The sequence below is a fragment of the Streptomyces mayteni genome (assembly GCF_054783955.1).
Window position 1 is genome coordinate 1 of the sequence record NZ_BAAGPR010000062.1, and the last position, 47,538, is coordinate 47,538.

Annotated in this window: 46 protein-coding genes, 1 tRNA gene and 2 pseudogenes; 20 read left to right on the top strand and 29 right to left on the bottom strand. The window is 73.1% G+C overall.

Going from position 1 to position 47,538, the window contains the following annotated elements; all coding sequences use genetic code 11:
* The 3 genes and pseudogenes from ACYVPE_RS24530 to ACYVPE_RS24540 all read left to right on the top strand — a co-directional run.
* A pseudogene (locus ACYVPE_RS24530) lies at positions 1–196 on the top strand (ROK family protein); the annotation flags it as partial.
* Positions 193–1,359 carry an N-acetylglucosamine-6-phosphate deacetylase gene (nagA, locus tag ACYVPE_RS24535; RefSeq protein ID WP_461035864.1) on the top strand — a complete coding sequence of 389 codons (1,167 nt, stop codon included), beginning with the start codon at positions 193–195 and terminating at the stop codon, positions 1,357–1,359. The pseudogene ACYVPE_RS24530 and the gene nagA, both read left to right, overlap by 4 nt.
* Positions 1,350–2,195 carry a class II fructose-bisphosphate aldolase gene (locus tag ACYVPE_RS24540; protein WP_461035865.1) on the top strand — a complete coding sequence of 282 codons (846 nt, stop codon included), beginning with the start codon at positions 1,350–1,352 and terminating at the stop codon, positions 2,193–2,195. Before nagA ends, ACYVPE_RS24540 begins: the two co-directional genes overlap by 10 nt.
* 6 nt (positions 2,196–2,201) lie before the next feature.
* On the opposite strand, the gene ACYVPE_RS24545 is transcribed toward ACYVPE_RS24540, so the two are convergent.
* Together ACYVPE_RS24545 and cdgB are read right to left on the bottom strand one after the other, a co-directional pair.
* Complete coding sequence (locus ACYVPE_RS24545; protein WP_461035866.1) at positions 2,202–3,119, bottom strand: carbohydrate-binding protein; 918 nt, start codon at positions 3,117–3,119, stop codon at positions 2,202–2,204.
* A 90-nt stretch (positions 3,120–3,209) separates the two neighbouring features.
* Positions 3,210–4,790 carry a diguanylate cyclase CdgB gene (gene cdgB / locus ACYVPE_RS24550; RefSeq protein ID WP_461035867.1) on the bottom strand — a complete coding sequence of 527 codons (1,581 nt, stop codon included), beginning with the start codon at positions 4,788–4,790 and terminating at the stop codon, positions 3,210–3,212.
* Between the two features lie 299 nt (positions 4,791–5,089).
* On the opposite strand from cdgB, the gene ACYVPE_RS24555 reads away from it, so the two are divergent.
* Positions 5,090–5,593 carry a flavin reductase family protein gene (locus ACYVPE_RS24555; protein WP_461035868.1) on the top strand — a complete coding sequence of 168 codons (504 nt, stop codon included), beginning with the start codon at positions 5,090–5,092 and terminating at the stop codon, positions 5,591–5,593.
* Between the two features lie 26 nt (positions 5,594–5,619).
* Here ACYVPE_RS24555 and arfB read toward each other — a convergent pair whose 3' ends face one another.
* Entirely contained in the window at positions 5,620–6,054 is a 435-nt protein-coding gene (gene arfB, locus ACYVPE_RS24560) for an alternative ribosome rescue aminoacyl-tRNA hydrolase ArfB (protein WP_461035869.1), read from the bottom strand.
* A 167-nt stretch (positions 6,055–6,221) separates the two neighbouring features.
* Between arfB and ACYVPE_RS24565 the strand changes: the two genes are divergently transcribed.
* Positions 6,222–6,797 carry a TerD family protein gene (locus ACYVPE_RS24565; protein WP_461035870.1) on the top strand — a complete coding sequence of 192 codons (576 nt, stop codon included), beginning with the start codon at positions 6,222–6,224 and terminating at the stop codon, positions 6,795–6,797.
* A 357-nt stretch (positions 6,798–7,154) separates the two neighbouring features.
* On the opposite strand, the gene ACYVPE_RS24570 is transcribed toward ACYVPE_RS24565, so the two are convergent.
* The gene (locus ACYVPE_RS24570) at positions 7,155–7,745 is read right to left on the bottom strand and encodes a Uma2 family endonuclease (protein ID WP_461035905.1); all 591 of its coding nucleotides are present in this window, start codon (positions 7,743–7,745) and stop codon (positions 7,155–7,157) included.
* A 110-nt stretch (positions 7,746–7,855) separates the two neighbouring features.
* Entirely contained in the window at positions 7,856–8,506 is a 651-nt protein-coding gene (locus ACYVPE_RS24575) for a pentapeptide repeat-containing protein (RefSeq protein ID WP_461035871.1), read from the bottom strand.
* Positions 8,507–8,673: 167 nt separating this feature from the next.
* Here ACYVPE_RS24575 and ACYVPE_RS24580 point away from each other — a divergent pair, with 167 nt between their 5' ends.
* The gene (locus ACYVPE_RS24580; RefSeq protein WP_461035872.1) at positions 8,674–9,687 is read left to right on the top strand and encodes a zinc-binding dehydrogenase; all 1,014 of its coding nucleotides are present in this window, start codon (positions 8,674–8,676) and stop codon (positions 9,685–9,687) included.
* Between the two features lie 12 nt (positions 9,688–9,699).
* On the opposite strand, the gene ACYVPE_RS24585 is transcribed toward ACYVPE_RS24580, so the two are convergent.
* The 5 genes from ACYVPE_RS24585 to ACYVPE_RS24605 all read right to left on the bottom strand — a co-directional run bounded on the left by ACYVPE_RS24585 (position 9,700) and on the right by ACYVPE_RS24605 (position 15,161).
* The gene (locus tag ACYVPE_RS24585) at positions 9,700–10,245 is read right to left on the bottom strand and encodes a DUF1275 family protein (RefSeq protein WP_461035873.1); all 546 of its coding nucleotides are present in this window, start codon (positions 10,243–10,245) and stop codon (positions 9,700–9,702) included.
* A 57-nt stretch (positions 10,246–10,302) separates the two neighbouring features.
* Positions 10,303–10,707 carry a DUF2752 domain-containing protein gene (locus ACYVPE_RS24590; RefSeq protein ID WP_461035874.1) on the bottom strand — a complete coding sequence of 135 codons (405 nt, stop codon included), beginning with the start codon at positions 10,705–10,707 and terminating at the stop codon, positions 10,303–10,305.
* Between the two features lie 35 nt (positions 10,708–10,742).
* A complete protein-coding gene (locus ACYVPE_RS24595) occupies positions 10,743–11,243 on the bottom strand; it encodes a TM2 domain-containing protein (protein ID WP_461035875.1) in 501 nt (166 codons plus the stop codon).
* 155 nt (positions 11,244–11,398) lie between these two features.
* Positions 11,399–13,540 (bottom strand): alpha-galactosidase, encoded by a 2,142-nt coding sequence (locus tag ACYVPE_RS24600; protein WP_461035876.1) that lies wholly within the window; start codon positions 13,538–13,540, stop codon positions 11,399–11,401.
* Positions 13,541–13,724: 184 nt separating this feature from the next.
* Positions 13,725–15,161, bottom strand: coding sequence for an MFS transporter (locus ACYVPE_RS24605; RefSeq protein ID WP_461035877.1), 1,437 nt, complete (start codon positions 15,159–15,161; stop codon positions 13,725–13,727).
* Positions 15,162–15,209: 48 nt separating this feature from the next.
* Between ACYVPE_RS24605 and ACYVPE_RS24610 the strand changes: the two genes are divergently transcribed.
* The 4 genes and pseudogenes from ACYVPE_RS24610 (at position 15,210) to ACYVPE_RS24625 (ending at position 16,679) form a co-directional block, all read left to right on the top strand.
* Positions 15,210–15,716 carry a MarR family winged helix-turn-helix transcriptional regulator gene (locus ACYVPE_RS24610; RefSeq protein ID WP_461035878.1) on the top strand — a complete coding sequence of 169 codons (507 nt, stop codon included), beginning with the start codon at positions 15,210–15,212 and terminating at the stop codon, positions 15,714–15,716.
* Between the two features lie 141 nt (positions 15,717–15,857).
* On the top strand, positions 15,858–16,079 hold the full coding sequence (locus ACYVPE_RS24615; protein ID WP_461035879.1) for a hypothetical protein: 222 nt from the start codon (positions 15,858–15,860) through the stop codon (positions 16,077–16,079).
* Positions 16,061–16,549 (top strand): annotated as a pseudogene (locus ACYVPE_RS24620) (hydroxymethylbilane synthase); the annotation flags it as partial. The gene ACYVPE_RS24615 and the pseudogene ACYVPE_RS24620, both read left to right, overlap by 19 nt.
* Positions 16,449–16,679 carry a hypothetical protein gene (locus tag ACYVPE_RS24625; protein WP_461035906.1) on the top strand — a complete coding sequence of 77 codons (231 nt, stop codon included), beginning with the start codon at positions 16,449–16,451 and terminating at the stop codon, positions 16,677–16,679. The pseudogene ACYVPE_RS24620 and the gene ACYVPE_RS24625, both read left to right, overlap by 101 nt.
* On the opposite strand, the gene ACYVPE_RS24630 is transcribed toward ACYVPE_RS24625, so the two are convergent.
* A complete protein-coding gene (locus ACYVPE_RS24630; protein WP_461035880.1) occupies positions 16,666–17,151 on the bottom strand; it encodes a hypothetical protein in 486 nt (161 codons plus the stop codon). The genes ACYVPE_RS24625 and ACYVPE_RS24630 overlap by 14 nt on opposite strands.
* On the opposite strand from ACYVPE_RS24630, the gene ACYVPE_RS24635 reads away from it, so the two are divergent.
* Positions 17,150–17,731, top strand: coding sequence for an HD domain-containing protein (locus tag ACYVPE_RS24635; protein WP_461035881.1), 582 nt, complete (start codon positions 17,150–17,152; stop codon positions 17,729–17,731). The two genes, ACYVPE_RS24630 and ACYVPE_RS24635, sit on opposite strands and share 2 nt — an antisense overlap.
* Positions 17,732–17,785: 54 nt before the next feature.
* Here ACYVPE_RS24635 and ACYVPE_RS24640 read toward each other — a convergent pair.
* Positions 17,786–17,859, bottom strand: a tRNA-Thr gene (locus ACYVPE_RS24640).
* Between the two features lie 106 nt (positions 17,860–17,965).
* On the opposite strand from ACYVPE_RS24640, the gene ACYVPE_RS24645 reads away from it, so the two are divergent.
* From ACYVPE_RS24645 to ACYVPE_RS24660, 4 genes are all read left to right on the top strand, one after another.
* Complete coding sequence (locus ACYVPE_RS24645) at positions 17,966–19,363, top strand: RNA-guided endonuclease InsQ/TnpB family protein (RefSeq protein ID WP_461035882.1); 1,398 nt, start codon at positions 17,966–17,968, stop codon at positions 19,361–19,363.
* 362 nt (positions 19,364–19,725) lie between these two features.
* On the top strand, positions 19,726–20,862 hold the full coding sequence (locus ACYVPE_RS24650) for an ABC transporter ATP-binding protein (protein ID WP_461035883.1): 1,137 nt from the start codon (positions 19,726–19,728) through the stop codon (positions 20,860–20,862).
* 221 nt (positions 20,863–21,083) lie between these two features.
* Positions 21,084–21,482 carry a hypothetical protein gene (locus tag ACYVPE_RS24655; RefSeq protein ID WP_461035884.1) on the top strand — a complete coding sequence of 133 codons (399 nt, stop codon included), beginning with the start codon at positions 21,084–21,086 and terminating at the stop codon, positions 21,480–21,482.
* A gap of 87 nt (positions 21,483–21,569) precedes the next feature.
* A complete protein-coding gene (locus tag ACYVPE_RS24660; RefSeq protein WP_461035885.1) occupies positions 21,570–22,301 on the top strand; it encodes a nucleotidyltransferase family protein in 732 nt (243 codons plus the stop codon).
* A 16-nt stretch (positions 22,302–22,317) separates the two neighbouring features.
* Here the strand turns inward: ACYVPE_RS24660 and ACYVPE_RS24665 are convergent, their stop codons facing one another.
* The 9 genes from ACYVPE_RS24665 to ACYVPE_RS24705 all read right to left on the bottom strand — a co-directional run bounded on the left by ACYVPE_RS24665 (position 22,318) and on the right by ACYVPE_RS24705 (position 31,486).
* On the bottom strand, positions 22,318–23,484 hold the full coding sequence (locus ACYVPE_RS24665) for a CU044_5270 family protein (protein WP_461035886.1): 1,167 nt from the start codon (positions 23,482–23,484) through the stop codon (positions 22,318–22,320).
* Entirely contained in the window at positions 23,481–24,095 is a 615-nt protein-coding gene (locus ACYVPE_RS24670) for an RNA polymerase sigma factor (RefSeq protein WP_461035887.1), read from the bottom strand. The genes ACYVPE_RS24665 and ACYVPE_RS24670 overlap by 4 nt, the downstream gene beginning before the upstream one ends.
* A 115-nt stretch (positions 24,096–24,210) precedes the next feature.
* Positions 24,211–25,758, bottom strand: coding sequence for a DoxX family membrane protein (locus ACYVPE_RS24675; RefSeq protein ID WP_461035888.1), 1,548 nt, complete (start codon positions 25,756–25,758; stop codon positions 24,211–24,213).
* A gap of 94 nt (positions 25,759–25,852) precedes the next feature.
* Positions 25,853–26,803, bottom strand: a complete 951-nt coding sequence (gene rlmB / locus ACYVPE_RS24680) for a 23S rRNA (guanosine(2251)-2'-O)-methyltransferase RlmB (protein ID WP_461035889.1) — start codon at positions 26,801–26,803, stop codon at positions 25,853–25,855.
* Between the two features lie 55 nt (positions 26,804–26,858).
* A complete protein-coding gene (gene cysS / locus ACYVPE_RS24685; protein WP_461035890.1) occupies positions 26,859–28,253 on the bottom strand; it encodes a cysteine--tRNA ligase in 1,395 nt (464 codons plus the stop codon).
* 84 nt (positions 28,254–28,337) lie between these two features.
* Positions 28,338–28,748, bottom strand: a complete 411-nt coding sequence (locus ACYVPE_RS24690; protein ID WP_461035891.1) for a PPOX class F420-dependent oxidoreductase — start codon at positions 28,746–28,748, stop codon at positions 28,338–28,340.
* Positions 28,749–29,348: 600 nt separating this feature from the next.
* The gene (gene ispF / locus ACYVPE_RS24695) at positions 29,349–29,846 is read right to left on the bottom strand and encodes a 2-C-methyl-D-erythritol 2,4-cyclodiphosphate synthase (RefSeq protein WP_461035892.1); all 498 of its coding nucleotides are present in this window, start codon (positions 29,844–29,846) and stop codon (positions 29,349–29,351) included.
* On the bottom strand, positions 29,836–30,594 hold the full coding sequence (ispD, locus tag ACYVPE_RS24700; RefSeq protein WP_461035893.1) for a 2-C-methyl-D-erythritol 4-phosphate cytidylyltransferase: 759 nt from the start codon (positions 30,592–30,594) through the stop codon (positions 29,836–29,838). Before ispD ends, ispF begins: the two co-directional genes overlap by 11 nt.
* 409 nt (positions 30,595–31,003) lie before the next feature.
* Entirely contained in the window at positions 31,004–31,486 is a 483-nt protein-coding gene (locus ACYVPE_RS24705) for a CarD family transcriptional regulator (RefSeq protein WP_129841803.1), read from the bottom strand.
* Positions 31,487–31,923: 437 nt separating this feature from the next.
* On the opposite strand from ACYVPE_RS24705, the gene ACYVPE_RS24710 reads away from it, so the two are divergent.
* Positions 31,924–32,751 carry a DUF461 domain-containing protein gene (locus ACYVPE_RS24710; RefSeq protein WP_461035894.1) on the top strand — a complete coding sequence of 276 codons (828 nt, stop codon included), beginning with the start codon at positions 31,924–31,926 and terminating at the stop codon, positions 32,749–32,751.
* Positions 32,752–32,948: 197 nt separating this feature from the next.
* On the opposite strand, the gene ACYVPE_RS24715 is transcribed toward ACYVPE_RS24710, so the two are convergent.
* The gene (locus tag ACYVPE_RS24715; protein ID WP_132821217.1) at positions 32,949–33,629 is read right to left on the bottom strand and encodes a response regulator transcription factor; all 681 of its coding nucleotides are present in this window, start codon (positions 33,627–33,629) and stop codon (positions 32,949–32,951) included.
* Entirely contained in the window at positions 33,626–34,936 is a 1,311-nt protein-coding gene (locus ACYVPE_RS24720) for a sensor histidine kinase (protein ID WP_461035895.1), read from the bottom strand. Before ACYVPE_RS24720 ends, ACYVPE_RS24715 begins: the two co-directional genes overlap by 4 nt.
* Before the next feature lie 181 nt (positions 34,937–35,117).
* On the opposite strand from ACYVPE_RS24720, the gene phoU reads away from it, so the two are divergent.
* Together phoU and ACYVPE_RS24730 are read left to right on the top strand one after the other, a co-directional pair.
* Positions 35,118–35,792 (top strand): phosphate signaling complex protein PhoU, encoded by a 675-nt coding sequence (gene phoU / locus ACYVPE_RS24725; protein ID WP_461035896.1) that lies wholly within the window; start codon positions 35,118–35,120, stop codon positions 35,790–35,792.
* A gap of 976 nt (positions 35,793–36,768) precedes the next feature.
* Positions 36,769–36,927, top strand: a complete 159-nt coding sequence (locus tag ACYVPE_RS24730; RefSeq protein ID WP_461035897.1) for a hypothetical protein — start codon at positions 36,769–36,771, stop codon at positions 36,925–36,927.
* Here ACYVPE_RS24730 and ACYVPE_RS24735 read toward each other — a convergent pair.
* Together ACYVPE_RS24735 and ACYVPE_RS24740 are read right to left on the bottom strand one after the other, a co-directional pair.
* Positions 36,903–38,210 (bottom strand): sensor histidine kinase, encoded by a 1,308-nt coding sequence (locus ACYVPE_RS24735; protein ID WP_461035898.1) that lies wholly within the window; start codon positions 38,208–38,210, stop codon positions 36,903–36,905. The two genes, ACYVPE_RS24730 and ACYVPE_RS24735, sit on opposite strands and share 25 nt — an antisense overlap.
* A 96-nt stretch (positions 38,211–38,306) precedes the next feature.
* Positions 38,307–39,065 carry a phosphoglyceromutase gene (locus ACYVPE_RS24740; RefSeq protein WP_461035899.1) on the bottom strand — a complete coding sequence of 253 codons (759 nt, stop codon included), beginning with the start codon at positions 39,063–39,065 and terminating at the stop codon, positions 38,307–38,309.
* Positions 39,066–39,187: 122 nt separating this feature from the next.
* Here ACYVPE_RS24740 and ACYVPE_RS24745 point away from each other — a divergent pair, with 122 nt between their 5' ends.
* Positions 39,188–41,794 carry a SpoIIE family protein phosphatase gene (locus ACYVPE_RS24745; protein WP_461035900.1) on the top strand — a complete coding sequence of 869 codons (2,607 nt, stop codon included), beginning with the start codon at positions 39,188–39,190 and terminating at the stop codon, positions 41,792–41,794.
* Positions 41,795–41,801: 7 nt separating this feature from the next.
* Here ACYVPE_RS24745 and ACYVPE_RS24750 read toward each other — a convergent pair whose 3' ends face one another.
* Both ACYVPE_RS24750 and mshA read right to left on the bottom strand, forming a co-directional pair.
* Entirely contained in the window at positions 41,802–42,386 is a 585-nt protein-coding gene (locus ACYVPE_RS24750; protein WP_461035901.1) for a type III secretion system chaperone family protein, read from the bottom strand.
* On the bottom strand, positions 42,379–43,743 hold the full coding sequence (gene mshA / locus ACYVPE_RS24755; RefSeq protein ID WP_461035902.1) for a D-inositol-3-phosphate glycosyltransferase: 1,365 nt from the start codon (positions 43,741–43,743) through the stop codon (positions 42,379–42,381). Before mshA ends, ACYVPE_RS24750 begins: the two co-directional genes overlap by 8 nt.
* Positions 43,744–43,769: 26 nt before the next feature.
* On the opposite strand from mshA, the gene ACYVPE_RS24760 reads away from it, so the two are divergent.
* The gene (locus ACYVPE_RS24760; RefSeq protein WP_461035903.1) at positions 43,770–44,666 is read left to right on the top strand and encodes a class I SAM-dependent methyltransferase; all 897 of its coding nucleotides are present in this window, start codon (positions 43,770–43,772) and stop codon (positions 44,664–44,666) included.
* On the opposite strand, the gene ACYVPE_RS24765 is transcribed toward ACYVPE_RS24760, so the two are convergent.
* Complete coding sequence (locus ACYVPE_RS24765) at positions 44,605–45,033, bottom strand: NUDIX hydrolase (RefSeq protein WP_461035904.1); 429 nt, start codon at positions 45,031–45,033, stop codon at positions 44,605–44,607. The genes ACYVPE_RS24760 and ACYVPE_RS24765 overlap by 62 nt on opposite strands.
* Positions 45,017–47,302 carry an RNA degradosome polyphosphate kinase gene (locus ACYVPE_RS24770; RefSeq protein WP_461035907.1) on the bottom strand — a complete coding sequence of 762 codons (2,286 nt, stop codon included), beginning with the start codon at positions 47,300–47,302 and terminating at the stop codon, positions 45,017–45,019. The genes ACYVPE_RS24765 and ACYVPE_RS24770 overlap by 17 nt, the downstream gene beginning before the upstream one ends.
* Positions 47,303–47,538 lie beyond the last annotated feature (236 nt).

Here is a 47,538-nt window from a genome sequence, read left to right on the forward strand (position 1 = left end):
CGGCGGCCTCGGCGAGGTCGGCGCGCCGCTGCTCACCGCGCTGCGCGCCGCGCTCGCCGCGCGCGCCGCCCCCTTCCACCACCTGCCCGAGGTGGTGCCGGCCGCCCTCGGCGACGCCGCCGGCTGCCTCGGCGCCGGGCTGCTCGCCTGGGACGCCCGGCGCGCCGCCGCCGCGGCGGAGGTGGTGCCGTCATGAGCGCGCCCGCCATCGAGCCCCGCACCGTGCTGGCCAACGCGACCGTGGTGCGCCCGAGCGGCGTGGTCGAGGCCGGCCGGGTCACCGTCGAGGGCGGCCGGATCGCCGCCGGCCTGCGCGACGAGGCCGACTCGGCCCCCGCCCTCGACCTGACCGGGCACTGGGTGCTGCCCGGCTTCGTCGACCTGCACGTGCACGGCGGCGGCGGGGCCTCGTTCTCCGCCGCCACCGTCGACGAGGCGCTGCGGGTGATCGCGACGCACCGGGCGCACGGCACGACCACCATGGTGGCCTCCACCGTCACCGGCGAGTTGGGCGACCTGGCCGCGCAGGCCGGGGTGCTGGCCGACCTCACCGAGCAGGGCGAGCTCGCCGGCGTCCACTTCGAGGGCCCGTTCATCGCCCGCAACCGGTGCGGCGCCCACCAGCCCTCGCTGCTGCGCGACCCCGATCCCTCGGACGTGCGCAAGCTGCTCGACGCCACCCGCGGCACCGCCCGGATGGTGACGCTTGCCCCCGAACTCCCCGGCGGCCTCGACTCGGTGCGGCTGCTGCGGGAGAGCGGGGTGATCGCCGCGATCGGCCACACCGACGCCGACTACGAGACGACCAGGCTGGCCGTCGACGCCGGCGCCACCGTGGCCACCCACCTGTTCAACGCCATGCCGCCGCTCGCCCACCGCTCGCCGGGGCCGGTGGCGGCGCTGCTGGAGGACGAGCGGGTCACGGTGGAGCTGATCGACGACGGCGTCCACCTCCACCCGGCCGCGCTGCGGCTGGCCTTCGGCACCGCGGGCCCCGACCGGGTGGCGCTGATCACCGACGCGATGGGCGCGGCCGGCATGGGCGACGGCACCTATCCGCTCGGCCCGCTGACCGTCGAGGTCACCGAGGGGGTGGCCAGGCTCCAGGACGTCGGCACCATCGCCGGCTCCACGCTGACGCTCGACCGGGCGTTCCGGCGGGCCGTCACGGTGGACGGCATCCCGGTGCCCGACGCGGTGCGGGCGCTGTCCACCACCCCGGCCAGGCTGCTCGGCCTCGACCACCGGATCGGCTCGATCGAGGAGGGCAAGGACGCCGATCTGGTGGTGCTGGACGGCGAGTTCCGGTTGGCCGGCGTGATGCGCCGGGGCGCGTGGGTGGTGCGGCCGTGCCCGTGACACCGTGCGCCGAGCTGCTGTCCTCGGCCTTCGCGACGGGGCGGGCGCTGCCGGCGTTCAACGTGATCACCCTGGAGCACGCGCAGGCGGTGGTGGCGGCGGCCGAGGCGACCGGCGCGCCGGTGGTGTTACAGGTCTCGCAGAACGCGGTGGCGCACCACGGCGGCCGGCTCGCGCCGCTGGCCGCCGCGCTGACCGCGCTGGCGGCCGGCTCGCCGGCCAGGCTGGCCCTGCATCTGGACCATGTGAAGGACCAGGAGCTGCTGCGGGCGGCGCCGGCCGCCGGCTTCGGCTCGGTGATGTTCGACGCCTCGCGGCTGCCGTACGACGAGAACGTGAAGGCGACGGCCGAGGCGGTGCGCTTCGGGCACGCGCACGGGCTGCTCGTCGAGTCGGAGCTCGGCCGGATCGGCGGCAAGGCTGGCGAGCCCGTCGACGCGCACGCGCCCGGGGCGCGGACCGACCCGGCGGAGGCGGCGGCCTACGCCGCGGCGACCGGGGTGGACGCGCTCGCGGTGGCGGTGGGCAGCGCGCACGCGATGACCCGGCGCACGGCGAAGCTCGACCACGGCCTGATCCGGCGGCTGGCCGCCGCCACCGGGGTGCCGCTGGTGCTGCACGGCTCGTCCGGGGTGCCGGACGAGGAGTTACGGCGGGCGGTGGCGGCCGGCATGACCAAGATCAACATCGGCACGGCCCTCAACACGGCCCTGACCGGGGCGATCCGGGCCGAGCTGGCCCGGGCGCCCCTGGCCGTCGACCCCCGCCCCTACCTCGCCGCCGGCCGCGAGGCCGTGCGGGCGGAGGCGGAGCGGTTGATCGGGGTGCTGCGGTGACCGGTACTAGTCGGCGTTCTCGCCGACGGTGAGGGTGTCGACCAGCACGTCGCAGGAGCCGGGGCAGCTGAGCTGGACGGTGTTGGGGCCCGGGGTCAGCTCGACCTGCTTCCACGTCGAGTACCAGGCCTCGCCCAGCTGGGTGGCCCCGTAGTTGAGCATCTCCACCGGGTCCTCGCGGGGGGTGGAGTTGAAGGACATCGCCATCGTCTGCCCGTCGCTGGCGACCGAGTAGCCGATGTTCACCCGGTAGGTGCCGGGCTCGCCGTCGTACTCGAAGCTCCAGGTGATGGTCGAGTTCTGCGCGTTCTGCACGGCGACGTAGCTGCCGTCGGAGGAGCGGGCGCCCTCGAGACCGGAGGCCACGTTGATCCCGGAGAGCTGGAGGTCGCTCAGCTCGGCGGCCGGCAGCCCGCCGTCCGCCTGGTCGTCGGTCGGCTCGTCCGACGGTCCGTCGTCCCCGCTGTCGTCCCCGCCGTTCTCCGAGTCGTCGGCGGGCGCCGTGGTCTGCTCTCCCTCGGCCTGGTTGTCGTCCTCGCCGCCGCTGAACAGGATGGCCGCGCCGACGCCGAGGACGACGGCCAGCACCACCGCGATCGCGCCGATCAGCAGCCCGTTCCGCCGGGGCTCGGGGGCCTGGCGCCGGCCGTGGCCCCCGTGGCCGCCGGGCGGCATGCCCTGCGGGCGGGTCTCGGGCGCCGCGTAGCGCGCGTCGGGCTGGTGCTGCTGCGGGGGGTAGCCGTAGCCGCCCTGCTGTCCCTGCTGACCGCCGAAGGTCCGCTGGCCCACCGGTCTGACCTGGTTGTACGAGGGTTGGCGGGGCCCGGACGGCGCCTGGGGCTGGCCGTCCTCGGGTCGATAGAGATAGGCGAACGGGTCATCGCCCTCGCCGGGCGTTCCGCCGCCGGTGTTCCCCGCACTCATCGACTGCCGCTCCTTAGGTACCGCTGGTGTACGGGCGCGAGCCTACCGCGTTCGAGTGACACGGCGGCCCGGACAGGACCGGGGCTCGCCCTACCCCGCACGGCGCCTCCCCTGGGAGCGGGAGCGCTTCTCGACGTACATCCGCTGGTCGGCGGACTCCAGGATCTCCTCGGTGGTCATCCCACAGGCGGCCCAGCCGATGCCGAAGCTGGCGCCGACCCTGACCTGCCGGTTCTCCCAGCGGATCGGCGGGATGATGCCGTTGCGGAGCCGGACGGCGAGGTCGGAGGCGTCGGCCGGGCCCAGGCCCTCGGCGAGGACCACGAACTCGTCGCCACCGAGCCGGGCGACGGTGTCCTTGTCGCGGACGCCGGCCTCGAGCCGGCGGGCGACCTCGACCAGCACGGCGTCGCCGCACACGTGGCCGAACCGGTCGTTGATGGACTTGAAGCCGTCCAGGTCGCAGAAGAGCACCGCGAGCCCCTTGCCGTCCCCGCCGGGCTCCTCGGGCACCTGCACGTGCTCGTGCAGGTCGTAGGGGCGGCCGGCCGGGGTGCCGAGGCCGCCGAAGGCGTCGGCCGGCGACTCCGCCACCGTGCGGTCGCAGATGCGGCCGCCGAGCCTGGCGCGGAGCTCGGCGCTGTTGGGCAGGCCGGTGAGCGAGTCGTGGCTGGCCCGGTGGGCCAGGGCCAGCTCGTGGCGCTTGCGCTCCTCGATGTCCTCGACGTGGGTGAGCTGAACCTGCGGCCCGGCGGTGGCGTCGGCGACCACCGAGTTGCGGAGCGAGACCCAGACGTAGGAGCCGTCGCGGCGCTGGAGGCGGAGCTCGGCGCGGCCGCCCTCGGCGGCGGTGCGGAGCAGCACGCCGGTGTCCTCGGGGTGGACGAGGTCGGCGAAGCTGTAGCGGCGGAGCATCGCGACGGGGCGGCCGAGCAGCCGGCAGAGCGCGTCGTTGACCCGGATCAGCCGGCCGTGGCCCTCGCCGCCGACCTCCGCTATGGCCATGCCGCTCGGCGCGTACTCGAACGCCTGCCGGAAGCTCTCCTCGCTGGCGCGCAACGCCTGTTGCTCCCGTTCGAGCCTGACCAGGGCGCGCTGCATGTTGCCGCGCAGCCTGGCGTTGCCGATGGCTATCGCGGCCTGGGACGCGTAGAGCTGGAGGGCCTCGCAGCCCCAGGGCCCGGGGCGCTTGCCGTCGCGCGGCCGGTCGACCTCCAGCACGGCGAGCAGTTCGCCGTCCGAGGCGTACATGGGCGCGAAGAGCCGGTCCATGGGGTGCCACTCGTCGGGATAGCGCGGGGCGGGCCCCGTGGTGTGCCACTGCGGCACGTCGTCGTGGTCCAGCACCCAGCCCTCGGTGTAGGGGATGAACCGCAGTTCGCCCCAGCGCTCGCCCATGTTGAGGCGGCGCTCCCAGGAGGCCCGGGATCCCGCGCGGCCGGCCATCGCGGCCTCCGCCGAGTCGTTGCCGGCCACGGCGGCGACCAGCAGGTTGCCGTCGTCCCTGACGAGGTTGACGGCGGCGAGTTCGAAGCCGAGGGCGGCGACCGCGCCGTCGGCGACGGTCTGAAGGGTGTCTGCCATGCTTCGGGCGGTGTTCAGTTGAGCGACTACCTGGTGCAACTCCCGCAGAGAGGCGAGGCGCACATATGGCTCCGTCTCCGTTTCCATCACTCCCCCGGATGCGCGAAATGCACGTGCATATACACAGGCCACTGAATCACAATGAGCTGCCTGCTAGGTACACAGGGTCAGCAATTAGTCGCCTACTGTGATTCATGTCACACTGCGAGAGTGCTCGGTCGCGGGACGTAGGACGTCGCGCGAGGCTACCTGGTTCCCGCGCCCGATGCGGAACCTCGCAGAGTGCCATTAGCGTTTTCGGCGTGTCCCCCTCACCACGCCCGCCGTCGCCCCGTACCGCCCCCTCCGCCGGTCAGTCCGCACCGCTGGTCCCCCATCATGAAGGGGTGAGCGAGGAGGAGTTCCGCGGCGCCATGGCCCGGCTCGCGGCCGGGGTCGTGCTGCTGACGGCGCACGACGAGGAGGACGGGCCGCGCGGCGCGCCGGCCGGCATGACGGCCACCGCGTTCATGTCCGTCTCCCTCGACCCGCCCCTGGTGTTGGCGAGCGTGCGCACCGGCTCACGGATGGACGAGGTGCTGGAGGGGCAGCCGCTCTGGGCGGCCTCGCTGCTGACCGAGGAGCAGCGGCCGGTAGCCGGGCGGTTCGCGATGAAGGGGCGGCTCAGCGACCGGCTGCTCTTCCAGGAGGTGCCGCACGTGCTGGGCGAGACCACCGGGGCCCCGCTGCTGAAGGGGGCGCTGGCAACGGTCGAGTGCCGCACCGAACAGCGGGTCACGGCCGGCGACCACACGCTGCTGATCGGCCGGGTGCTCACCGCGGGGCTTCCCGCGGCCGACGTCGGCGGCCCGCTGCTCTACTACCGGGCCGGCTACCGCCGGCTCGGCTGACCCGGCGGCCGGGCCGAGCGGCGGGCTCAGTCCCAGCCGGGGTTACGGCCTCGGCCCCGCTTCACGTCGGCCCTGGCCTTCTTGTCCCGCAGCCGCCGCTCGACGACGCCGCGCGGCACCCGCCGCGCCCGGCGCTCAGGGGGCGGCGGCGCGGACGCCTCCGCCAGCAGCGCGGCGAGCCGCAGCGCGGCCGCCTCGCGGTTCCGCCACTGCGAGCGGTGCTCGCTGGCCCGCACCACGAGCACCCCGCCGTCCGTCAGCCGCCCGGCCAGCCGCGCCAGCGCCCGCTCCTTCCAGACCGCGGGCAGCGCGTCGGTGGCTGCCAGGTCGAAGAGCAGCTCGACCTGGCTGTCGGTGGTGTTCACGTGCTGGCCGCCGGGACCCGAGGCACGCGAGAAACGCCAGCGCAGCTCCGACTCGGGCAGGCTGACCGCACCTCGTATGCGATAGGGACCGGACATGTCTCCATGGTCCCGCGTCGGGCCGCGTCCCACATACGGGTTTTTTCCGCTCCCGGTGGAACCCGGCGACCCCCTGACACCGTTGGGGTCAGTAAGAGTAACGTCATCGCAAAACGCGATCCGGACGCTCCCTCGGTCCGAACTGAATGGAAATTGGGGATCTCAACATGGGTGTGAGCCTGTCCAAGGGCGGCAACGTCTCGCTGAGCAAGGAGGCTCCTGGCCTGACCGCCGTCACGGTCGGCCTCGGGTGGGACGTCCGCACCACCACCGGTGCCGACTTCGACCTGGACGCGAGCGCCCTTGCGGTCAATGCGAGCGGCAAGATCGTCTCGGACCAGCACTTCATCTTCTACAACAACCTGACCACCCCCGACGGCACCATCCAACACACCGGTGACAACCTCACCGGTCAGGGCGAGGGCGACGACGAGCAGATCAACGTCGCGCTGGCCGGTCTTCCGGCGGAGGTCGACAAGATCGTCTTCCCGGTCTCCATCCACGACGCCGACAACCGCAACCAGAACTTCGGCCAGGTGCGGAACGCGTTCATCCGGGTGCTGAACCAGGCCGGCGGCGCGGAGATCGCCCGCTACGACCTGACCGAGGACGCCTCGACCGAGACCGCCATGATCTTCGGCGAGCTCTACCGCAGCGGCGCCGAGTGGAAGTTCCGCGCGGTCGGCCAGGGCTACGCGTCCGGCCTCTCCGGCATCGCCCAGGACTTCGGCGTCAACGTCTGAGTCCCCCGGCTCGTCGCACGAGCCGCCCCTAAGGCCCTCCGGCTCCCGCCGGGGGGCCTTCGGCCGTCCGGCGAACCGCGCCGCGAGCGCGAACACGCCCACGGTCAGCAGCGCCACGACGAGCGCCGCGGCCAACAGCATCCCCAGGACCAGCTCCCCCAGCGCCCCGGTCTCGAACGTGGCGGCGGCCACGGCGAGCCACGCGGTGGCGCCCACGCCCGCCGTCCCCACGAGGAGCAGCGTCGCGCGAGCCCAGCTGGCCGTCCGCGGTGGTCGGTTCATGTGCGCTCCTCGATCGCGTGCGCGGACATCATCCCCCGCGATCGCCCGCCGGCCCGGGGGCCGGCGGCCACCGGCTCAGAACGCGGCCGTGTCGAGCTCGAAGCCGAGCGGATCTGGCAGGAACAGCTTTTCGCTGAGCGCCACCACCACCTGCCGCGCGTATCGACTCTCGGCCGGCTCGCTGTGGAGCGCCGCCGTCCCCGCTTCGCGGTCAACCAACAGGTAGTGCGGAATCCGAGCCCTGGCGTAAGCGCTCAGCTTCACGCCACGGTCCTTGTCCCCGGTGGACTTCGAGGTGATCTCCGCGATCAGGACCACCGGACCCGGATCGTGGTACTCGTCGAACGTGGCGAAGCTCCCCCTTGGTGCGACGACCAAGTCCGGGATGACCCGACCGCCCGGGTCTACGCCCCATAGCCGCAGCCCGACGCCCGTGAACATCCGAAGCGTCTGGTCCTTGGAACGGATGGTCGTTTCTCGCACGATCTCGGCCAGAATCGACTCGTGGTCACCGTTGGCTGGGGGCGTCACGTGGATTTCCTCATCGATCAGTTCCACGCGCCAGCCTTTCGGAGCCGCCGCGCTGAACGCCTCGAAGGCCGTTTCCGCCGATGCGGCCGTGGCCTCGTCGGCTGCCGTGTACGTCTCGCGCTCGGGCATCGTCATCACCACGGCGACCTCCTTCGTTACGCAGCGACGTTGTCAGAGTAGGCCACCCCATCCCAAGCCACGGCGGGTTCTACCACCCGAAGGTGTGATCAACCGCCCGACGCGCCTCACGCCTCCACCCGGAGGCCCAGTTCGGCGGCGAGGCGGGGGGCCAGGTCGAGGAGTTGGGAGGGGGTGATCACCGCGCCGCTGAGGCGGTCGACGCCGCGGGTGATCTCCAGGCCGGCGGCGCCGCGCAGGTCGACGTCGCGGAGTTCGGCGGCCGTGAGGTCGACGCCCCGCAGCTCGCAGTTCTCGAAGGAGACCCGCTCCAGACGGGCGCCGCCGAGGTCGGGTTCGACGAGGACGCAGCCCTCGAAGGCCACGTCCACCAGCTTGGCCTGCCGCAGGTTCAGGTAGTCGATCTTGCCGCCCCGCACCACGACCCGGGTCAGGGTGGCGCCGCTCAGCTGGACCCCGCCCAGCCGCGGCTCGGTGATCTCCAGGTCGCGCAGCTGCGCGTCCTGGAGCGCGGTGCCCACCCCGTGCGGCGCGTCGAGCAGGCTGTCGAGGAGCCTGGCCCGCCGCAGGTCGGCCTCGGTGAGCACGCAGCGCCGCAGCGCGCAGTCGAGGAAGGTGGCCGACCGCGCCTCCGCGCCGGTCAGGTCGAGGTCGGCGAACTCCAGCGCGTCGTAGTCGCCCTCGGGCCGGATCGGGTCGCCGGCCTCGAAGGGCCGCAGTTCCGGCAGCTCGAACTTCGGCCGGGTGGGGGGCCGCACGGACGGTGCGGACCGCGCCGGCTTCGCTGACTTCGCGGGTTTCGCCATGGTGCCCATACTGACGCGCCCCACTGACAACGCCCCCTCGGGCGAGCCGCTTGACTTCAAGTGCCCCTGAGGTCGGAGGCTGAGGGCGTCCGCCCACCCCCAGCGCCAGGGAGCGCCCCATGCACGCCGTCCGACTCCACGCCTTCGGCCCGGCCGAGAACCTGGTCTACGAGGAGGTCCCCGACCTCACCCCGGGACCTGGCCAGCTCCGGATCGCCGTGGCGGCGGCCGGTGTCCACCTCGTCGACACCGTGCTGCGGCAGGGCCCGGTGCCCGAGGCGCCGCACTTCCCGGTGCCCGAACTGCCCACCGTCCCGGGCCGCGAGGTCGCCGGCGTGGTGGACGCCGTCGGCGAGGGCGCGGACCCCGGCTGGCTCGGCCGCCGGGTCGCCGTCCACCTCGGCATGGTGCCCGGCGGGTACGCCACCCAGGCCGTCACCGCGCAGGACAGGCCGCACGCGCTCCCCGACGACCTGCCCTTCGACCAGGCCGTCGCCCTGCTCGGCACCGGCCGGATGACCATGGGCGTCACCCGGTTCACGGAGATCGAGCCGGGCGACACCGTGCTGGTGCTGGCCGCCGCCGGCGGCATCGGCGCGCTGCTCGTCCAGTACGCCAGGCACCTGGGCGCCACCGTCGTCGGCGCCGCAGGCGGCCCTGGCAAGGTCGCCGTGGTCAGGGACCTCGGCGCCGACCAGGCCGTCGACTACGACGACCCCGACTGGGCGGATCTGGTGCGCGCCGCCCACGGCGACCGGCCGGTCGACCACCTCTTCGAGGGCGTCGGCGGCGTACGCGGCCGCGCGGCGCTCGAACTGGTCGCGCCCGGCGGCGTCCACGTCTGCTACGGCCACGCCTCGACCGGCACGGACGCCGCGGGCCACGTCGCGCCGAGCCCCGAGGAGCAGGCCGCGCGCGGCATCACCTCGGTGACCGCGCTCGGCCCCATCCTCCTGGACCGGATCGGCGGCCCTTCGATGCTGCGCCTGCTGGAGGAGGAGTCGTTCGCCCAGGCCGCCGCCGGCGCCATGGTGCCGCTGGTCCAGCGCTTCCCGCTGGCCGAGGCCGCCCGCGCCCACCGCGCGTTGGAGACCCGGGCGACCACCGGCAAGGTGGTGCTGCTGACCTCGTGAACACGCCTCGCCTCAGGCGAGCGTCACCGCGGCGCCGCCCAGCGCGCCGACGAAGTAGGCCAGCCACACCAGCGCGAGCAGCAGCGCGTTCTGGCGCTCCCGCGCCCCTCCGGTGGCCCGCACGAAAAGCGCGGCAAGCGTGCCGGTGACGACCGTCGTCGTCACCCCCGGCACGCCGGCCCGCACCGCGTAGACGCTCTGCGCGCCCATCGCCGAGGCCAGCAGCGCCGCGCACAGCGCGGACGGCGCCCAGACGAAACCGGCGGCCAGGGCGAGCAGCGCGACCTCGAGCACCAGCACCACCCAGGCCGGCACCAGCCGCCCGAGCCAGGCCGCCGCCACCCCGCCGAGGCAGAAGCCGAGGAGCGAGGCGGCCGGCCCGGCGACGCCGCCGAGGGCGTGGCCGGGCAGCACCGAGGAGGCGAGGCCGATGCCGAGCAGCACGCCGTTGCCGGTCTGGTTGGCGACGAAGACCTCGTCGAGCTCGATGAAGGCGGCGGCGTCGACCGCACCGGCGACGGCGGTGAGCAGGACCATGAGCCGAGCGGGCACTCCCATGCGCCCATTTCACCGCCGGACCGGGCCGCGCACCCGGCGAGCGCGCGTCCGGCGGGGTCAGGCCGCGAGGTCCACGAGATTGCGCAGCAGCGTCCAGGCGCTGGCCACGCCGAGCACCGTCGCCACGCCCCACGGGGGGAAGCGCGGTCGGTACCGGCGGCCGCGGAGCCCGTCGAGCAGCCAGCGGCCCAGCAGCCAGCCGGCGAAGGGCACGCCGAGCAGCAGCAGCGCGGCGTTGTCGTGGAGGGCGCCGACCAGGTCGCCGTGGAGCAGGTCGTACGCCATCCGGGTGCCGCCGCAGGCCGGACAGAGCAGTCCGGTGGCCCAGTTGACCGGGCAGCGGGGCAGGGGCAGTCCGCCGCCCGCGTGCGGGTCGGCGGCCAGTAGGTAGCCCGCGCCGGCCAGCCCGCCGGCCAGGACGGCGAGCGGCGGGACGGCCTCGCGGCGGACGAGCGGCGGCATGGTCGGGCCCGTGGTCGGGGACGGACGTCGGGGGGTCAGGGCTTGAGGATCCGGCCCTCGGCGTCGGTCCAGTCGTTCTTGACGAGCAGCATGATGCCGTCGATGAGCGCCCAGACGCCGATGCCACCGCAGGTCAGCAGCATGGCGACGGCCTGGCCGTAGTGGCCGGTGTACCAGCGGCCGGCGCCGACGCCGCCGAGCAGGAGCTGGAGCACGCCCGCGATGATCTTGGACTTGCTGGAGTACGGGCGGCCCATCGGGTCACGGCCGTAGGGGGCGCCCGGGTCCGGCGGGTAGGCGCCGTAGGGGGTGCCGGGCGGGGCCGGGTAGCCCTGGCCGGGCGGCGGGTACGCGCCGGGCTGCCCGGGCTGACCCGCGGGCGGCTGGCCAGGCTGCCCCGGCTGGCCGGCGTACGGCCCGGCCTGGTACGGCCCCGACTGACCGGGCTGACCGGCGGGCGGCTGACCCGGCTGACCGGGCTGGCCCGGCCCGCCCTGGCCGGGCGGCCCCCAGGAGTACGGCTGCTGGTCGGACATGGTTCCCCCAAGGTGAGCGGCGAACGATTATCAGATGGTCCGCCCCATCATCCATGACATGCCCCCAACGTGTACCAGCCCCCGGCCCGATCCGTGCCCCGGGCGCCGCGACCCGCCCGTCGACCGTCAACCGTCGACCGTCGACCCACGCCCCGCTACACGCGCTCCACCGAGATCAGCACCAGCCGCTCCGGGTGCTGGGACGGCGCCCGCACCCCGATCGAGCCGAGCACCCGCCCCGGCAGCGTCACCCCGCCGTCCGTCCACCAGGCCAGCCGGTCGGAGGCGGGGCCCCGCACCTCGTCCCCAGGCGCCAGCGGCGACACCCGGTACTCGGCCGCCGGGTCGAGCCCGGGCAGCGCGACCCGCCCGGGCGGCGACTGCACGCTCGTCGCCACCTGCGCCAGCGCGTACACCGCCCGGGACCGGTCCGACGCCACGACGCCGCGCACCCAGAGGGCCGGGTCGGGGTGGTCGCCGGTGACCACGGTGCCGCCGTGCAGCAGCGGGCGCAGCTCCTTGTAGCACTCGATCCAGCCGGTCAGCGCCGCCAGGTCGTCCTCGGTGGCCTGGGTCAGGTCCCACTCCATGCCGAAGTGCCCGAAGAGCGCCGTGCCGGCCCGGAAGCCCAGCGTGTGGACGCGCCCCGTGGTGTGCGCCGCGTGCGCGCCCACGTGGCAGCCGAGCAGCTCGGGCGGCAGCAGCAGGCCGGTCCAGCGCTGGATCTGCTGCCGCTCCAGCGCGTCGATGCAGTCGCTGGTCCAGACCCGGTCGGTGCGCTCCAGGATCTCCAGGTCGATCCTGCCGCCGCCCGACGAGCAGGACTCGATCTCCAACCCCGGGTGCCGCGACCGCAGTTCGTCGAGCAGCCGGTAGACGGCGAGCGTCTGGGCCCGCACCCCGGCCTGCCCGGTGGGGCTGTGCCCGGCCTCCACCAGGTCGCGGTTGTGGTCCCACTTCAGGTACGTCAGCGCGTACTCGGAGACGATGGCGTCGAGCCGCTCCAGGAGGTACGCGTACGCCTCCGGGTGGCCGAGGTCGAGCACCTGCTGGTGGCGCGACTCCGGCGGCATCCGGTCGCCGGTGGCCAGGATCCACTCCGGGTGCTCGCGGGCCAGGTCGGAGTTGGGGTTGACCATCTCCGGCTCCACCCAGAGGCCGAACTCCATGCCCAGACCCCGGACGTGGTCGACCAGCGGGTAGAGGCCGTCGGGCCACACCGTCTCGTCCACGTACCAGTCGCCGAGCCCGGCGTGGTCGTCCCGCCGGCCCCTGAACCAGCCGTCGTCCAGCACGAAACGCTCGGTGCCGATGCCGGCGGCGAGGTCGGCGAGCCGGGTGAGCTTGCCGAGGTCGTGGTCGAAGTAGACGGCCTCCCACACGTTGAGGGTGACCGGCCGCGGCGACCGCGGGTGTCCGGGACGTGCCCGCAGGTGGCCGTGGAACCGGCCGGCCAGCTCGTCGAGCCCGGTCCGCCCGTAACTGCCGTACACCCACGGCGAGACGTACGCCTCGCCGGCGCTGAGCACCACCTCGCCGGCCAGCAGCAGCTCGCCGCCGCCGAGCAGCCCGACGCCGTTGATGGTGCGCTCGGCCAGCGAGCGGTGGTTGCCGCTCCAGGCCACGTGCAGGCCCCAGACCTCGCCCGAGCGGAAGCCGAAGTTCGGCTCGCCCGCCACGTGCACCGTGACCGCGTCCGTGCCGGTGCGGCCCCTGCGGTTCTCGCGCAGGTGGGTGCCGATGGTGAACGCGTGCCGCTGCGGGCTGCGTTCGCGCAGGTGGCGGCCGGTCATGTCGAGCAGCTCGGTGGCCCGCTCGGGCACGGGCAGCGTGAGCAGCACCCCGGAGAGCGCGAACGGCGCGGCGTCCGCCTCTGACTGGTTGGTGACGGTGGCGCGCTGCCGGACGAGGCCCGCGTCCGTCAGCTCGATCTCGAGCCGCAGTTCGAGCCCGGCCCCCACGTCCTCGGCGGTCACCTCGACGGCCTGCCCGTGCTGTTCGATCGAGGTGACGGCGAAGGCGGTGGAGAAGTCGGCGCCCGCCCGGTGCCCGGTGAGCCCCGGCGTGCCGAGCCAGCCGGCGGAGTGCTCGGGCAGCACGGCGAGCGGCACCACGACGTCGACGTTGTTGGTGGCTATCTGCGGCCGGCCGGCCCGCACCACGGCCGCCAGCGTCGCGGGCGAGAGCTCGCCCAGGTCCTCGCCCCAGTGCACCACCCGGGGCAGTCCCGAGCCGGTGCAGTCGAGCGCCAGGCTCGTCCCGGCGGATCGGAAGTGGACGAAGGTCCCGTCACGCATCTGTGCTGTCCCCTGTTCGATCCTGTTGAGACGTGCGCGAATTTTGCGTGACCTTTCTACGGTCGCGCCCCGCGCCCGGTCAACACCGGCCGCCCGTGAAAGCCCACTCGCGGAACCCGCCCGCCCGCCCGTAAAAAGGGGCCCTCCCACCTGACGGGGAAGGGCCACACCGATCGCGACAACCCTACCCCCGGCGTCGGCCGCCATCCCCCGAGCCCGACCTCGCGTCCGACCCCGCGCCCGACGGGTCGTCACGGCGCCGGGGCGCCACCACGAGGGCGGCGACCAGGCAGCCGGCGGCCACGCCGAGGGCCAGCGTCAACCCGGCCCGCTCGGTGGCGGCGGCCAGCACGACCCAGCCGAAGGCGGCGGTGCCGAGCGAGCCGCCGAGCTGGCGGGCGAAGGTCAACGTCCCCATGGTCGCGCCGATCAGCTCCACCCTGGCCCGGCCCTGCGCGAGCAGCGTGTACGCCTGCATGGACAGGCCGAGGGCGGCGCCGGTCAGCGCCATGCCGCCGCCGGCCAGCCCGAGGGCGAGGACGCCGCCCTCGCCGCTCAGCGCGGGCAGGGTCGCGAGCCCGGCCATGCCGACGGCCCCCATGACGAGGGCGAGCCGGCCCCAGTCAGGCAGCACCGCGTACCGTCGCGCCAGCACCGAGAAGGTGGCGGTCGCCAGCAACTGGCCGCCGGTCAGCGCCAGCAGGAGCACCCCCGTGGCGCCGGCCCCGACTCCGGTGCCCCGCTGGACGGCGAGCGGGACGAAGGTGAACGCACCGAACAGCGCCGTCCCGGCGAGGCCGGTCGAGACGATGCTCCGCGCCACCCCGGGGTCGGTGAAGAGCGCGGGCGGGATCAACGGCGCGGCGGCCCGGCGCTCGACGACGACGAAGGCCGCCGCACACGCCGTCACGACCGCGAGCACCACGACCGCGCCCAGGCCGCGGGCCAGCGACTCGGACGCGCCGAGCGCCACCACGCCCACGCCGACCGCGGTGACGAGCGCGGTGCCGGCCACGTCGAACCGCGGGCGCGGCCCGCCCCCGACCCGCCCGGGCAGCCCGTCCCAGGCGAGCAGCGCGGCGAGCGCGCAAAGCGGCAGGTTGACGAGGAAGATCCAGCGCCAGCCGGGGCCGGCGGCCAGCAGCCCGCCGAGCGGCGGCCCGGCCAGCGTGGAGACCGCGAGGACGCCGGTGAGATACCCCTGGCGGCGGACCATCTCCTCCCGGCCGAAGAGCTGCGCGAGAGCGCTGATCGCGGTGACCACCAGCCCACCGCCGCCGAGGCCCTGGAGCGCCCGGGCGGCGATCAGCGCGGGCAGCGAGGGGGCCAGCGCGCAGGCCAGGGACCCCAGCGCGAACAGCGCGAGCGCGCCCCGGAACACGGCCTGCCTGCCCAGCAGGTCGCCGAGCCGCCCGTGGACGGGGGTGGAGACGGTGACGGTGAGCAGATAGGCGGCGGTGACGCCGGCCACCGCGCCGCCGGATTCGAGGTCGCCGGTGATGCTCGGCAGCGCCGCGACGACGATCGTGGTGTCGAGTTGGGCCATGAGCATGCCGATGAGCAGCGCGAAGAAGGCGCGCCGCGCCGGCCGAGCGGGGGCCACCCCGGTAGGCGTGTGCATTTCGCACACGTTAGAATGCTTGCGAATCGCACGCAACCCTGGAGAGACATGCCGCCCGAACCACCGACCACCCCGACCACCCCGGCCGCCCCCCACCCCGACGCCTCCCGCGCGGAGCTCGCCGGCGCCGGCCCCGCCCTCTTCCACCTGATCCGCTTCTGGTCGCGCCGCTGGGCGACGGCCTCGGTCGGCGAGCCGTCGGGCGACACACCCCTGATCCAGGACGTCCAGGTGCTCGAGGCGGTCGACGCGGCCGCCCGCCACGGCGAGGTGTCGGTCACCGACGTCGCCCTCCAGCTCGGCCTCGACCGCTCGGGCGCCAGCCGGCTGATCGCGGCCACCGTCGACCACGGGTACCTCACCCGCTCCACCTCGGACCAGGACGCCCGCCGCGTCACCCTCGACGTCACCCCGGCCGGCGCCGACGTCCTCACCGGCGCCCACGCCTTCCAGGAGGAGGTCTTCGCCCGCCTCACCGCCGGCTGGGCCCCGGCGGAGGCCGCCGCCCTCGCCCACGGCCTCCGCCGCCTCGCCGACGAGACCCGGCCGGACTGACCCCCGCCGGCCCGGCCCCCTCGGCGTCCCGACCCGATCCCAGGCCGGGGCGCTTTTGGTGACAATCTGTCGGAAACCGCACGGTTCTGGTGCAAGTAGGATTGGGCGTCAACAAGCCTGGTCATGCGAGGGGTTGACCGTATGAGCGACGTGGTGCGTATCGGTTCCAGGGCGAGCAAGCTCGCGAAGACACAGGTCACGGAGTGGCTTGGGCCCATCGCTGAGCGGTTCCCCGAGATCCAGTTCAAGCGGGAGATCATCCTCGAAGGAGGCGACCAGGACCGGGTGACACCGACTCTCGCCGAGGTCGCCAAACGGCCGGCGGGTCAGCCTTCTCAACCAACCAGGAAGAGGCACTGGTGACAGGGAAGGTCGACGTGATCGTGCATTCTCTGAAGGACCTCCCCACTGCCGTGTGCGAAGGCACGACGCTGCTCACCACCCCCGGCCCCCGAGAAGACGTACGCGACGTGCTGTGCGGGGGCACCCTTGAAAGCCTTCCGAAAGGTGCCCGCGTGGGAACCGGCGCCCCCCGGCGCGTCGCCCAGATCCGCGCGCTGCGCCCGGACCTCGTTGTCGTTCCGATCCGCGGCAATGTGCCCGGCCGTCTGGCCCGCACCACCAAGGGCAGTCTTGACGCCGTCGTGCTTGCGGCAGCCGGGTTGAACCGACTCGGCCTGACGCCCAAGGTTCACCAGGTCCTTGACCCGCTCGTCTTCCCGCCGTCCCCTGCTGGCCGAACTCCACGGAGGTTGCTCCGTCCCCGTGGGGGCCTGGGGGAGGATCGGGCCGGACGGGCGGTTGCATCTCTCCGCCGCCGTCACTGCCCTTGACGGGACTGCTCAGGTCACCGCTGTAGGCGCCGGCCCGGTGGAGGACCCTGAGAAGCTGGGAGCCTGCCTCGCCGCCGATCTCCTTGCGCAAGGCGCTGCCAGCGTCTTGGCAGCGATCAGGAAGCCCTGAGCTCGCGGGCGATCTCCAGGGCTCCGTAGCTGATGATCCGGGTCGCACCGGCTCGCTTCAGGACCGTGTACGCCTCGATCAGCCCCTTCATGTCCCGCTCACCGTCTTCGCGACGGTCGGTCAGCCGCAGGTATTCGCCGGACACGGAGAAGGAAACGAGGGGAACCGACATCTGGTCCTTCAGGCGGACAAGGGTGTCCACGGTGTGAAGCGCGGGCTCCATGAGGATCATGTCCGCTCCCTCATCCACCATCTCGCGTGCGACGAGGACGGCCTGTTCAGGCCGCTTCGGACTGATCTGGAAGGCCCTCGCGCCGGAGCGCGGAACCGCCGACATTGTGGTGCGGTATCCCTCGTACAACGACGACTCGAAGATGAGGTGCGGCATGATCGCCACGTGCTTGTGGCCCGCCATGTCGAGGGCCCGTTCTACGCGAGAATCACCGGTAACACACTGGAGGACGCATCTCATGGCGGACGCGGAGCAGGAGCAGGCGAAGGGCACGGCAGGCTTCCTGCTGGAGATGGGGATGCTGAAGCGAGCCAAGCGGTCCGGGTGGTGGATCGCGGGGGTCAAGGACCCGGAGACGATCGCCGAGCACTCGTTCCGCGTGGCCCTGATCGGCTCCGTGCTCGCCATAATGGAGGGAGCGGACCCGGCGAAGACAGCCCTCCTGGGCCTCTGGCATGACACTCAGGAGACACGCGTCAGCGACATCCCGCACATCGGCCGGCGCTACCTGGACGCCGCATCGAACGAGAAGGTCACCGCGGACCAGGTATCCGCCGGGCACCCAGCCGTGAAGGCCGGGGCGCAGCGGATCGTCGATGAGTACGAGAACGGCGACTCCCTCGAGGTCATCCGCGCGCACGACGCGGACAAGCTGGAGTGCCTGATCCAAGCGGTCGAGTACCGCGAGCAGGGCTACTCGAACGTCCAACCGTGGATCGACAGCAGCCTCTCGAAGCTCAAGACGGTCTCGGCCCAAGCACTCGCGGAGGCCGCGCTGAACATGACCTCAATCGAGTGGCAGCAGACCTACCTGCCCTGATCCCTACAAAGCGCCCCACCTCCGAGAGTTCCGAGGTGGGGCGCTCCCCTTGTGAGCCGCCTGTCGGATTCGAACCGACGACCTTCCGCTTACAAGGCGGGAGCTCTGGCCAACTGAGCTAAGGCGGCATGCCCGCACGGGCCACCCAAGCCTACACGGGACCCTCCGCACGGCATCAGGACGGCAGCACCCGACCACTCCATGACATCAACTGACATAAGCGAGATAAGGGTTATGCGTAACCCGATCGCCATTCGCTCGTTCATACGAGCAGGGCGCTCTGACAGTCGGTTCATCAGCGAAGGGGGCGGCATGGGGCAGCAGACCAAGCGGATCAAGCAAGAACTGGTCGGGATCCCCGCACCCCGGCGGAGTTCGCCGGAGGCGCGCGGGCAGTCGCCCCGGCGGCCGAGGGTGCGTCCGGTCAAGCCGGCCGGGGCTCGGGAGCGTGCGTACCGGTTCCGTTGTTATCCGACGGCCGCGCAGGCCGAGCAGTTGGTGCGGACATTCGGGGCGTGTCGCTGGGTGTACAACGAGGGCCTCGCGTTGCGGGAGGGCGCCTGGCGGCGGTACCGGGTGTCGGTCTCGTACGTGGAGAGCTGTCGGGCGCTGACGGGGTGGCGGCAGGCAGCGGAGACCGGCTGGCTGCGGGACGTGTCCTCGACGGTGTTGCAGCAGTCGTTGCGGCATCTGGACGCGGCGTATCAGCGGTTCTTCCGCCGCCAGGGGAGGTATCCGAGGCGGAAGCGGAAGGGGCGGTCGCGGGATGCGGCGACGTATGTGCGGGCCGGGATGGGTTTCCGTTGGGCGGAGGATGGCGGGCGTCCGGGCACAGGAGCGTTGACCTTGGCGAAGCATGCGGAGCCACTCGCGGTTCGGTGGTCGCGGGGGATGCCAGCGGGTGCGGTGCCGGTGAAGGTCACGGTGTCGCGGGATCGCGCGGGGCGGTTCTTCGTCTCGTTGCTGGTGGTGGAGGTCGTCGAGCCGTTGCCGCCGACGACCGGGGTGGTGGGGATCGATCTCGGCCTGGCCTCGCTGGTCACGTTGGACACCGGCGAGAAGGTCGCCCATCCTCGTCTGTCGCGGCGGTGGTCGGGTCGGTTGGCTCGGTTGCAGCGGCGGTGGCATCGGGGCCAGCCGGGCTCGGCGAACCGGGAGCGGACCCGTCGCCGGATCGCTCGGCTGTGCGCACGGATGGCGGACGTGCGGCTGGATGTGGTGGACAAGGTGACGACTCGCCTGGTGCACGAGAACCAAGTGTTGGTGGTGGAGGAGTTGCCGGTCCAGAACCTGTCGCGTCGCGGGCGGGGGCGCCGCAAGCGAGCGCTGAACCGGTCGATTCGGGATGCGGCGTGGGGCATGTTCCTTGATCGACTGCGGTACAAGGCCGAGTGGTACGGGCGGACGGTCGTGGTCGTGGATCGCTTCTTTCCCTCGACGCGGCGGTGCTCGGCCTGCGGGGTGCGGGGGGCGAGGCAGCCGCTGTCGGTGCGGGAGTGGCGTTGTGGGGCCTGTGGGACCGCCCACGACCGGGACGTGAACGCGAGCCGGAACCTGCGCGCGGAGGGGCTGCGGCTGCTTGGGGCGCGGCGGGAGGGGGCTCCGGCGTTGATCAGGGCCGCCGAGGGGTAGCCGGTTACGGACCGATGGGCCATCGGCCGGAAAGCCTGTGGAGCCCGTGTAAGACCAGCCGGAGGCGCCCCTTGGGGTCCTTCGGGCGCCGGGTGTGCCCGTGCGACTGGCGGTGGGCGGTGAAACAGGAACCTCGACCCGTGAGGGCGAGGAGTGGTCAAAAGTGCGTCGCTCTGCCATCGGCTACGGAGGGTTACAGCGAGCCTTGGGATTGTTGACATCGGTTTCTCTGGTTCCCGGGTACTGACAGAACGCGTTGTTTCGAGTTAGGTTTCGGCTTGCCGCCCATTTTCATATGGGCGTAACACCTTCCTACTCGGATCGTCCGGCACGTTCCTGCCGGTAGAAGGAGACAAGAGGACATGGCTACCGTCACGTATGAGAAGGCCACCCGGATCTACCCGGGCGGCGACAAGCCCGCCGTCGACCAGCTCGACATCGAGATCGAGGACGGCGAGTTCCTCGTTCTGGTCGGCCCCTCCGGTTGTGGCAAGTCCACCTCGCTGCGGATGCTCGCCGGTCTCGAGGACGTGAACGCGGGGTCGATCCACATCGGCGACCGTGACGTCACGCACCTCCCCCCGAAGGACCGGGACATCGCGATGGTGTTCCAGAACTACGCGCTGTACCCGCACATGACCGTCGCGCAGAACATGGGCTTCGCGCTCAAGATCGCCGGCGTCAACAAGGCGGACATCCGCAAGAAGGTCGAGGAGGCCGCCAAGATCCTCGACCTCACCGAGTACCTGGAGCGCAAGCCCAAGGCGCTCTCCGGCGGTCAGCGGCAGCGTGTCGCGATGGGTCGCGCCATCGTGCGTGAGCCCCAGGTGTTCCTCATGGACGAGCCGCTGTCCAACCTGGACGCCAAGCTCCGCGTCCAGACCCGCACCCAGATCGCCGGCCTGCAGCGCCGGCTCGGGGTCACCACCGTCTACGTGACCCACGACCAGGTCGAGGCCATGACCATGGGCGACCGGGTGGCGGTCCTCAAGGACGGTCTGCTCCAGCAGATCGACTCGCCGCGCAACATGTACGACAAGCCCGCCAACCTCTTCGTCGCCGGCTTCATCGGCTCCCCCGCCATGAACCTGGTCGAGGTGCCGATCACCGACGGCGGCGTCCGGTTCGGCAACAGCGTGGTGCCGGTGGAGCGCGCGGCGCTCTCCGAGGCGCAGAGCAAGGGCGACACCCACGTGGTGGTCGGCTGCCGTCCCGAGCACTTCGCCATCGTCAACGGCGAGGGCTCGGCCGAGGGCGCGGCGCTCGTCAAGGCGGACGAGAAGGCCGAGGCGGGCCTCGGGGTCACCGTCAACGTGGTCGAGGAGACCGGCGCCGACGCCTACGTCTACGGCCAGGCCGAGATCGGCGGCGAGACGAAGGACCTGGTGATCCGCGTCGACAGCCGCGACGTGCCGCACAAGGGCGAGAAGATCAACGTGGTGCCGAAGCCGGGCGAGACCCACGTCTTCGCCGCCTCCGGCGAGCGGCTGAGCGACTGACGCTCCCCGCCCCCGTGGTCCGTGAGGGCCGTGTTTCCGCACACGTGGTGGAAACACGGCCCTTTGCGCGTCAACCACGAACGACGACCGATTCGAATTCCGTTGAACCCCGTCACTCGTGAGAGTGGCGAAATGTCACCAAAACACTACTCCTCGCTACGATCTACCACGCCCTCAGCGCGTTTGAACCATCCAGCTTCGTTTCGCGAGGAAGACCACCAGTGAATCAGGCACTCCGCCACATCGGCAGAACTCTCGCCATCGCTCTCCCGGTTGTCCTGGTGCTTTCCGGGACACTCGCCGTCGCGCGGGTCTCCTGGGTCGGTCCGACCGACGACCAGATGAAGACCGCGTCCGCCGAACAGCAGCCGCAGACCCCGGAGGACACGCTCCGCGACCGGCTGTTGCTGACGCTGCGGCAGCAGGACCCGAGTGTCGCGCTCACCGACCTCCAGCAGGCCGTCACCCGCGACCCGTCGCTCGCCCCGCACTGCGCCGAGATCGCGCAGGCGCTCGGCGAGGCCGCGGTCGACAAGTACGGTTCGGCGCGGCGCGCCCAGCAACACTCCCGCCCCGTCTGCGACACCTCGTTCGCCGCGGGCGTCGCGGCGGCCGGCTGAGCGTAACCGCGCGCCGCCACCCCGCGTTCGCCTGCGCCTTCGCCCTCGGCCGAGCCCCGGCCGAGGGCGGCGACTAGGCTGCGCGGCATGAACCACGTCCAGGCTCCAGGCGACACCCCGCTCTGCACCCAGGCCATGATCCTGGCCGGCGGCCGCGGCTCGCGGCTCCGCCCGTACACCGACGACCGGCCCAAGACCATGGTGGAGATCCCGGGCACCGGCACCCCGATCATCGGCCACCAGCTCGCCTGGCTGGCCGACGAGGGCGTCACGGACGTGGTGATCTCCTGCGGGCACATGGCCGAGGTGCTGCAGGACTGGCTGGACGCCACGGACCTGCCGGTCAAGGTCACCACGGTGGTGGAGCCGGAGCCGCTGGGCCGCGGCGGCGGCCTCAAGTACGCGGCGCCCGCGCTGCCGCGCCAGGACGAGCCCTGGATCGCCACCAACAGCGACATCTGGACCCGCTTCTCGCTCCGCGAGATGGCCGCCTTCCACGTGGAGCGCGGCGCCACCGCCACGCTGTCGCTGGCCAGGCCGCGGATGCCGTGGGGCGCCGTGGAGACCAACGAGTTCGGGCAGGTCCTCGACTTCATCGAGTCGCCGCTCTCGCCGTACCTGATCAACGCCGGCGTCTACGTCTTCGGCCCCGAGTTCACCGCGCTGCTGCCGGAGCGCGGCGACCACGAGCGGCTGACCTTCCCCCGCCTCGCCCGTGAACGCCGCCTCGCCGGCTTCGCCCTCCCCCAGGGCGCCTACTGGCGGGCCATCGACACCGCCAAGGACCTCACGGAGGCGGCCCGCGAGCTGGCGCCCTAGACCGCCGGCCGGCCCCTCAGGCGCCCGGCTCCTGCTGCTCCTCGTCCACCACGGCCCGCTCGGTCATGGCGGAGTCGAGGAGGATGCCGGTGGGGTTCCACTCGCTCTCCTCGACCTGCTCGACGCGGGTGCCCAGGTAGTCGGCCGACTCCTCGTCGAAGATCAGCTCCAGCCGGTACCCCAGGTTCTCCGAGAACCGGCTGAGGACGATGCCTTCCCGGCCGATGGCGTCCGTCCCGGGGCCCACGGTCACGCCGGGGATATCGCCGAACGCCCGGAACGTTCCGGCGGCGAGGTCCGACGGCAGCGGCGTCTCCTCGAAGAGCTCGCCGAGGGTCTCGAACGCCCACTGGTCGGCCTGGTCCCCGCTGTCGGCCGAGCCGTTCGTGTCGTAGATCAGCTCCAGCAGCTCGTCCTGGTCGGTGGGCAACGACTGAACGTAGTCCCAGGTCGGCTGGCCAAGGCTGGCGGGGAACGCCTCACTGCCGACCCCGGCCACGTAGTCGTCGAACAATCTGCCCTCCGGCTGGAGCTCCGAGGTGCTGTCCAGTTCCTCCAGCTCCTCCAGCTCCTCCTCGTCGATCTCGTCGCTCTCGTCGCTCTCGTCGCTCTCCGGAGGAGAGTTTTGCAGCCGTTCCTGCTCATCCAGATACACTTCTTCCGGATCCGGCGGAACCATGATCGGCATCCCGTCGGGGGCGTCCGAGTCCCAGTACCAGCCGTCCCCGCCGTCCGGGGAGACCCACTGTTTGTTCTCGTAGGGACCGAAGTCGACGTCGTGGATCACGTTCTGCCCATTGGTCGGCCGGCCCCCGAAGTCGACGGTCACCTGCTGGGCCGTGTAAATGAACTGGTCGGCCGCGATCTCCCATTCCGGCGCCGCCGCGGCCACCTCGGCGAGGCGCTCCAGGGAGGCCGAGTTCGCGGCGGGCTGCGCGGCGCTCCCGCCGTCTCCGGTGCCGAACACCGTGGCGACACCGACGACCAGCGTGGCCGTCGCCAGCGGGGCCGCGATCAACACCAGGCGTCGCCGCCGCGGCGGCTCTTCCCCATCGGAACGCGTCATCTCGCTCATCAGGTGCTCCTCCAACGCAGGCAGGCGGCCGGGTGGGAGGTCGGGCTCGCCGGGCGACGGGAGCAGGCTGGCCAACTCCTCGCGGCTCGGCGGTTCCTGGCGTGTCATCGGGTCGTCTCCTCACTCGACCGAACCGCCCATCGCCGGCGGTCATAGGACGGTTGTCCACTGCGGCCGGCAGGTTCCCCGCCGAGTTCCGCCTCGGTCAGCCGCCGCAACCTGGCCCGCGCCCGGGAAAGGCGAGAACGCACGGTGCCCACCCGGACGCCTAGCGCCCTGGCGGTCTCCTCGTAGCTCAGCCCCGACCAGACGTGCAGCATGAACACCTGCCGCTCGCCGCCGGTCAGCGCGGCGAGCGCCCGCTCGACCGCCGCCAGCCGCGCCGCGTCCGCCACCCGCCCCACCAGTTCGTCGGCGAAGTCGGGCACCACGGCCGGCGCCGGGAGCCTGGCCATGGCGCGCTCGTGCCGGCGCTTCGCCCGCGTCGTGTTGCGCAGCACGTTGACCGCGATCCCCATCAGCCAGGGGCGCGGCGTCTCCCCCTCGTCGCGCAGCCGGGCGCGCAGCCGCCAGGCTTCGAGGAACGTCAGCGAGACGACGTCCTCGGCCAGGCCGGGATCGCCCGTGGCGCGGGCCGCGTAGCCGTAGACGAGACCCGAGTACGCCCGGAACAGCTCCCGGAACGCCTCGGGTTCGCCGGCTCGCACGCGCGCGTGCATCGTATGGTCCACTCCGGGTGTTGTCCGATCAGCGTCACGAGTTCCGGTGACTCCGGTCACACCCTACGGCCGGCCGCGGCGGACAACTCCTAGCCGAGGACCCCTCCGACGTCACCTAACCGAGCAGCCCGCCGATGGGGCCGAGGCTGCTCTGCTCACCCCCGCTCTCCGCGGGCGGATCCTGGGGAGCCGGCTCGCCGCCACCCGAGGTGCCGGCGTCGGGCTCCGGGGCGGCCGGGGCGGTGTCCTCGGGTGGGTAGTACTGCTGCTCCGACGGCGGGGCCGACTGCTGCGGCGCCGGCACCGTCTGCTCGCTCGGCGGGGCCTGCTGCTCGGCGCCGGGACCGGTGCTCTCGGCGCCGGCGGAGGCGCCGTCGGTCGGGTCGTCCGACTCCTTGTCGCCCGGCTCGCCCTCCGCCGACTCCTCGTCACCCGCCGCGCCTGAGCCGTCGGTCGGGCCGGCGGAGGACTCCGCCTCCTCGCCCGACTCGTCCTCGTCGTCCGGCAGCCGCTCGCCAGGCAGGTGGTTGCGCGGCGGCTCGCCAGGCTCCGGCACGGTGGCGAACTGCGCCGACCGCACCGCGCTGCCCAGCATCGAGCCGATCAGCAGCGCCAGGCCGACCAGCAGGGTGGCCAGCATCGTGCCCCGGCGCAGCACCCGGCGCCGGAGCTCGGCGAGCGGCGCGCGCGGGCCCAGCGTGCGCCACGCCTCGGTGGCCAGCCGGAAGTCGAGCGAGTAGACGGGGGCGCCGGCGATGACCAGCGGCGTCCAGGCGGCGAACAGGATGGCGTCCGGGGTGTCGTAGGCCGGCCCGTTCTGCCAGCTCACGGTGAGCAGCAGGGCCAGCGAGAGCAGCGCCCCGAGACCGGCCGCGAACCGCTGCCAGAGGCCGAAGACGGTGAGCACGCCGACGATGATCTGGATGAACGCGACGGTCAGGCCGGCCCCGACCGGGTGCGCCAGCGCCCAGCTGTGCAGCGGCGACGCCACCGTCCACGGTTCGAGCGAGTCGAGCCAGGCGTAGAGCGAGCCGCGCAGGCCACCGTCGAAGTAGACCGGGTCGGTGAGCTTGCCCATGCCCGCGTAGATGGCGACGAAGCCGAGCAGCACCCGCAGCGGCAGCAGCACCACGCCCAGGTTCATCCGGCCGGCCCGGTGCCCCGGCTGGTACGCCTGGCGGCCGTCGCCCGGGCGCCGCTCCGCCGGGCGCCTCAGGTCCTGGGGCGGCAGGTCCGCCACGACCGGCAGCACCTCGGTCGGGGGCGGCGGGGCGACCAGCCCCGGCCGCTCGGGCGGCCGGGGGCCGCGCTGCGCCACGACGGGGGTGATGCGCGGGAGCACCTGGGTCGCCACGTCGACGCCGCGCCCGGCCTCGCGCCCGGCCTCGCGCACCGCCTGCAACAGGCCGCTCGCGCCCGGGTCTCCGGGGGCGCTCCGCCCCGTCCAGACGAGGGGGCGGCGCCGCCCGCCCGCCGCGGCCGGCACCCGGGCCAGCGGGGCGGCGTCGTCGACCGTGATGCTGATCGGCGGCGGGGTGGCGAGCTTCACCCGGAAACTGGCGTGGTTCACGATGACCTGGGCGGGGTCGCACGGCACCTTGACCATGCTCAGCGCCGGCTCGTCCATCGAGAGGCCGCGGGGTGTTCTGGTGTCCACACTCATCTAACTGAGTGACACGGCTTAGGACACTGCCTTGACCCCACCAATCCTGTCCGCGACCCGTCAACTCCCGACAAAACAGGCCCTGTCCTGGCCGCTACCTGCGGTGACGCGCCGCCTCGTAGAGCACGACGCCGGCCGCCACACCCGCGTTCAACGACTCGGCGCCGCCCGGCATCGGGATCCGGACCCGGACGTCGCAGGTCTCGCCGACCAGCCGGGAGAGCCCCTTGCCCTCGCTGCCCACGACGATGACGACCGGCCCTTCGAGGCCGCCGAGCTCCGGGAGCTCAGCCCCGCCGTCGGCCGCGAGGCCGACCACCGTCAACCCGGCCTTCTGGTAGGACTGCAGCGTGCGGGTCAGGTTGGTGGCACGGGCCACCGGGGTGCGGGCCGCGGTGCCGGCCGACGTCTTCCAGGCACCGGCGGTCATGCCGGCCGCCCGGCGCTCGGGCACCACCACGCCGTGGCCGCCGAAGGCGGCGACCGAGCGCACCACGGCACCCAGGTTCCGCGGGTCGGTGACCCCGTCGAGCGCCACGATCAGCGGCGGCTGGCCGGCGTCGTGCGCCGCGTCGAGCAGGTCGTCCGGGTGCGCGTACTCGTAGGGCGGCACCTGGAGCACGATGCCCTGGTGGTGCAGGGCCCCGGTGAGCCGGTCGAGCTCCGCCTTGGACGCCTCGAGCAGGTTGACCCCGCCGCGCTCCATGGCCAGCTTGATCGACTCGGTGACCCGGTCGTCGCTCTCCAGGAACTGCTGCACGTACAGCGTCTTGGCCGGCACGCCGGCGCGCAGCGCCTCGGCCACCGGGTTGCGGCCGATGACCAGCTCGGCCGTCGACCGGCCGCCGCGCCTGGCGGCGGGGCGGGTGGCCTCCCGGCGCGCCTTGGCGTCGGCGGCGCGCTTCTTGGCATGGCCGGTGCGCGCCTCGGCGGGCGGCGTCGGGCCCTTGCCCTTCAGGGCCTTGCGGCGCTGGCCGCCGCTGCCGACCTGCGCGCCCTTCTTGTTGCTGGTGCGTCGGTTGGGGCGTTGGCTGTTGCCTGGCATCTTCTGCTTCTTCTGACTCTCGTGTGGCTGGGGGCCCTGCTGGTCGACCGGAAGGTCAACCGAGCTCCCAGCGCGGTCCGTTGGGGGTGTCCTCGATGACCAGGCCGGCGGCGCCGAGCTCGTCCCTGATGGCGTCGGCCGTGCCGTAGTCCTTGCGTTGCCGCGCGGCCTCCCGCTGCGCCAGCACCAGCCTGACCAGGCTGTCGACGACGCCGGCCAGCTCCTTGCCGCGGCCCTGGGCGCCGCCGTTCCACCGCGGGTCGAACGGGTCGAGGCCCAACACGCCGAGCATCGCCCGCACCTGGCCGACGAGCGCGACGACCGACTCCTTGTCCCCCTCGGACAGCGCGGCGTTGCCCTGCCTGACGGTGGTGTGCACGGCGGCGAGGGCCTGCGGAACGCCGAGGTCCTCGTCCATCGCGGCGGCGAAGTCGTCCGGCACGACGGCCGCCGGAACCACCTCGCCGACGCGCTCGACGGCCCGGTGCAGGAAGCCCTCGATGCGGCCGAACGCGGCGTCCGCCTCGACCAGCGCCGCCTCGCTGTACTCGATGGTGGAGCGGTAGTGCGGGGTGCCGAGGTAGTAGCGCAGCACGACGGGGCGCCAGCGGCGCGTCATCTCGGAGACCAGCACCGAGTTCCCCAGCGACTTGCTCATCTTCTCGCCGGCCAGCGTGACCCAGGCGTTGTGCGCCCAGTAGCGGGCGAACTCGCCGCCGAACGCCCGGGACTGGGCGATCTCGTTCTCGTGGTGCGGGAAGACCAGGTCGATGCCGCCGCCGTGGATGTCGAAGACGGGGCCGAGGTACTTGTACGCCATCGCCGAGCACTCCAGGTGCCAGCCGGGCCGGCCGCGCCCCCAGGGCGTCTCCCAACTCGGCTCGCCAGGCTTGACGGCCTTCCACATGGCGAAGTCGCGCGGGTCGCGCTTGCCGGTCTCGCCCTCGCCCTCCGGCTGGAGCAGGTGGTCGAGGTCCTGGTTGGAGAGCTGGAGATAGCCGGGGAAGCTGCGCACGTCGAAGTAGACGTTGCCGTCGGCCGGATAGGCGTGACCACGGTCGATCAGGACGCGCATCATCTCGATCATCTCCGGCACATGACCGGTGGCGCGCGGCTCGTAGGTCGGCGGCAGGCAGCCCAGCGCGTCGTAGGCGTCGTTGAACGCCCGCTCGTTCGCGTAGCCGATGGCCCACCAGGGGCGGCCGAGCTGCGCGCTCTTGGCGATGATCTTGTCGTCGATGTCCGTGACGTTGCGGATGAACGTGACGTCGTAGCCGCGGTACTCGAACCAGCGGCGCATGATGTCGAAACTCACCCCGGACCGGACGTGACCGATGTGCGGGGGCGCCTGCACGGTGGCACCACACAGGTAGATCGAGACGCGGCCCTGCTGGAGCGGGGTGAAGTCACGGATCAGCCGGGTGCTGGTGTCATACAGGCGAAGGTTCACGCGTCAAGAGTAGTGGGCGGAGGGGCCGAGGAGCTCCCCCGCGCCGCCCCGGAGGCCGCGCGGGGACAGTCGGCTCCGCCTCCGTCAGTCGAGGCCGCGGCCGACGATCTTCCGGGGGCTGACGCGGACGATCACCCGCGGCGCGTCCTGGGCCGAGTTCGGGTTGAACTCGGCGTACGGCTTGCCGGTGTACTTCAGGGACAGCTCGTTGATCAACTCCGGCGCGCCCTCCTCGGACAGGGTCGCGGTGCCGCGGATCTCGGCGTAGGAGTAGGGCTGGTCGGCCGGCTGCACGAGAACCGTGACCCGCGGGTCACGGTCGATGTTCCGCTCCTTGCGCCGGTCGCGCGTCGTCGAGATCAACAGGTCGTCGCCGTCCCGCTTGACCCAGACCGGCGACAGCTGGGAGCTGCCGTCGGGCTGGATGGTGGCGATGGTGACGAAGACCTTCTCGTCGAGCAACGCCTTGAGGGGGTCGGAGAGGGTGACTGACACGGCTGCGTCCTTTCGCTTGCGGTGGCTTTTCTTGGGGGTGGGGTGGGTAGTCCGGCTGTTGAATCTCGCACGACGCGGTGCGGCGGAACAGGGCCCGTCCGGGTGGCACCGGGGTGGTGTCGGCCGGAGGGTTCTCCCCCACCCGCCCGCCCTTTCCGCGCGCTCCGCGCGGGGGCCCTGCGGGCCCTGGGCGCGGCCGGGCCGGTGCCCCGCGCTCCGCGCGGGGTTTCCCCCACCCACCCACCCTTTTTGCGCGCTCCGCGCGAGGGGCCTGGCGGGCCACCGGCCCGAGGCAGCGGCGGCTTCGCCGCCAGGCCGAAGGCCTGCACTTGGACGCCGCTGCCGCGCGAGACACCCGCGGGGGCTCGTGGGGGCACCTCCCAGCGTTAGCTGGGGGGAGTGCGCGGCGGCGCGGCGGCGCCGCCCGACTGGCGCTCCGCGCGTGAAGGAGCCGGGCTCCGACGGGCCCGGGTCCAAGGCGGCTGCGCCCGCCAGGCGCCGGGTACGGGCCGAAGGCCCTCGGGGGCGGCCTGCGGCCGCTGCCGCGCGGGGCCGCCCTCCCCAGGTGCCCCCACCACGGCGCGGCGCCGCGCCGTGGTGTCAGGTCGGGAGGACGAGGGCTGTCGCGAGGGCCGCCAGGCCCTCACCGCGGCCGGTGAGGCCGAGGCCGTCCGTCGTCGTGCCGGAGACGGAGACGGCCGCGCCGACCGCCTCGGAGAGGACCCGTTGGGCCTCGGCCCGCCGCTTGCCGATTTTGGGGCGGACGCCGATGACCTGGATGGCGACGTTGCCGATCGTGAATCCCTCGGCCCGGACGATGCGGGCCGCCTCCGTCAGCAGGGTGACGCCGGACGCTCCGGCCCATTCGGGCCGGTCCGTGCCGAAGTGGGCGCCCAGGTCGCCGACGCCGGCCGCCGAGAACAGCGCGTCGCAGGCCGCGTGGGCGGCGACGTCGCCGTCCGAGTGGCCGGCCAGGCCGAAGCCGGCGTCCGGCCAGTGGAGGCCGGCGCACCAGAGCTCGCGGCCGGCCTCGAACGCGTGCACGTCCGTGCCCACGCCGATCCGGGGCAACGGCGCGGCCGTGGGGTCAGTAGCCATCGTTCTTCCTCCGCCGCGCCAGGACCGCCTCGGCCAGCACCAGGTCGAGGGGGCGGGTGACCTTGAACGCCTCCTCGTGGCCCGGGACCAGCACCACGGGGACGCCCATCCGTTCGACCATGCCGGCGTCGTCCGTGGCGTCGCCCTCCGCGTGCTCGAGGTGGGCGGCGACCAGCGTGGCGCGGTCGAAGCCCTGGGGCGTCTGGACAGCGCGGAGCAGCGCGCGGTCGGGGGTGGCCACCACCGGTTCGGGGCCGCCTGGCGGTTCGCTCGGTGCCGCGATCTGTTTGACCGTGTCGGTGACCGGGAGCGCCGGCACCACCGCCGGCGCGCCGGCGCGCACGGCGGCCGCGACGGCGTCCACCGTGTCGACGGGCACCAACGGGCGGGCGGCGTCGTGGACGAGGACGATCTCGATCTCGTCCGGCAGCGCGTCGAGGCCGAGGCGGACGGACTCCTGGCGGGTGTCGCCGCCCGGGACCACCACCTGGTCGACGCCGGGCGGCGGCGGGTGCTCGTCCAGCAGGGAGCGGACGGCCTCGGCCTCGCCCGGTGGGGCGACGACCACGACCAGGGCCACGGCCCTGGCCCGTGCCATGGCCAGGACCGCGTGCACCAGCATCGGCGTGCCGCCGAGCTGACGCAGTGCCTTGGGGGCCCCAGGGCCCAGTCGGAGGCCGCGCCCGGCGGCCGGAATGACGGCGGCCGCGGGGGCGAGCCCGGGGCGGCTGAGTGTGATGTCGGTCATGGGTGACGAGTGCAGGTTTGTTTGCAGGGCGGGGTTGGGTATGGCCTGAGCGTGCCGGGGCCACACGATCGGACCCTTCCGTGACATGCCGGTCGGCCCAGCTTCACGGGCCCGGCACGCTCTGTCCGACCGTGAGGGAATCCCGTCCCGAAGAGCTCGAACTCGAAGAGAACGAGGCGAACCGGGTTCGGAATCGCCTTCGCGGCGATGGAATCGCACCACTCGGAGTTCCACACATGCCACAGCGCCCGCGCGGCACGGGGAATGCCTTTCGGGCGCTGCGGTACAGGCTGGCAACGCGAGCGGTTCGCGCACGGTGCGGCCGTCTGACGCATGTCTGTTCTGTCTGTCGTCGTGCTGGCGGCTGCCGGTATGTGCCGACGCGGGCTGCGTCAGCGGGATCGGCGCGTCAGGAGGCGAGGACCTCGTCCAGCAGGGACTCGGCCTTGTCTTCGTTGGTCGCCTCGGCGAGGGCGAGCTCGCTGACCAGGATCTGCCGTGCCTTGGCGAGCATGCGCTTCTCGCCGGCCGAGAGGCCCCGCTCACGCTCGCGGCGCCACAGGTCGCGCACGACCTCGGCCACCTTGATGACGTCACCGGAGGCCAGCTTTTCGAGATTGGCCTTGTAACGACGGGACCAGTTGGTCGGCTCCTCGGCATAAGGCGCGCGCAGCACCTCGAAGACCCGATCCAGACCGTCCTGCCCGACCACATCGCGCACACCGACGAGCTCGGCGTTTTCCGCCGGCACACGCACCTCGAGGTCACCCTGGGCAACCTTCAGAACCAAGTAGATCTTGTCCACGCCTTTAATGGGGCGAGTTTCGATGGCCTCGATCGTCGCGGCCCCGTGATGGGGATAGACCACGGTGTCGCCAACCTTGAACGTCATGTGACAGGTACCCCTTCCGTGGCTCTCCATGCTAACACGGGAAGACGCCCCTTTGAATGACGTTTTCGCAGGTCAGACCATATCTCGGGGGTTGACAAGCCCGGCTTCGGCGTGCATCGGGGGGCTCGGGACGGGAGGTATGCGCAGGTGGGGGCCGGGTTTGCCGGCCGGAGAAGTCGGTTCGAGAACACCCGGAAGAGCACAAAGAACTTCCACCAACCAAGGAAAGGTGTCCGATTTGCCCTAGTTGACAGAATGGTCTCGCGCGTCAGTCCAGATGTCGAAGAATTGATCAACCGACGGCCATCTGATCTGCCACGTGCGGTGCGGTCGAAAGCAGCCAATTCACTGCCGTGGGCCGGGTGCGGCCCGCGGAAGAGCGGTCGGTACGCTGAGCCCGATAGATCATCCTGACCGTTCTAGGAGATGCGGCCGCCGTGAGCAGCAGCCTTCGACGCGGCGTGACCGCCGCCTTCTTCACTTTCTCGATCGCCACGCTGACGGCCGCCTGCGGCGCCGGCCAGCACGCCGGAACCAGCCAGATCAAACCCGACAACGCCTACGCCCACGTCGAAGACATCAAGGTGCAGAACGTCAACGTCGTCATGACGGAGGACGGTTCGGGGCCGGCGGGCGTCAGCGCTCGCCTGTTCAACACCGGTTCCGAGGACCAGACGCTGGAGTCGATCACCCTGCCGGGGACCGACGTCCAGGCCGAGCTGGTCCCCGCGGAGGGCGAGAGCAGCGTGGTCGTCCCCCGGCACGGCTCCGTGGCGCTGGGCGGCGAGGGCAACCCGTCGGCGATCATCGCCGACCCGGAGGCGGCGAGCGTCGTGCCCGGCAACGCGCAGCACCTGGTCTTCGTGCTGAGCGACACCGGCGACATCACGCTCTTCGCCCGGGTGGTGTCGCCGACCGACAGCTTCGACTACTACCGCGACGTCGCCCCGACCCCCACCGCCCCGGCCCCCGGCGGTCCTGACGCGCCCGACGTCCCCGACGAGGACGAGGCCGGCGTCGAGGACGAGGCCGGCGTCGAGGACGAGGCCGGCGTCGAAGGTGCCGAGGGCGCCGAAGGCGCGGAGGGTGACGCGGGTGTCGTCGACCCGGAGGGCGAGGAGGCGGGCACCGCCGGGACGGAAGGCACCGGGGACGTCGAGGGCGTCGAGGGCGCCGGCGAGGACGAGGCCACCGGCGGGGTCGAGGGCACGGACGGCGAGTCGGCCACCGCGGAGGGAACGACGGGCGAGTCGACGGATCTCTGATCCGCCGACCGGCCCCACCGACGCACGATCCGCCCGCCGCGCCCCGCGGCGGGCGGTCGCGTTACCGCAGGCGCGTTACCCGGGCAGGCCGCCGGCAATGCCGCACTGGCCGGCGGGACCTGCCCGCCAGGCGGGGCGGACAGGTCCCGCCGGCCAGTGGCGGGTCGATCGGGGCCTGCCGGCCCGGCGGGCGCCGCCTACGGCTCGAACTTGTAGCCGAGGCCGCGGACCGTGACGAGATAGCGCGGAGTGCCGGGGTCGGGCTCGATCTTGGCCCGTAGGCGCTTCACGTGGACGTCGAGGGTCTTGGTGTCCCCCACGTAGTCCGCGCCCCAGACACGGTCGATCAGCTGCATCCGGGTGAGGACGCGGCCGGCGTTGCGCAACAGCATCGCCAGCAGGTCGAACTCCTTCAGCGGCAGATCCACCTTCCGGCCCGAGACGGTGACCACGTGGCGGTCGACGTCCATCCGGACCGGTCCCGCCTCGAGGGCGGCCGGGCTCTCCTCCTCCGACTCCCCCCGGCGACGCAGCACCGCGCGGATGCGCGCCACCAGCTCGCGGGAGGAGAACGGCTTGGTCACATAGTCGTCGGCCCCTATCTCCAGGCCGACGACCTTGTCGATCTCGCTGTCCTTGGCGGTCACCATGATGACCGGGACGTTTGAGCGGCCCCGCAGCTGGCGGCAGACCTCGGTGCCGGGCAGGCCCGGCAGCATGAGGTCGAGCAGCACCAGATCGGCGCCGTTGCGCTCGAACTCGTCCAGCCCCTCGGGGCCCGTGGCCGCTGTGGCGACCTCGAAGCCTTCCTTGCGGAGCATGTACGACAGAGCGTCGCTGAACGACTCCTCGTCCTCGACTACGAGCACTCGAGTCACGGGAGGACCTCCCGGGCGGTTTCGTTGGTGCGGGTGGAGTTGTGCGGCTCCGCTTCACCGTCAGCATCCACGCTGTCGGGGAACTCGGCCGGTTCGTGCAGGGTGCCACCGAATCCCTCGCGTTTACGCCTGAGGGCCCGATGGCGTTCCCGCGCGCTGCCGGGTTCCGGCAGCCGCAGGGTGAACGTGGAGCCCTGACCTTCAGCGCTCCACACCATGACTTCCCCGCCGTGCGAGGCTGCCACGTGCTTGACGATCGCGAGTCCGAGCCCGGTCCCGCCGGTCTGGCGGGACCGGGCCGGATCGACGCGGTAGAACCGCTCGAAGACGCGTTCCCGGTCGTTCTCCGGAATGCCGACGCCCTGGTCGGTGACGGCGATCTCGATCAGGTCGCCACCGGAGCCGGAGACCTGCGAGCCGGCGATGGCGACCCTGGTGTGCGGTGGGCTGTAGTTGACCGCGTTCTCCACCAGGTTGCCGAGGGCGGCGGAGAGCTGGCTGCGGTTGCCCCAGACGACGAGGCCCGCGGTGCCGCCCGAGGCGATGGTGATCTGCTTGCTCCCGGCCTGCTGGCGGCACCGGTCGAGGGCCTCGGTGACGAGTTCCTCGACGGGGACCATCTCGGCGGCCGTGAGTATGTCGTTGTCCTGCACCCGGGAGAGGTCGATCAGCTCCTGGATGAGGTTGGTGAGCCGGGTGGCCTCGTTCTGCATCCGGCCGGCGAAGCGGGTGACCGCCTCCGGGTCCTCGGCCGCGTCGAGCACGGCCTCCGAGAGCAGCGAGAGGGCGCCGGCCGGGGTCTTGAGCTCGTGGCTGACGTTGGCCACGAAGTCGCGGCGGACGGCCTCGATGCGGCGGGACTCGGTCAGGTCCTCGACCAGCAGCAGCACCAGGCGGGCGCCGAGCGGCGCGGCCCGGGCCGAGACCGCCAGGACGTCGGAGCGGCCCAGCTTGCCGCGCTTCGGCAGGTCGAGCTCCAGCTGCCGTATCTCGCCGTCGCGGCGGGTGTCGCGGGCCATCTTCAGCATCGGCTCCACGGCGATCCGGCCGCCGCGCACCAGGCCGAGGGCGTAGGCGGCCGAGCTGGCCTTGACGACGCCGTCGTGCTCGTCCAGGACGACGGCGGAGGACCGGAGCACGGACAGCACGGTGTCCACGCCGGGCGGGAGGACGGCCTCCGTGTGCGGCGTGGTGCGCACTGGCCGAGATCGCTCGCGTTCGCTGAGCCGGAATGCCAGCATGGCGACCACCCCGGTGCAGAGACCGGCTATCGCCGCCACTGCGGCGACCGCCGCGTTCACGTCCATATCCTCAGGTTATGCGGGGCTTGCCCCGTGGACACAGGTGTGACTGAAGATGCTCTTCCCGCCGCCCGCGAGAGTTCACCTTGGCGACAGCGATGATTCACTTGACGGGGCGGAAACGGCCGCTTTGCAGGCACAACTTGTGACGGACACAGCAATGCGGGCGGAGGAAGGACGATCGGTCATGCGTGACGCATACCACGAGGAACTCGACGCGATCAGCGACAACCTGGTCGAAATGGCCAGGTTTGTTGGTTCTGCGATCGGGCGGGCCACGACCGCGATGCTGGATGCCGATCTCAAGCTCGCCGAGAGTGTGATAGAGGGCGACGACAAGGTCGACGAGATGCACCGCGACCTGGAGAACTCGGCGATCGCGCTGCTCGCGCGACAGCAGCCGGTGGCCACGGATCTGCGGATCGTCGTCACCAGCCTGCGGATGAGCGCCGACCTGGAGCGGTGCGGCGACCTGGCACAGCACGTGGCGAAGGTCGCGCGGCTCAGGTTCCCCGACTCGGCGGTGCCGCGGGATCTGGCGGCGACGATACTGGAGATGGGCCAGCTGGCGCAGCGGTTGATGGCCAAGGCGACGGAGGTCCTGATCACGAAGGACGTCGAACTGGCGATGCAGTTGGAACAGGACGACGACGAGATGGACTCGCTCCATCGCACGCTCTTCAGCCACCTGCTCGACGACCGCTGGCACCACGGGATCGAGACGGCGGTGGACGTGACACTGCTCGGCCGCTACTACGAGCGCTTCGCCGACCACGCGGTGTCGATCGCGCGGCGGGTGGTGTTCCTGGTGACGGGCGAGCACGCGGACGAGTTCCTGCCGGACCCGGACACGACGGCCTGAGGTCCCGGGGGTCTGCCCCCGCCCACCCGCCCCTTTTCGGCCATTCCGGACGGCGCACGCCGGAGCGGCGGGGCCGGGGGCTCCGCGCGGGGTTTCCCCCACCCACCCGCCCTTCTCCCACGCTCCGCGCGGGCGGAGCCCGCCGGCACGACGGCCCGCCGTGGGCGGCCCAGGCCACAGGCTCGCTGAGGGGCGCCCCCGGGCGGGGCCACGCGCGAAGCGCGGGCCCCGCGCCGTGGCGGGACGGCCCTTCGGGCGCAGAGCGCCCCGTGGGCCGCTCGCCGGCGCAATGGCGCGCTGCGCGTACCGCCCGGCCGCAGGCGGCGCCTCACGACGCGAAGCGCCCGCCCACGCGCGCGAAGCGCGGGCAGGGCCGGCGAAGCCGGCGCGACGGCACGCCGCAGGCGGCACCGCACGGCCAAGTACCGTAGGCGGCCAGCCACGGGCCCGGCCGCGGGCCGCTCCGGCGAAGCCGGCACGCCGCACCGCCCGGCACAGAGCGCACCCGGCACGGCCCACGCGCGAGGCCCGCGCCTGCCCCGAGGCCGGACAGCTCTGCGGCCGCAGGCCGCACTTCCCGGCGCGGAACGCCCCGGCACGTGACTCGTGGGCACGGCCGCAGGCCGGCACGGCGGAGCGGCGCGGAGCGCGCCGTAGGCGGCCCGGCCACGGGCCGGACCGCCATCCCCCGGCGAAGCCGGCACGCCGCACCGCCCGGCGCGGAGAGCACCCGGCACAGGTCCACGCGCGAAGCGCGGGCCCGGCCGCAGGCCGGATGGACCTCCGGCCCGGCGAGGCCGGCGCGCCGCAGGCCGCCCGGCGGCGGGTCGCCGCGCGGGGTCGTGGGAGGCCGAGGTCTCGGGGGCGGGTAGGGCGGGCATGCCCGTTTCGTGCTGTGATGCGCCCCTGGTGCGCGGGTTGTGGGGGGTGGGGGGCTCGGTTGTCCATGGGGGGAGGACGATCCCGAGGAGGATCCATGGCCTCACCACAGGAAGCGACGCCCCTGCCCACCCCGGTGACCCCGCCGGGGGAGCGTCGGCCGCTGCCGCTGCTCGGTGGCTGCGGCTGCGGTTCGAGCTGCGGCTGCGGCTGCCAGTCCGGCTCCGCCTGTCAGTGCGGGGGCAACTGCGGCTGAACCTTGGGGTCCCGCCCGAGGGGGGCGGGACCCCAAGGCAGCTCCGCCACCAGCTCGAACTCGTCGCCCGCGGCGCTCGGCCCGTGTCGTAGCACACCGCCGTCGAGGGCGGCGCGCTCCTCGAGGCCGGCGAGGCCGGCGCCCGCGCCGGGGATCTCCGTCGCCGGCCGCGCGCCGAGCGCGTTCCGCACGGCGATCATGAGGCCCTGCCCTGGCGCGCCGCTGAGCACGACCTGGACGGGCGCGCCGGCCGCGTGTTTACGCGCGTTGGTCAGGCCCTCCTGCACCACCCGGTACGCCGTGCGCTGCACCGGCCCCCGCAGCGCGGCGGCCGCGCCCGCGTCCAGCTCGCGGGTGAGGACGACCCGCTGGCCGGCCCGCTCCGCGTCCGCGACCAGCCGCCCGATGTCGGCGATGCCCAGCTGCTGGCCGCCCTCCGCGGTGCCGCGCCCGCGCAGCACGGTCAGCACCTCGCGCAGCTCCTCCAGGGCCTGGTGGGCGGTGTCCCTGATGACCCGCACGCTGTCGCCGATCTCCGAGTCGCTGAGCGGCTTGGCGGTGCCGCCCGCCGAGGCGTCCGTGCGGTAGGCGAGCGCGCCCGCGTGCACCGAGAGCAGCGAGATGCGGTGGGCGAGCACATCGTGCATCTCGCGGGCGATGGCCTCCCGCTCGGTGCGCCGCGCGTCGACCAGGCGCCTGGTGTGTTCGGCGCGCTCGCGGCGCGCGTCGGCGCGCAGCCGGATCACCAGCTGGCGGCGGAGCCGCACGCTGGCGCCCCAGGCGAAGAAGAACAGGTAGTAGGCGACGAGGAAGGCCACCGCCACGTAGCCGCCCTCGTGCGGAACGCTGTACTCGAGCAGGTAGGGCACGACGGCCGCGAGGTGCGCCCCGATGACCAGCAGCGCGGTGCGTGGCGGGAGCCGCAGCCCGATGTTGAGGACGATGACGGTCATCGCGCCGAAGGCGGTGGAGGAGAGGAAGGTGACCGGTACGGCGGCGAGGCCGAGGACGAGCGGGTGCTGCCGGCGCCACCAGATGGCCAGGCAGGCCGCGCCGCCGAGCCAGGGGTCGACGGCGAGCATCCAGTCCGGCAGGTAGTCCCGGGTCGGCAGGTCGATCAGCAACAGCGCGAAGACGCCGGTCGACCAGAGGAAGAACAGCCCGTCCATCGCCCAGTCGCGGCCGGTACGGCGGAGGTGCGGCCGGACGCCGTCGGCGAGCAGCTCGCCGGGCAGCAGCACCCGCTGTGCCCAGCCGTCGCGAGACACCGCCGAGTCGGTCATGCCTACGAGGTTACGGGCTCGCCGGCCGCCGACCGGGTGAATAAAGCTGATCAACCGAACGGCGGCCGGGCGGCGGGGCGTGGCCTCCTTCGTGGCCTACTTCTTGCCCTGGTTCCTGACGGCCTCGATCGCCGCCTTCGCCGCCTCCGGGTCCAGGTAGCGGCCGCCGGGGGTGATCGGGTGGAAGTCGGCGTCCAGGTCGTAGAGCAGCGGGATGCCGGTGGGGATGTTGAGGCCGACGATGTCCTCGTCGGAGACCCCGTCCAGGTGCTTCACCAGGGCGCGCAGGCTGTTGCCGTGCGCCGTGACCAGCACGGTGCGGCCGGTGAGCAGGTCGGGGACGATCGCGTCGTACCAGTAGGGCAGCATCCGGACGACGACGTCCTTGAGGCACTCGGTGCGGGGCCGCAGCTCGCTCGGGATGGCCGCGTACCGCGGGTCGTCGCTCTGGGACCACTCGGCGCCGTCGGCGAGCTCCGGCGGCGGGGTGTCGTAGGAGCGGCGCCACTTCATGAACTGCTCCTCGCCGAACTCGGCGAGGGTGGCGGCCTTGTCCTTGCCCTGCAGGGCGCCGTAGTGCCGCTCGTTGAGCCGCCAGGAACGCTGGACCGGGATCCAGGCCCGGTCGGCCGCGTCGAGTGCCAGGTTGGCGGTGCGGATCGCCCGCTTCAGGGTGGAGGTGTGCAGCACGTCCGGGAGCAGGCCGGCGTCCTTCAGCAACTCACCGCCGCGGACCGCCTCCTTCTCACCCTTCTCGTTCAGGTTGACGTCCACCCACCCGGTGAACAGGTTCCTGGCGTTCCACTCGCTCTCGCCGTGGCGGAGCAGGATCAGCTTGTACGGTGCGTCGGCCATGAGGCCGAGAGTAGACGGCACATCCGCGCGTCGGCGGATCGCCCCCGGGAATACCCCCGGTGCAAAGTGGAGGAATGAGGGCATTTCCCCGGGGCCTGCGCGCACGGAGCGTCGTTGGCCAGATGTTCATCCTGCAGGTGGTGATCACGCTCTTTCTGGTCGCCGCCGGGGTGACCGCCCTCATCCTGGACCGCCGCGAGGAGAAGAAGGCCGCGGCCAGCGAGCGCGCCCTGGTGGTGGCCCAGACCTTCGCCGAGTCGCCGGGGATCCTGGAGGCGCTGCACTCGGACGATCCGACGGCGGCGTTGCAGCCCAGCGCCGAGGCGGCGCGGAAGACCACGGGCGTCGACTTCATCGTGGTGATGAACCGGCAGGGCATCCGCTACACGCACCCCAACCCGAAGGAGATCGGGAAGCGCTTCATCGGCACGTTCGAGCCGGCCGCCGACGGCCATGTGGTGCGGGAGGCGGCGGAGGGCACGCTGGGGCTCTCGGAGCGGGCCGTGGTGCCGGTGCGGGACGAGAACGGCGACGTGATCGCCATGGTCGCGGCCGGCCAGACGCAGCGGAAGATCAACCTCCAGGTCACCAGCGAGCTGCCGCTGCTGCTCGGCGCGACGGGGGTGGCGCTGGCCCTGGCCATCGGCGGCGCGGCGCTCGTCAGCCGGCGGCTACAGCGACAGACCAGGGGCCTCGGGCCCCGGGAGATCACCCGGCTGTACGAACTGCACGACGCGGTTCTGCACTCGGCCCGTGAGGGGGTGCTGATCCTCGACGAGGACCGGCGGCTGCTGCTCGCCAACGAGGAGGCCCGGCGGCTGCTCGACCTGCCCGAGGAGGGCGTCGGCCGGGACGTCGGCGAGCTGGGTCTGGACGAGGCCACCGTGGAGCTGCTCAGCGGCGACGAGGACGTCACGGACGAGGTGCACCCGGCTGGCGGCCGGCTGCTGGCCGTCAACCTGCGGCGCACCGCTGGCCACGGCGGCCCACCTGGCACGGTGGTCACGCTGCGGGACACCACGGAGATCCAGGCGCTCTCCGGCCGCGCCGAGACCGCTCAGCGACGGCTCGGCCTGCTCTACGCGGCCAGCGTCCGGATCGGCACCACCCTGGAGATCACCAGGACCGCCGAGGAGCTGGTGGAGGTTGCCGTGCCGGAGTTCGCCGACTACGTGAGCGTCGACCTGGCCGACAACGTGCTGCGCGGCGAGGAGGCGCCGGGGGTCGACATCCAGATCCGGCGGATCGCGGCCGGCGGGATCACCCGGGACCACCCCCTCTACCCGTCGGGGCGCTCGCTCGCGCTGCACCCGGACCGGGCCGAGGTGATCGGGCTGCGCGGCGGCCGGGCCGCGCTGGAGACCGACCTGCGCGGCACCGACTGGTGGCGGGCCGGCGACGAGGAGCACGCCAGGCGGCTGCTCGACCTGGGCATGCACTCGCTGATCTCCACGCCGCTCCAGGCCCGCGGGGTGGTGCTCGGGGTGACGAACTTCTGGCGTTCCCGGGAGGGCGCGCCCTTCGACGAGCAGGACCTGGCGCTGGCCGAGGAGCTGGCCGCGCGCACCGCCGTCTGCGTGGACAACGCGCGGCGCTACACCCGTGAGCACGACATGGCGGCCACGCTGCAGCGCAGCCTGCTGCCGCGCGACCTGCCCGACCAGACCGCGGTGCGGGCCGCCTACCGCTACCGGCCGGCCGAGGCGGTGGGCGGCGACTTCTTCGACGTCATCCCGCTCTCCGGCGCCCGCGTCGCGCTGGTGGTCGGCGACGTCGTGGGGCACGGCCTGCACGCGGCCGCCACCATGGGCCGGCTGCGTACCGCGGTGCACAACTTCGCGGCCCTCGACCTGCCGCCCGACGAGCTGCTCGGCCACCTGGACGAGCTGGCCGACCGGGTGGACCGCGACGAGGCCGGCATGGACGGCGGCACCGGCACCATCACGGGCGCGACCTGCCTCTACGCGATCTACGACCCGGTGGACGGGATGTGCACCATGGCGCGCGCCGGGCACCTGCCGCCGGCGCTGATCCTGCCCGACCGGTCGGTGACCTTCGCCGAGCTGCCGGCGCAGCCGCCGCTCGGCGTGGGCGGCATGCCGTTCGAGACCGCCGAGCTGCGGCTGCCGGCCGGCAGCGGCCTGGTGCTCTACACGGACGGCCTGGTGGAGGCGAGGCACCGGGACATCGACCGCGGGCTCGGGATGCTCGCCGAGGCGCTCCACCGCTCCGCCGAGCGGGACCAGGACCCGGAGACGATGTGCGACGCGGTCCTCGACGACCTGCTGCCGCCGCGCCCGGGGGACGACGTGGCGCTGCTTGTCGCCCGCACCCGGATGCTCAGCTCCGACCAGGTGGCGGTGTGGGAGGTGCCGGCCACGCCGTCGGCGGTGGCGCCGATCAGGGCGGCGGTGAGCGAGCGGCTCGCGGAGTGGGGCCTGAGCGAGATGGCGTTCATCACCGAGCTGATCCTGACCGAGCTGATCACCAACGCCATCCGGCACGCGGCGGGCCCGGTCCGGGTCCGGGTGCTGCGGGACCTGGCGCTGATCTGCGAGGTGTCGGACGCCAGCAGCACCTCGCCGCACCTGCGGAACGCGACGGCCACCGACGAGGGCGGGCGCGGCCTCTTCCTGGTGGCCCAGTACGCGGACCGCTGGGGCACCCGCTACACCCCGGCCGGCAAGATCATCTGGGCCGAGCAGCGGCTGCCGCGGCGGCGCCCCTAGTCGTTTGCTAGTCGTCCGCCGGCCTGGTGAGGTGGGTGAACGCGTCGAGGTTACGGGTGGACTCGCCGCGGGCGGTGCGCCAGGCGTACTCCTTGCGGATCGCGGTGGCGAAGCCGAGTTCGAGCAGCGTGTTGAACGAGCCGTCGGCCTGTTCGAGGACGGTGCCGAGCAGCCGGTCGATCTCCTCGGCGGTGACGGCGGCCAGCGGCAGCCGGCCGGCGAGGTAGACGTCGCCCATCGCGTCCACGGCGTACGCCACCCCGTAGAGCCGGGTGTTGCGCTCCAGCAGCCAGCGGTGCACGGCGGCCGCGTTCTCGTCGGGGCGGCGGATCACGAAGGCGTTGACGGAGAGGCTGTGCCGGCCGACCACCAGCGAGCAGGTGGTGGAGAGCTTGCGGGTGCCGGGCAGCGTGACGACGTAGCGGCCGGGCGCCGGGCTCTCCCACTCGGCGCCACTCTCCCGCAGCGCCGCCTCGAGGGCCAGGCGCGCCGCCTCGGCCCGCTCCCCCGGTTCCGACGCGTCGGTCGGTTCGAACGCTCCAGCCGGTTCAGCCCGTTCAGCCCGTTCAGCCCGTTCAGCCCGTTCAGCCATGGGCCGATCGTAGCCCCGGCCCGACCCGGAACCGGCGGGCCTCGACGGCGCCCCGGTAGACGTCGAGCGTGCCGGCCGCGGTGGCCTCCCAGCCGAAGCGGCGCGCGTGGCCGGCCGCGGCCTCGCCGAGCCGCCCGGCGTGCGCCGGGTCGGCGAAGCGGCGCAGCGCCGTCGCGTAGTGCACCGGGTCGTGGCCCTCGATCAGGTAGCCGGTGACGCCGTCCCGCACCACCACGGGCAGGCCGCCGACCGCCGCCGCCACCACCGGCGTGCCGCACGCCTGCGCCTCGGCGGCGACCAGGCCGAACGACTCGCTGTAGGACGGCATGACCAGCACGTCGGCCGCCCGGTACCAGTCGGCGAGCTCGGACTGGGAGACCGGCGGCCTGAACCGCACCAGCTCGCCGATGCCGAGCCTGGCCGCCAGCTTCTGCATCCGCTCGGGGCGGGCGAGCCCGGTGCCGCTCGGCCCGCCGACCACCGGCACCAGCAGCCGGCGGCGCAGCGCGGGCTGGGCGTCGATCAGCTCGCGGATCGCCTGGAGCAGGATGTCGGGGCCCTTCAGCGGCTGGATCCGGCCGGCGAACAGCGGGATCAGCGCCCCGGCCGGCAGCCCGAGCCTGGCGCGGGCCGCGGCCCGGCCGTCGCCCGGCCGGAAGGTGGCCAGGTTGACCCCGGGGTGGACGACGGCGGTGCGCAGCGGGTCGGCCTCGTAGTGCCCGACCAGTTCGGTGGCCTCGCCCGCGGTGTTGGCGATCAGCCGGTCGGCGGCCCGCACGATCTGCGTCTCGCCGATGACCCGGGCGGCCGGCTCGGGGGTGTCGCCGGTGGCCAGCGCCGCGTTCTTCACCTTCGCCATGGTGTGCATCGTGTGCACGAACGGCACGCCCCAGCGCTCGGCGGCCAGCCAGCCGACGTGCCCCGACAGCCAGTAGTGCGAGTGCGCCAGGTCGAAGTAGCCGGGCGGCTGGCCGGCCCAGATCTGCATCACGCCGTGGGTGAAGGCGCACAGCTGCGCCGGCAGCTCCTCCTTGCTGAGGCCCTCGTAGGGGCCGGCCTCCACGTGCCGCACCAGGACGCCGGGCGCCAGCTCGACGGTGGGCGGCAGGCCGCCCGCGGTGGCCCGGGTGAAGACCTCCACCTCGGTGCCGAGCGCGGCCAGCTGCCGCGACAGTTCGACGATGTAGACGTTCATCCCGCCGGCGTCACCGGTGCCCGGCTGGTCGAGCGGTGAGGTGTGCACACTGAACATCGCGACCCGGCGGACGTGCGGCACAGCGGCTCCTGGATGTGTCGACGAACTCGTGGGGGATCCAACCGGAGGGTGCAACCCTGTCCCGGAAGCACCTGTTCCCATTGTGCGGAACCGTTACGCTCATCCGCATGCGGCAGGGGCCAGAGGGAAATGTCACACGGGGCACCACGCACCCCAATCGGCTGCGCCGCATGGACCGTTGGATCGCCGCCGAGCTCGGCCCCGCGCTCCGCGGGGCGGCCGCGCCGCCGCTGGCCGTGGACCTCGGCTACGGGGCGGCGCCCTGGACGGCCGTCGAGCTGCTCGGCCGGCTGCGGCGGGTGCGGGCCGACGTCCGGCTGTTCGGCGTCGAGATAGACCAGGAGCGGGTGGCCGCGGCACGGCCGTACGAGGGGCCGGGGCTCGGCTTCGTACGCGGCGGCTTCGAGCTTCCGCTGCCCGGTCCCGGCGGCGGGCGGCCGCTGCTGGTGCGGGCGGCCAACGTGCTGCGGCAGTACCCGGAGGACGGGGTGCCGGCCGCCTGGGCCAGGCTCCGGGGCCGGCTGGCGCCCGGCGGGCTGCTGGTCGAGGGCACCTGCGACGAGATCGGCCGCCGCCACGCGTGGGTGGCGCTGGACGCCGCGGGCCCGGTGTCGCTGACCCTCGCCGCCAGGCTCGCCTCCCTCGGCGCCCCTTCCGACCTGGCGGAGCGGCTGCCCAAGGCGCTGATCCACCGCAACGTGCCTGGCGAGCCGGTCCACGCCCTGCTCGGCGACCTCGACCTGGCCTGGGCCTCGGCGGCCCCCTACGCCCCGTTCGGCCCCCGGCAGCGCTGGCTGCGCGCCGTGGCGCTGCTGGCCACGGACTGGCCGGTGGCCGGCCGGCGCGCCAGGTGGCGGCTCGGCGAGCTCACGGTGCCCTGGTCGGCGGTGGCCCCGCGCGGCGGCCCGCTCGCCGGCGACCCGCTCGCTGGCGGGCCGGTGGCTAGGACGTCGGCACGCGCGGCAGGGCCTCGTCGAGCAGGAGCCGGTCGGGCTCGTGGCTGAGGCGAGTGCGGGCCTCGGCCGGGGGGAGCCAGAGCACGCGGTCCACCTCGTCGCTCGGTTCGAAGCGTCCTTCGACCGCCTCCGCCACCCAGTACCTGACCTCCTTCGGCCGGCCCTTCGCCAGGTAGCGGGCCGTGCTCAGCGCGGCGCCGAGCACGCAGCCCATGCCCGTCTCCTCGCGCACCTCGCGCAGCGCGGCGGCCTCGGCCGGCTCGCCGGGGTGCAGCTTGCCCTTGGGGTGCGACCAGTCGTCGTAGCGCGGCCGGTGCACCAGGACCAGCTCGACGCCGTGGCCCCCGGCCCGCCGCCGCCACACCACGCAGCCGGCCGCCCGCACCGGTTCCGGCTGGTCAGCCGCCGCTGGCACGGCGCTTCCTCCGGCCCTCGATCAGCGACTCCTGCACGCTCCGCAGCGGCCGGCCCTCCTCGTCGAACGCGTGCCGCGTCCAGCCGCCGTCCGCGTCCAGGTGCCAGGACTCGGACTCGTCCGACATGCCGGTGGCCAGCAGCCGGGTGAGCGCCGAGCGGTGGCCGGGGTCGGTGACCCGCACCAGCGTCTCGATCCGCCGGTCCAGGTTGCGGTGCATCAGGTCGGCGCTGCCCAGCCACACCTCGTTCTCCCCGCCGCCCGCGAAGGCGTAGAGCCGGGAGTGTTCGAGGAAGCGGCCGAGCACGCTGCGCACCCTGATGTTCTCCGAGAGCCCCGGCACCCCGGGGCGCAGCGAGCAGATGCCGCGCACCCAGACGTCCACCGGGACGCCCGCCTGCGAGGCGCGGTAGAGGGCGTCGATGACGGCCTCGTCGACGATCGAGTTGACCTTGAACCGCACCCACGCGGGGCGGCCGGCCCTGTGGTGCTCGATCTCCCGGAGGATCCGGGAGACCAGGCCGTCGCGCAGCGAGCGCGGGGCGACGAGCAGCCGACGGTAGTTGTCCCGCCGCGAGTAGCCGGAGAGCCGGTTGAACAGGTCGGACAGGTCGGCGCCGACCTGGGCGTCGGCCGTGAGCAGGCCGAGGTCCTCGTAGAGCCTGGCCGTCTTGGGGTGGTAGTTGCCGGTGCCGACGTGCGAGTAGCGACGCAGCTCGTCGCCCTCCTGCCGGACCACGAGCGACAGCTTGCAGTGCGTCTTCAACCCCAGCAGGCCGTAGACGACATGGCAGCCGGCCTGCTCCAGCTTCCGCGCCCACCTGATGTTGGCGTGCTCGTCGAACCTGGCCTTGAGCTCCACCAGCACCAGCACCTGCTTGCCGGACTCGGCCGCGTCGATCAGCGCGTCCACGATCGGCGAGTCGCCCGAGGTGCGGTACAGCGTCTGCTTGATCGCCAGCACGTCGGGGTCGGCGGCGGCCTGTTCGAGGAACGCCTGGACGGAGGTGGAGAACGAGTCGTACGGGTGGTGCAGCAGCACGTCGCGCTGGCGCAGCGCCGCGAACACGTCGGCCGCTGAAGCGGACTCCACCTCGGCCAGGTCGCGGTGGGTGCCGGCGACGAACTTGGGGTACTTCAGGTCGGGCCGGTCGAGCGAGGAGATCGAGCCGAGACCGGTGAGGTCCAGCGGCCCCGGCACCGAGAAGACCTCCTCGCGGCTGATCTTCAGCTCGCGGATCAGCAGGTCGAGCACCTGCGAGTCGATGGACTCCTCGACCTCGAGCCGCACCGGCGGGCCGAAGCGGCGCCGCAGCAGCTCCTTCTCCAACGCCTGGAGCAGGTTCTCGGCGTCGTCCTCCTCGACCTCCAGGTCCTCGTTGCGGGTCACCCGGAACACGTGGTGCGCCAGCACCTCCATGCCGCGGAACAACTCCTCGAGGTGCGCGGCGATCACGTCCTCGACCGGGACGAACCGCTGCGGCGACGCCTCGAGGAACCGGTCGAGCAGCGGTGGCACCTTCACCCGGGCGAAGTGCTCGTGCCCGCTGGCCGGGTTCCGGACGACGACGGCCAGGTTGAGGGAGAGGCCCGATATGTAGGGGAAGGGGTGCACCGGGTCGACGGCCAGCGGCGTCAGGACGGGGAAGATCTTCTTCCGGAAGAGCGAGAAGAGCCGGGTCTGCTCCTCCTCGGTGAGGTCGGGCCACCGCAGCAGGTGGATCCCCTCGGTGGCGAGCTGCGGGGCGACGCTCTGCTGGTAGCAGGCGGCGTGCCGGCTCATCTGCTCGCGGGCGCTGGCCCAGATCGAGTCCAGCACGTCGCGCGGGGCCTGCCCGGTGAGCGACCTGGTCGCCACGCCGGTCGCGATCCGGCGCTTCAGGCCCGCGACGCGGACCATGAAGAACTCGTCCAGGTTGCTGGCGAAGATGGAGAGGAAGTTGGCCCGCTCGAGCAGCGGCGTGCCGGGGTCCTCGGCGAGGTCGAGCACCCGGTCGTTGAACGCGAGCCAGCTGCGCTCACGGTCGAGGAACCGGTCCGCCGGGAGCGGGGCCACGTCGCCCTCCTCGGCCGACTCCACGGTCGGCGCCGGCGCGGCGGGCTGCGGGACGAGGGCGCGGGTTTCCTGACTCATGCGTCCATTCTCGCGCCAGGTGTGCGAACGGGGCACGTCAGCGCGGTAAACAGGGGGACGCCGTCGCGCCCGCGCGGGCTCGTGACGGCCGCGGGTTTCCCCGGCGCCCGGCGCTCCGCGCGGGTTTTCCCCCAGGGAGGTGCCCCCACAAGCCCTTTCTCCGCTGCGCGGTGGCTCGGCTCGCGCCGCGAGGCTCGGCCTCCGGCCGAGGCCGGTCGGCGGCTACGCCGCCGGGCGCCCGGCGCTCCGCGCGGGGTTTCCCCCACCCACCCGCCCTTTCCGCTGCGCGGCTCCTACCCGGCCGGCGGCCGGCTGCGCGACCTGCGCGGCTCACGCCTGCGGCGCGGTGCACCCCGCCCCGGGCTGGCGCG

What these genes read in the sequence shown, in the direction of transcription:
- nagA (WP_461035864.1), top strand. Translation starts at nt 193, where the DNA reads ATGAGCGCGCCCGCCATCGAGCCCCGCACCGTGCTGGCCAACGCGACC.
- ACYVPE_RS24545 (WP_461035866.1), bottom strand. Translation starts at nt 3,119, where the DNA reads ATGAGTGCGGGGAACACCGGCGGCGGAACGCCCGGCGAGGGCGATGAC.
- cdgB (WP_461035867.1), bottom strand. Translation starts at nt 4,790, where the DNA reads ATGGAAACGGAGACGGAGCCATATGTGCGCCTCGCCTCTCTGCGGGAG.
- arfB (WP_461035869.1), bottom strand. Translation starts at nt 6,054, where the DNA reads ATGTCCGGTCCCTATCGCATACGAGGTGCGGTCAGCCTGCCCGAGTCG.
- ACYVPE_RS24565 (WP_461035870.1), top strand. Translation starts at nt 6,222, where the DNA reads ATGGGTGTGAGCCTGTCCAAGGGCGGCAACGTCTCGCTGAGCAAGGAG.
- ACYVPE_RS24570 (WP_461035905.1), bottom strand. Translation starts at nt 7,745, where the DNA reads ATGACGATGCCCGAGCGCGAGACGTACACGGCAGCCGACGAGGCCACG.
- ACYVPE_RS24580 (WP_461035872.1), top strand. Translation starts at nt 8,674, where the DNA reads ATGCACGCCGTCCGACTCCACGCCTTCGGCCCGGCCGAGAACCTGGTC.
- ACYVPE_RS24585 (WP_461035873.1), bottom strand. Translation starts at nt 10,245, where the DNA reads ATGGGAGTGCCCGCTCGGCTCATGGTCCTGCTCACCGCCGTCGCCGGT.
- ACYVPE_RS24590 (WP_461035874.1), bottom strand. Translation starts at nt 10,707, where the DNA reads ATGCCGCCGCTCGTCCGCCGCGAGGCCGTCCCGCCGCTCGCCGTCCTG.
- ACYVPE_RS24595 (WP_461035875.1), bottom strand. Translation starts at nt 11,243, where the DNA reads ATGTCCGACCAGCAGCCGTACTCCTGGGGGCCGCCCGGCCAGGGCGGG.
- ACYVPE_RS24600 (WP_461035876.1), bottom strand. Translation starts at nt 13,540, where the DNA reads ATGCGTGACGGGACCTTCGTCCACTTCCGATCCGCCGGGACGAGCCTG.
- ACYVPE_RS24605 (WP_461035877.1), bottom strand. Translation starts at nt 15,161, where the DNA reads ATGCACACGCCTACCGGGGTGGCCCCCGCTCGGCCGGCGCGGCGCGCC.
- ACYVPE_RS24610 (WP_461035878.1), top strand. Translation starts at nt 15,210, where the DNA reads ATGCCGCCCGAACCACCGACCACCCCGACCACCCCGGCCGCCCCCCAC.
- ACYVPE_RS24615 (WP_461035879.1), top strand. Translation starts at nt 15,858, where the DNA reads ATGAGCGACGTGGTGCGTATCGGTTCCAGGGCGAGCAAGCTCGCGAAG.
- ACYVPE_RS24635 (WP_461035881.1), top strand. Translation starts at nt 17,150, where the DNA reads ATGGCGGACGCGGAGCAGGAGCAGGCGAAGGGCACGGCAGGCTTCCTG.
- ACYVPE_RS24630 (WP_461035880.1), bottom strand. Translation starts at nt 17,151, where the DNA reads ATGAGATGCGTCCTCCAGTGTGTTACCGGTGATTCTCGCGTAGAACGG.
- ACYVPE_RS24645 (WP_461035882.1), top strand. Translation starts at nt 17,966, where the DNA reads ATGCGTAACCCGATCGCCATTCGCTCGTTCATACGAGCAGGGCGCTCT.
- ACYVPE_RS24650 (WP_461035883.1), top strand. Translation starts at nt 19,726, where the DNA reads ATGGCTACCGTCACGTATGAGAAGGCCACCCGGATCTACCCGGGCGGC.
- ACYVPE_RS24660 (WP_461035885.1), top strand. Translation starts at nt 21,570, where the DNA reads ATGAACCACGTCCAGGCTCCAGGCGACACCCCGCTCTGCACCCAGGCC.
- ACYVPE_RS24665 (WP_461035886.1), bottom strand. Translation starts at nt 23,484, where the DNA reads ATGACACGCCAGGAACCGCCGAGCCGCGAGGAGTTGGCCAGCCTGCTC.
- ACYVPE_RS24670 (WP_461035887.1), bottom strand. Translation starts at nt 24,095, where the DNA reads ATGCACGCGCGCGTGCGAGCCGGCGAACCCGAGGCGTTCCGGGAGCTG.
- ACYVPE_RS24675 (WP_461035888.1), bottom strand. Translation starts at nt 25,758, where the DNA reads ATGAGTGTGGACACCAGAACACCCCGCGGCCTCTCGATGGACGAGCCG.
- rlmB (WP_461035889.1), bottom strand. Translation starts at nt 26,803, where the DNA reads ATGCCAGGCAACAGCCAACGCCCCAACCGACGCACCAGCAACAAGAAG.
- ispF (WP_461035892.1), bottom strand. Translation starts at nt 29,846, where the DNA reads ATGGCTACTGACCCCACGGCCGCGCCGTTGCCCCGGATCGGCGTGGGC.
- ispD (WP_461035893.1), bottom strand. Translation starts at nt 30,594, where the DNA reads ATGACCGACATCACACTCAGCCGCCCCGGGCTCGCCCCCGCGGCCGCC.
- ACYVPE_RS24705 (WP_129841803.1), bottom strand. Translation starts at nt 31,486, where the DNA reads ATGACGTTCAAGGTTGGCGACACCGTGGTCTATCCCCATCACGGGGCC.
- ACYVPE_RS24720 (WP_461035895.1), bottom strand. Translation starts at nt 34,936, where the DNA reads ATGGACGTGAACGCGGCGGTCGCCGCAGTGGCGGCGATAGCCGGTCTC.
- phoU (WP_461035896.1), top strand. Translation starts at nt 35,118, where the DNA reads ATGCGTGACGCATACCACGAGGAACTCGACGCGATCAGCGACAACCTG.
- ACYVPE_RS24730 (WP_461035897.1), top strand. Translation starts at nt 36,769, where the DNA reads ATGGCCTCACCACAGGAAGCGACGCCCCTGCCCACCCCGGTGACCCCG.
- ACYVPE_RS24735 (WP_461035898.1), bottom strand. Translation starts at nt 38,210, where the DNA reads ATGACCGACTCGGCGGTGTCTCGCGACGGCTGGGCACAGCGGGTGCTG.
- ACYVPE_RS24740 (WP_461035899.1), bottom strand. Translation starts at nt 39,065, where the DNA reads ATGGCCGACGCACCGTACAAGCTGATCCTGCTCCGCCACGGCGAGAGC.
- ACYVPE_RS24745 (WP_461035900.1), top strand. Translation starts at nt 39,188, where the DNA reads ATGTTCATCCTGCAGGTGGTGATCACGCTCTTTCTGGTCGCCGCCGGG.
- ACYVPE_RS24750 (WP_461035901.1), bottom strand. Translation starts at nt 42,386, where the DNA reads ATGGCTGAACGGGCTGAACGGGCTGAACGGGCTGAACGGGCTGAACCG.
- mshA (WP_461035902.1), bottom strand. Translation starts at nt 43,743, where the DNA reads ATGGGAACAGGTGCTTCCGGGACAGGGTTGCACCCTCCGGTTGGATCC.
- ACYVPE_RS24760 (WP_461035903.1), top strand. Translation starts at nt 43,770, where the DNA reads ATGCGGCAGGGGCCAGAGGGAAATGTCACACGGGGCACCACGCACCCC.